Source organism: Cellulomonas sp. NPDC057328 (assembly GCF_042667215.1).
GTDB lineage: Bacteria > Actinomycetota > Actinomycetes > Actinomycetales > Cellulomonadaceae > Cellulomonas.
Genome location: NZ_JBHUZW010000002.1, coordinates 1 through 57,340, shown reverse-complemented (window position 1 = coordinate 57,340; position 57,340 = coordinate 1). Strand labels below are relative to the sequence as shown.

At 77.0% G+C, this 57,340-nt stretch carries 49 protein-coding genes and 1 pseudogene (1 of these 50 cut by a window edge); 21 read left to right on the top strand and 29 right to left on the bottom strand.

From position 1 onward, the window contains the following. Both ACFUMH_RS00900 and ACFUMH_RS00895 read right to left on the bottom strand, forming a co-directional pair. Positions 1-92 carry the 5' end (the start) of an SPFH domain-containing protein gene (locus ACFUMH_RS00900; RefSeq protein WP_378198915.1) on the bottom strand. The gene continues 1,378 nt to the left of window position 1, outside the view, so the window shows 92 of its 1,470 coding nt (coding positions 1-92); its start codon is at positions 90-92; the stop codon falls past the left edge of the window. A 111-nt stretch (positions 93-203) separates the two neighbouring features. Beyond that, positions 204-671 carry a hypothetical protein gene (locus tag ACFUMH_RS00895; protein ID WP_378198912.1) on the bottom strand — a complete coding sequence of 156 codons (468 nt, stop codon included), beginning with the start codon at positions 669-671 and terminating at the stop codon, positions 204-206. A 239-nt stretch (positions 672-910) separates the two neighbouring features. Here ACFUMH_RS00895 and ACFUMH_RS00890 point away from each other — a divergent pair, with 239 nt between their 5' ends. Beyond that, complete coding sequence (locus ACFUMH_RS00890) at positions 911-1,954, top strand: LLM class flavin-dependent oxidoreductase (RefSeq protein WP_378198909.1); 1,044 nt, start codon at positions 911-913, stop codon at positions 1,952-1,954. Then, positions 1,951-2,661, top strand: coding sequence for an NADPH-dependent F420 reductase (locus ACFUMH_RS00885; protein ID WP_378198906.1), 711 nt, complete (start codon positions 1,951-1,953; stop codon positions 2,659-2,661). Before ACFUMH_RS00890 ends, ACFUMH_RS00885 begins: the two co-directional genes overlap by 4 nt. Before the next feature lie 63 nt (positions 2,662-2,724). Here the strand turns inward: ACFUMH_RS00885 and ACFUMH_RS00880 are convergent, their stop codons facing one another. Both ACFUMH_RS00880 and ACFUMH_RS00875 read right to left on the bottom strand, forming a co-directional pair. After that, a complete protein-coding gene (locus ACFUMH_RS00880) occupies positions 2,725-3,339 on the bottom strand; it encodes a YdeI family protein (RefSeq protein WP_378198903.1) in 615 nt (204 codons plus the stop codon). A gap of 87 nt (positions 3,340-3,426) precedes the next feature. Beyond that, positions 3,427-4,974, bottom strand: a complete 1,548-nt coding sequence (locus ACFUMH_RS00875) for an amino acid permease (RefSeq protein WP_378198901.1) — start codon at positions 4,972-4,974, stop codon at positions 3,427-3,429. A gap of 209 nt (positions 4,975-5,183) precedes the next feature. Here ACFUMH_RS00875 and ACFUMH_RS00870 point away from each other — a divergent pair, with 209 nt between their 5' ends. From ACFUMH_RS00870 to ACFUMH_RS00860, 3 genes are all read left to right on the top strand, one after another. After that, entirely contained in the window at positions 5,184-5,744 is a 561-nt protein-coding gene (locus tag ACFUMH_RS00870) for a hypothetical protein (protein ID WP_378198898.1), read from the top strand. Positions 5,745-6,046: 302 nt separating this feature from the next. Then, positions 6,047-6,769 (top strand): HNH endonuclease family protein, encoded by a 723-nt coding sequence (locus ACFUMH_RS00865; protein ID WP_378198894.1) that lies wholly within the window; start codon positions 6,047-6,049, stop codon positions 6,767-6,769. A gap of 56 nt (positions 6,770-6,825) precedes the next feature. After that, the gene (locus ACFUMH_RS00860) at positions 6,826-8,088 is read left to right on the top strand and encodes an alanine racemase (RefSeq protein WP_378198891.1); all 1,263 of its coding nucleotides are present in this window, start codon (positions 6,826-6,828) and stop codon (positions 8,086-8,088) included. Between the two features lie 21 nt (positions 8,089-8,109). On the opposite strand, the gene ACFUMH_RS00855 is transcribed toward ACFUMH_RS00860, so the two are convergent. Then, positions 8,110-8,985: a helix-turn-helix transcriptional regulator gene (locus ACFUMH_RS00855; protein ID WP_378198887.1), complete on the bottom strand. Its 876-nt coding sequence runs from the start codon at positions 8,983-8,985 to the stop codon at positions 8,110-8,112. Positions 8,986-9,139: 154 nt separating this feature from the next. Between ACFUMH_RS00855 and ACFUMH_RS00850 the strand changes: the two genes are divergently transcribed. After that, a complete protein-coding gene (locus ACFUMH_RS00850; RefSeq protein ID WP_378198884.1) occupies positions 9,140-10,057 on the top strand; it encodes an SDR family NAD(P)-dependent oxidoreductase in 918 nt (305 codons plus the stop codon). Positions 10,058-10,081: 24 nt separating this feature from the next. Here the strand turns inward: ACFUMH_RS00850 and ACFUMH_RS00845 are convergent, their stop codons facing one another. From ACFUMH_RS00845 to ACFUMH_RS00830, 4 genes are all read right to left on the bottom strand, one after another. Beyond that, positions 10,082-10,468 (bottom strand): RidA family protein, encoded by a 387-nt coding sequence (locus ACFUMH_RS00845; RefSeq protein WP_378198881.1) that lies wholly within the window; start codon positions 10,466-10,468, stop codon positions 10,082-10,084. Between the two features lie 191 nt (positions 10,469-10,659). Next, positions 10,660-12,660 (bottom strand): threonine/serine exporter ThrE family protein, encoded by a 2,001-nt coding sequence (locus ACFUMH_RS00840; protein ID WP_378198878.1) that lies wholly within the window; start codon positions 12,658-12,660, stop codon positions 10,660-10,662. Positions 12,661-12,727: 67 nt separating this feature from the next. Then, positions 12,728-13,522, bottom strand: coding sequence for a M50 family metallopeptidase (locus ACFUMH_RS00835; RefSeq protein ID WP_378198875.1), 795 nt, complete (start codon positions 13,520-13,522; stop codon positions 12,728-12,730). Beyond that, positions 13,519-14,211 (bottom strand): DUF2993 domain-containing protein, encoded by a 693-nt coding sequence (locus ACFUMH_RS00830; RefSeq protein ID WP_378198872.1) that lies wholly within the window; start codon positions 14,209-14,211, stop codon positions 13,519-13,521. The genes ACFUMH_RS00835 and ACFUMH_RS00830 overlap by 4 nt, the downstream gene beginning before the upstream one ends. Positions 14,212-14,332: 121 nt before the next feature. Between ACFUMH_RS00830 and ACFUMH_RS00825 the strand changes: the two genes are divergently transcribed. Next, positions 14,333-14,749: a hypothetical protein gene (locus ACFUMH_RS00825; protein WP_378198869.1), complete on the top strand. Its 417-nt coding sequence runs from the start codon at positions 14,333-14,335 to the stop codon at positions 14,747-14,749. Positions 14,750-14,761: 12 nt separating this feature from the next. Here ACFUMH_RS00825 and ACFUMH_RS00820 read toward each other — a convergent pair whose 3' ends face one another. The 8 genes from ACFUMH_RS00820 to ACFUMH_RS00785 all read right to left on the bottom strand — a co-directional run bounded on the left by ACFUMH_RS00820 (position 14,762) and on the right by ACFUMH_RS00785 (position 24,129). After that, the gene (locus tag ACFUMH_RS00820; protein WP_378198865.1) at positions 14,762-18,055 is read right to left on the bottom strand and encodes an AAA family ATPase; all 3,294 of its coding nucleotides are present in this window, start codon (positions 18,053-18,055) and stop codon (positions 14,762-14,764) included. Further along, positions 18,055-19,236 carry an exonuclease SbcCD subunit D gene (locus ACFUMH_RS00815; protein ID WP_378198862.1) on the bottom strand — a complete coding sequence of 394 codons (1,182 nt, stop codon included), beginning with the start codon at positions 19,234-19,236 and terminating at the stop codon, positions 18,055-18,057. Before ACFUMH_RS00815 ends, ACFUMH_RS00820 begins: the two co-directional genes overlap by 1 nt. Before the next feature lie 74 nt (positions 19,237-19,310). Then, positions 19,311-19,667 carry an STAS domain-containing protein gene (locus tag ACFUMH_RS00810; RefSeq protein WP_378198859.1) on the bottom strand — a complete coding sequence of 119 codons (357 nt, stop codon included), beginning with the start codon at positions 19,665-19,667 and terminating at the stop codon, positions 19,311-19,313. Positions 19,668-19,847: 180 nt separating this feature from the next. After that, positions 19,848-20,354 carry an aminoacyl-tRNA deacylase gene (locus ACFUMH_RS00805; RefSeq protein WP_378198856.1) on the bottom strand — a complete coding sequence of 169 codons (507 nt, stop codon included), beginning with the start codon at positions 20,352-20,354 and terminating at the stop codon, positions 19,848-19,850. 105 nt (positions 20,355-20,459) lie between these two features. After that, positions 20,460-20,963: a hypothetical protein gene (locus ACFUMH_RS00800; RefSeq protein ID WP_378198853.1), complete on the bottom strand. Its 504-nt coding sequence runs from the start codon at positions 20,961-20,963 to the stop codon at positions 20,460-20,462. 126 nt (positions 20,964-21,089) lie between these two features. After that, positions 21,090-22,697 (bottom strand): ABC-F family ATP-binding cassette domain-containing protein, encoded by a 1,608-nt coding sequence (locus ACFUMH_RS00795; RefSeq protein WP_378198850.1) that lies wholly within the window; start codon positions 22,695-22,697, stop codon positions 21,090-21,092. A gap of 182 nt (positions 22,698-22,879) precedes the next feature. Next, a complete protein-coding gene (locus tag ACFUMH_RS00790) occupies positions 22,880-23,428 on the bottom strand; it encodes a TetR/AcrR family transcriptional regulator (RefSeq protein ID WP_378198847.1) in 549 nt (182 codons plus the stop codon). Between the two features lie 329 nt (positions 23,429-23,757). Beyond that, complete coding sequence (locus ACFUMH_RS00785; protein ID WP_378198844.1) at positions 23,758-24,129, bottom strand: MerR family transcriptional regulator; 372 nt, start codon at positions 24,127-24,129, stop codon at positions 23,758-23,760. Positions 24,130-24,249: 120 nt separating this feature from the next. Between ACFUMH_RS00785 and ACFUMH_RS00780 the strand changes: the two genes are divergently transcribed. Then, a complete protein-coding gene (locus tag ACFUMH_RS00780) occupies positions 24,250-24,657 on the top strand; it encodes a RidA family protein (protein WP_378198841.1) in 408 nt (135 codons plus the stop codon). A 31-nt stretch (positions 24,658-24,688) separates the two neighbouring features. Here the strand turns inward: ACFUMH_RS00780 and ACFUMH_RS00775 are convergent, their stop codons facing one another. Further along, positions 24,689-24,886, bottom strand: coding sequence for a hypothetical protein (locus tag ACFUMH_RS00775; protein WP_378198837.1), 198 nt, complete (start codon positions 24,884-24,886; stop codon positions 24,689-24,691). A gap of 141 nt (positions 24,887-25,027) precedes the next feature. Between ACFUMH_RS00775 and hrpA the strand changes: the two genes are divergently transcribed. Next, positions 25,028-29,614: an ATP-dependent RNA helicase HrpA gene (hrpA, locus tag ACFUMH_RS00770; RefSeq protein ID WP_378198834.1), complete on the top strand. Its 4,587-nt coding sequence runs from the start codon at positions 25,028-25,030 to the stop codon at positions 29,612-29,614. Between the two features lie 283 nt (positions 29,615-29,897). Next, complete coding sequence (locus ACFUMH_RS00765) at positions 29,898-30,302, top strand: type II toxin-antitoxin system VapC family toxin (protein WP_378198831.1); 405 nt, start codon at positions 29,898-29,900, stop codon at positions 30,300-30,302. A 13-nt stretch (positions 30,303-30,315) separates the two neighbouring features. Here ACFUMH_RS00765 and ACFUMH_RS00760 read toward each other — a convergent pair whose 3' ends face one another. Beyond that, positions 30,316-31,602 (bottom strand): RNA polymerase sigma factor, encoded by a 1,287-nt coding sequence (locus ACFUMH_RS00760; RefSeq protein WP_378198827.1) that lies wholly within the window; start codon positions 31,600-31,602, stop codon positions 30,316-30,318. A gap of 13 nt (positions 31,603-31,615) precedes the next feature. Next, entirely contained in the window at positions 31,616-31,972 is a 357-nt protein-coding gene (locus tag ACFUMH_RS00755) for a YciI family protein (protein ID WP_378198824.1), read from the bottom strand. Between the two features lie 171 nt (positions 31,973-32,143). Here ACFUMH_RS00755 and ACFUMH_RS00750 point away from each other — a divergent pair, with 171 nt between their 5' ends. Beyond that, on the top strand, positions 32,144-33,370 hold the full coding sequence (locus ACFUMH_RS00750) for a saccharopine dehydrogenase family protein (protein ID WP_378198821.1): 1,227 nt from the start codon (positions 32,144-32,146) through the stop codon (positions 33,368-33,370). A 9-nt stretch (positions 33,371-33,379) separates the two neighbouring features. Here the strand turns inward: ACFUMH_RS00750 and ACFUMH_RS00745 are convergent, their stop codons facing one another. The 5 genes from ACFUMH_RS00745 to ACFUMH_RS00725 all read right to left on the bottom strand — a co-directional run bounded on the left by ACFUMH_RS00745 (position 33,380) and on the right by ACFUMH_RS00725 (position 39,882). Further along, positions 33,380-35,095, bottom strand: coding sequence for a cation:proton antiporter (locus ACFUMH_RS00745; protein WP_378198817.1), 1,716 nt, complete (start codon positions 35,093-35,095; stop codon positions 33,380-33,382). Positions 35,096-35,148: 53 nt separating this feature from the next. Continuing rightward, positions 35,149-36,555 carry an APC family permease gene (locus tag ACFUMH_RS00740; RefSeq protein ID WP_378198814.1) on the bottom strand — a complete coding sequence of 469 codons (1,407 nt, stop codon included), beginning with the start codon at positions 36,553-36,555 and terminating at the stop codon, positions 35,149-35,151. A gap of 502 nt (positions 36,556-37,057) precedes the next feature. Further along, positions 37,058-38,530 (bottom strand): PepSY-associated TM helix domain-containing protein, encoded by a 1,473-nt coding sequence (locus tag ACFUMH_RS00735; protein WP_378198811.1) that lies wholly within the window; start codon positions 38,528-38,530, stop codon positions 37,058-37,060. Between the two features lie 117 nt (positions 38,531-38,647). Then, positions 38,648-39,283, bottom strand: a complete 636-nt coding sequence (locus tag ACFUMH_RS00730) for a hypothetical protein (RefSeq protein WP_378198808.1) — start codon at positions 39,281-39,283, stop codon at positions 38,648-38,650. Between the two features lie 59 nt (positions 39,284-39,342). Then, positions 39,343-39,882 carry a gluconokinase gene (locus tag ACFUMH_RS00725; protein ID WP_378198805.1) on the bottom strand — a complete coding sequence of 180 codons (540 nt, stop codon included), beginning with the start codon at positions 39,880-39,882 and terminating at the stop codon, positions 39,343-39,345. A 99-nt stretch (positions 39,883-39,981) separates the two neighbouring features. Between ACFUMH_RS00725 and ACFUMH_RS00720 the strand changes: the two genes are divergently transcribed. The 3 genes from ACFUMH_RS00720 (at position 39,982) to ACFUMH_RS00710 (ending at position 44,090) form a co-directional block, all read left to right on the top strand. After that, the gene (locus ACFUMH_RS00720; RefSeq protein ID WP_378198803.1) at positions 39,982-41,043 is read left to right on the top strand and encodes a magnesium and cobalt transport protein CorA; all 1,062 of its coding nucleotides are present in this window, start codon (positions 39,982-39,984) and stop codon (positions 41,041-41,043) included. Positions 41,044-41,112: 69 nt separating this feature from the next. Further along, positions 41,113-42,396 carry an MFS transporter gene (locus tag ACFUMH_RS00715; protein WP_378198800.1) on the top strand — a complete coding sequence of 428 codons (1,284 nt, stop codon included), beginning with the start codon at positions 41,113-41,115 and terminating at the stop codon, positions 42,394-42,396. A 65-nt stretch (positions 42,397-42,461) separates the two neighbouring features. Further along, positions 42,462-44,090, top strand: a complete 1,629-nt coding sequence (locus tag ACFUMH_RS00710; protein ID WP_378198798.1) for a PQQ-binding-like beta-propeller repeat protein — start codon at positions 42,462-42,464, stop codon at positions 44,088-44,090. A gap of 24 nt (positions 44,091-44,114) precedes the next feature. Here the strand turns inward: ACFUMH_RS00710 and ACFUMH_RS00705 are convergent, their stop codons facing one another. Both ACFUMH_RS00705 and ACFUMH_RS00700 read right to left on the bottom strand, forming a co-directional pair. Next, positions 44,115-45,713 carry a PQQ-binding-like beta-propeller repeat protein gene (locus ACFUMH_RS00705; RefSeq protein WP_378198795.1) on the bottom strand — a complete coding sequence of 533 codons (1,599 nt, stop codon included), beginning with the start codon at positions 45,711-45,713 and terminating at the stop codon, positions 44,115-44,117. Between the two features lie 119 nt (positions 45,714-45,832). Beyond that, positions 45,833-47,431: a PQQ-binding-like beta-propeller repeat protein gene (locus tag ACFUMH_RS00700; RefSeq protein ID WP_378198792.1), complete on the bottom strand. Its 1,599-nt coding sequence runs from the start codon at positions 47,429-47,431 to the stop codon at positions 45,833-45,835. A 130-nt stretch (positions 47,432-47,561) separates the two neighbouring features. On the opposite strand from ACFUMH_RS00700, the gene ACFUMH_RS00695 reads away from it, so the two are divergent. Then, entirely contained in the window at positions 47,562-47,960 is a 399-nt protein-coding gene (locus tag ACFUMH_RS00695; protein WP_378198789.1) for an ArsR/SmtB family transcription factor, read from the top strand. Then, a complete protein-coding gene (locus tag ACFUMH_RS00690; protein ID WP_378198786.1) occupies positions 47,957-48,928 on the top strand; it encodes a cation diffusion facilitator family transporter in 972 nt (323 codons plus the stop codon). Before ACFUMH_RS00695 ends, ACFUMH_RS00690 begins: the two co-directional genes overlap by 4 nt. Before the next feature lie 69 nt (positions 48,929-48,997). On the opposite strand, the gene ACFUMH_RS00685 is transcribed toward ACFUMH_RS00690, so the two are convergent. Next, the gene (locus ACFUMH_RS00685; RefSeq protein ID WP_378198783.1) at positions 48,998-50,803 is read right to left on the bottom strand and encodes a pyruvate dehydrogenase; all 1,806 of its coding nucleotides are present in this window, start codon (positions 50,801-50,803) and stop codon (positions 48,998-49,000) included. A gap of 183 nt (positions 50,804-50,986) precedes the next feature. Here ACFUMH_RS00685 and ACFUMH_RS00680 point away from each other — a divergent pair, with 183 nt between their 5' ends. Then, the gene (locus ACFUMH_RS00680; protein ID WP_378198780.1) at positions 50,987-51,544 is read left to right on the top strand and encodes a DUF2231 domain-containing protein; all 558 of its coding nucleotides are present in this window, start codon (positions 50,987-50,989) and stop codon (positions 51,542-51,544) included. Positions 51,545-51,571: 27 nt separating this feature from the next. Here the strand turns inward: ACFUMH_RS00680 and ACFUMH_RS00675 are convergent, their stop codons facing one another. Further along, positions 51,572-52,891 (bottom strand): MFS transporter, encoded by a 1,320-nt coding sequence (locus ACFUMH_RS00675; protein ID WP_378198777.1) that lies wholly within the window; start codon positions 52,889-52,891, stop codon positions 51,572-51,574. 83 nt (positions 52,892-52,974) lie between these two features. Here ACFUMH_RS00675 and ACFUMH_RS00670 point away from each other — a divergent pair, with 83 nt between their 5' ends. From ACFUMH_RS00670 to ACFUMH_RS00655, 4 genes and pseudogenes are all read left to right on the top strand, one after another. After that, entirely contained in the window at positions 52,975-53,265 is a 291-nt protein-coding gene (locus tag ACFUMH_RS00670; protein ID WP_378198774.1) for a GNAT family N-acetyltransferase, read from the top strand. A gap of 428 nt (positions 53,266-53,693) precedes the next feature. Next, positions 53,694-55,247, top strand: coding sequence for a glycosyltransferase family 2 protein (locus tag ACFUMH_RS00665; RefSeq protein ID WP_378198771.1), 1,554 nt, complete (start codon positions 53,694-53,696; stop codon positions 55,245-55,247). Further along, positions 55,240-57,075, top strand: a complete 1,836-nt coding sequence (locus tag ACFUMH_RS00660; RefSeq protein ID WP_378198767.1) for a glycoside hydrolase family 26 protein — start codon at positions 55,240-55,242, stop codon at positions 57,073-57,075. Before ACFUMH_RS00665 ends, ACFUMH_RS00660 begins: the two co-directional genes overlap by 8 nt. A gap of 74 nt (positions 57,076-57,149) precedes the next feature. After that, positions 57,150-57,340 (top strand): annotated as a pseudogene (locus ACFUMH_RS00655) (hypothetical protein); the annotation flags it as partial.

The window sequence follows — 57,340 nt, the reverse complement described above, 5'->3', positions numbered from 1 at the left end:
CGCTTGGTGATGAGCGCGATGACCGCGACGAACGCGATGACCAGCGCGGCGACGGCCAGGACGGTCGTCCCGCCCTCGATGAACTCGAACATGGTGTCCCGGCCCGGCCGGGCTCCTTCCGCTGGGTGGCGTGTGGTGGTCGTCCGTGCTGCCGGGCCGTGGCGGTCGCGCCGGTGCGGCCGGGGTGGGGCGGGTGGTGCGGGTCAGGCGCGCGTCACGCGCACCCGGGAGCCGGAGACCGCGACGACGACGACGCGCGCGCCGGCCTCGATCTCGTCGTCGGCCCAGGCGAGGCGGCTCTCGAGGTCGCGGACGCCCTCGAGCCGGACCTCACCGCCGCCGGGCCCCGTGGTCGCGGTGGTCACGCCGAAGGCGCCCTCGAGCGGCGGCGGCGGGGCGTCCTCGGTCGCGGACAGGTTGCGGATGAGCAGCTGCGCGACGACGACGGCGAGCGCGGCGAGCCCGAGCGCGATGACGTACGCCCACACGAGGTCCAGCTCGGACGACAGCGCGATGACGCCGCTGGCGCCGAACACGACGGCACCGGCGCCGACCGCGATGCCGGAGACGCCGCCCTGGCCGATGTCGAACGACTCGAGGAGGTCGCCGAACACGAGCGACGCGAGGAGCACGACGAGGCCGACGGCACCGATGACGAGGAAGACGGTCACGTAACGGGTCCCTCCGGTGGTGGTGGCCGCAAGTATGCCGGACCATGCCCCGCGTCCGGGCGGCCGGGGCGGCCTGTGGGCAGGGCGTTCGAGTGACGGGGGCTGTGGTCGGCTCGACGTCCCCGGGCCTCGCGCGCCGGTGGTCGCCGAGGTGCGGAACACCCGCGGGTAGTTGAGAGTTCAACTGCGATGACAGCCCCGCGCGCACCGCGCGACCCACCGAGCGACGGCAGGCAGCCATGACCACCACCCCCTTCGAGATGGGCCTCGACACCTTCGGGGACATCCCCACCGACGACGCCGGCGCGCGCCTCACCGACGCCGCCGCGATCCGCCAGGTGGTCGACGAGGCCGTGCTCGCCGACCGGCTCGGCGTCGACGTCTTCACCGTCGGCGAGCACCACCGCGCCGACTACGCGATCTCCGCCCCCGAGGTCGTGCTCGCGGCGATCGCCGCCCGCACCGAGCGCATGCGCGTCGGCACGGGCGTCACCGTGCTCAGCAGCGACGACCCCGTCCGCGTCTACCAGCGCTTCGCGACGCTCGACGCGATCGCCCCCGGACGCGCCGAGGTCATCCTCGGCCGCGGCTCGTTCACCGAGTCGTTCCCGCTGTTCGGCTACGACCTCGCCGACTACGAGGTGCTCTTCGAGGAGAAGCTCGAGCTCTTCACGCGCCTGCGCACCGAGCGGCCCGTGACGTGGACGGGCGCGGTGCGCGCGCCGCTGCGCGACGCCGACGTCTACCCGAAGACGGAGTCGGGCAGCATCCCGACGTGGATCGGCGTCGGCGGGACGCCGCAGTCGGTGATCCGCGCCGCCCGCCACGGCTTGCCCGTCATGCTCGCGATCATCGGCGGCGACCCCGCGCGGTTCGCGCCCTACGTGGACCTGTACCGGCGCGCCGCCGAGCAGTTCGGCACCCCGCCGCACGCGCTCGGCATGCACTCGCCCGGCTTCGTCGCCGACACCGACCACGACGCCGCGGAGATCCTCTTCCCGCACTTCAAGGAGAACCGCGACCGCATCGGCGCCGAGCGCGGCTGGCCGCCGCTGCGCCGGTCCGACTTCGTCGCCGAGATCCAGCACGGGTCGCTGTACGCCGGCTCGCCCGAGACGGTCGCACGCAAGATCGCCGCCGCCGTCCGCACGCTCGGCGTCCGGCGGTTCGACATGATCTACACGGCCGGCCCGCTGCCCGCGTCCGCGCGGCTGCGCGCCGTGGAGCTCTACGGGTCGCAGGTCGTGCCCATGGTCAAGGAGATGCTGGGGGAGGACGCGTGACGACCGTCGGGATCATCGGCGCCGGCAAGGTCGGGACGGTGCTCGCGCGCCTCGCCGTCGCGGCGGGCCACCGCGTGCTCGTCGCCGGCTCGGGCGACCCCGAGCGCATCCGGCTGGTCGTCGAGGTGCTCGTGCCGGGGGCGGAGGCGGTGACGGCCGCGCAGGCCGCCGCCGACGCCGACGTGGTCGTCCTCGCCGTGCCGCTGGGCCGCTACCGCGAGCTGCCCGCGCGCGAGCTCGCCGGCCGGCTCGTCCTCGACGCCATGAACCACTGGTGGGAGGTCGACGGCCCGCGCGAGGACCTCACCCACCCCCGGACCTCGTCGAGCGAGATCGTGCAGGCGTCCCTGCCTGGCGCACGCGTCGTGAAGGCCTTCAACCACATGGGCTACCACGACCTCGAGTCCGGGGCCCGGCCCGCCGGGGCGCCCGACCGCCGGGCGATCGCGGTCGCCGGCGCCCCCGCGGACGTCGCGGAGGCCGCCGCGCTCGTCGACGCTCTGGGCTTCGACCCCGTCGTCGCGGGCGACCTGGCCGCCGGCGTCGCGCTCGAGCCCGGCAGCGAGGCGTTCGGGGCGAACGTGGGGCGCGGGGAGCTGGCGCGGATGATCGAGCGGTTCCCGGCCAGTCCGCGCGGGCGGCTCGTCGCGGCGGCACGGGCGGGGAGCGACGCGGTGGAGGAGGAGGCCGGTCGCGCGTCGGCGTGACGGCGGCTCGGTGTGGACCGGTCGGCGTGGCCGGGTCGGCGTGGACGGGTCGGCGTGGGCGGGTCAGTGCGCCGGACGGCCCTCGGCGGCGGCGCGGACGACCCGCTCGACGCGGGCGGCCCGCGTGGCGGGGCGGCGCGCCTCGGCGAGCCAGCGCAGCTGGGCGCGGCGCACGCCCGGCGTGAGGGCGTCCCACCCGGCCGCGGCGGCGGGCTCGGCGGCCAGCGCGTCGGCCAGGTCCGGCGCGACGACGCCCGCCTCGGCGTCGTCGTACATCTCCCACGTCCCGTCGGCGCGCGCGGCAGCGATCACGGCGCGGCCGGCGTCCGTCATGCGTCCCGACCCCTCGACGCGCGCCAGCCGCTCCTTCGTCAGCCGTGACCACCCGCTGCCGGGACGGCGCCGCGTGAACCACATCTCCGTCCGCTCGTCGTCGACCGTGCGCTGCGTCGCGTCGATCCAGCCGAACGCGAGCGCCTCCTCGACCAGCGGCTCGTAGTCAAGCACCGGCCGGCCCGACGACGGCTTCCACCGCACGACCCACACGCCGGGGCTCGTCGCGTGGTGCTCGGTGAGCCAGGCGCGCCACGCCGCGGCGGACTCGACGAGTACGCGCTTGTCGCGGCCACCGCGCGCCGCCGCGTCGTCGGGCACCGGGGCCTCGTCCACCTCGTCCACTCCGTCCACCTCGTCCACCGCGTCGTCAGGCACCGCGTCGTCAGGCACGCGTCGTCGGGCCGGGCCGGCGTCGGACCGGGTCTCCCGTCAGACCGGGTCCGCGTCGTCGGCGACGACCGGCGCGGGCGTGCCCCGGCCGACGAGCGAGCTGCGGTAGGAGTAGACGACGTAGATGACGACGCCGACCGCGAGCCACGCGAGGAACCGCAGCCAGGTGAGCGTGGTCAGGTTGAGCATCAGCCAGAGGCACGCGAGGCCGGAGATGATCGGCAGCACCGGCGACCACGGCACGCGGAAGCCGCGCGTGAGGTCCGGCCGGGAGCGGCGCAGCAGCGGCACCGCGAAGCTGACCAGCACGAACGCCGACAGCGTGCCGATGTTAATCATCTCCTCGAGCAGCTCGACCTCGGAGAGCCCGGCGATCAGCGCGATGACCACACCCGCACCGATCTGCAGGCCCACCGGGGTCTTGAACCGCGCCGAGGTCTTCGACAGCCCGCGCGGCAGCAGGCCGTCGCGGCTCATCGCGAAGATGACGCGCGTGAGGCCGAGCATGAGCACCATGAGGACGCTCGTGAGGCCGACGAGGATGCCGATCGAGATGACGCGCCCCGCCCAGTCGGCGCCGACGAGCACGAACGCACTGGTCAGCGACGGGCTGTCCACCTGCGCGAGCTCGGTGTAGCTCACCATGCCGGTGACGACGACGGTGACGAGCACGTAGAGGACCGTGACGAGGACGAGGCCGCCGAGGATGCCGCGCGGCACGGCGCGCTGCGGGTCCTTCGTCTCCTCGGCCGTGGTCGCGACGACGTCGAAGCCGATGAACGCGAAGAACACCAGCGCCGCGCCGGACAGGATGCCCATGACGCCGTACGTCGACGGCTCGAAGCCGAGCAGGAACCCGGTCAGCGGCTGCTCGAGGCTGCTCGCCCCCGCGCCGGCGGGCTCGGACGGCGGCACGAACGGCGACCAGTTCTCCGCCTTGACGTAGAAGAAGCCGGCGACGATGACGAACAGCGTGATGCCGACCTTGAGGATGGTGAACACGCTGTTCACGCGCGTGCTCAGGCGGGTGCCGATGGCCAGCAGGGCCGTGAACAGGGCGACGATGAGCATCGGCGCCCACGCGACGTCGGCACCCGCGACCGTGACGGTCGTCGGCACGTCCACGCCCAGCAGGGCGAACGCGTCCGAGAGGTACACGCCCCAGAACTTCGCGATCACGGCGGACGCCAGCAGCATCTCGAGGATGAGGTCCCAGCCGATGATCCACGCGACCAGCTCGCCCATGGTCGCGTACGAGTAGGTGTAGGCGGAGCCCGCGACGGGCAGCGTCGACGCGAACTCGGCGTAGCACATGATGGCCAGGCCGCAGACGACGGAGGCGATGACGAACGACAGGATGACGCCCGGTCCCGCGTAGTTGGCGGCGGCCGTGGCGCCCACGGAGAAGATGCCCGCGCCGACCGCGACCGCGACGCCGAGCACCGCGAGGTCCCACGCGGTCAGCGACCGGCGCAGCTGCCGCTCCGGGTCGTCGATCGCCGCGAGCGAGTCCTCGACCGACTTGCGCCGGAAGATGCTGCGCGGCGGTGCCGCGGCCCCCCGGCCCGTCGTGCCGTCGTGCGTCATGGTGGTTCCCCTCCGTGGTGCCGGCCGACGGCGCGCGTGACCGCGGACCTGCGGTCGCGACGTCGGCACCCGCGCACGAGCATGTCGGACCTCGCGGCGCAGGGCCAACCGGGTGGTCGTTCACCGGGACGGGGCCTGCTCGGGACGGGGCTGGGGTCGGCTCGACGGCCCGCCGGGCACGGTCCAGGACGGCCCGGCAGCATGGCCGCATGACGCAGCAGGACGGGCCGCAGGCGGCGGCGCAGGCAGGGCAGGACGGGTCCGTGGGCACCCTCGGCGAGCAGGACGTGGCCGGGCGGCCCGCCGGGAACCCGCGGTCGGCGCAGGACGGACCTGACGACGCCCACCGGGCGCCGGACGGCGTGGACGCCGCCACGGTGGAGGCGGTCGGCGGCGTGACGGCGGCGCTCGAGGTGATCGAGCACGCGCGCGGCGTCCTCTACGAGTTCCACCGGCTCATCGGCCAGGGCGACATCGAGCTCGGCGAGGCGCTCGACAAGCTCGAGGCCGCCGGGCACGCCGAGCTCGCGGACCGCGTCCGCGCCGACGTCCTGGGGGCTAACGTGCTGGCCGGCCGGTGGACGTTCCAGATCGTCGAGGACTTCGACGCCGGGTACCACGCCCGGTTCCGCGAGGCGGAGCAGCGGCTGCGGGACGAGCTCATGGCCGGCCGCCGGCACGTCTACGAGGCCGGGCTCAAGGAGCAGAACCGCACGCACGGGCGCGCGGGGCACGAGGCCCTCCCGGAGGACGTGGGCACGGGCCGCTAGGCGGGAGGTCCGCCACCACGAGACGGCCGGACCGTCTCCGGGACACGCCGCGAGGTCGTGGGCTGGGTACGAGGTCGCGGGCTGGGCGTGAGGTCGCGGGCTCGGACCCGCGACGTCGTACCGGACCCGCGACGTCGTATCAGTCCCGCGACCTCGCGTCGGGCTCGGGCGCGGGTGCGTCGGTGGCCGGCGCCCGGGCGTCCGGCGGAGGACGCCGCCGCGTGCGCACGCCGCATCGTCGTCCCCAGGCGGCGGCGGGTCGGCGGCCGCGATGTCGGACGTGTCGGGCATGCTCACGGCCCGTGACCTCCCTGCTCGACGTCCTGCCCGACCGCCCGCGCCGCCGTGCCCGCCGCGCGCCGTGGGTGCTCGTGCTCGTCGTCGGTGCGGTGCTGGGCCTGGGCGGCCCGGTGTGGCTCGACGCCCGCGCCGCCGCGCGTTACCCGGTGACGGCCGCGGACGTCGAGGCCGGGCGCACGCAGCTCGCCGCGCTCGCGGTGAAGGGGCGCGCACCGCGCACCGGGTACGAGCGCGAGGAGTTCGGGCAGGCGTGGGCGGACACCGACCGCAACGGGTGCGACACCCGCAACGACGTGCTCGCGCGCGACCTCGTCGACGTGCGCACGAAGCCGGGGACGCAGGACTGCGTCGTCCTGCGCGGCACGCTGCACGACGTCTACACGGGCACGACGATCGACTTCGAGCGCGGGCCGCGGTCCGCCGAGGTGCAGGTCGACCACGTCGTCGCGCTCGCGGACGCGTGGCAGAAGGGCGCGCAGCAGTGGTCCGACGAGCGGCGCCGCGAGTTCGCCAACGACCCCGCCAACCTGCAGGCCGTGCAGGGCCGCGCCAACCAGCAGAAGGGCGCCGGCGACGCCGCCACGTGGCTGCCGCCCGAGACGGGCTACCGGTGCGTGTACGCGCTGCGCCAGGTCGCGGTGAAGCACGCGTACGGGCTGTGGGTGACGCGCGCCGAGCGGGACGCGCTCGCGCGGGAGATCGACCGCTGCGCGATCGTGGCCTGACCCGCGGCGATCGCACCCGGCCTAGGCTCGACCGCACCGACGAGCGGAGGTGGACCGTGCGACGTCCGGAGGTCCTGCTGGGTCCGACGACGAAGGGCTTCGTGCTCGACGACCCGCTCACCGCCGCCGCGTACGTCGCGCAGGGGCACACGCTGTTCGACGGAAGCCTCGGCCGGCCCGTCATGACGCTCGACCGCGCCGCCCTGGACCACGACGTCGCGACCCTCGCGCGGTTCGCCGCCGACCACGGCCTCGAGCTCGCCCCGCACGGCAAGACCACGATGTCGCCCGAGCTGTGGGCGCGCCAGCTCGACGCCGGCGCGTGGGGGATCACCGTCGCGACGCCGCACCAGGCGCGCACGGCGCACGCGCTGGGCGTCCGCCGGCTGCTCGTCGCCAACGAGGTCGTCGACCCCGTCGCCCTGCGGTGGGCCGCGACGGCCGCCGCCGAGCCGGACGCCGAGGTGCTGGTGTACGTGGACTCGGTCGCGGGGGTCGAGGCCGTGGAGGCCGCGGGCACGGACGCCGGGCCGGTGACCGTCCTGCTCGAGGTCGGGCACGCCGCCGGCCGCACCGGCGTGCGCACGCCCGAGGAGGCTGTGGCGGTGGCCGAGCGCGCGGTCGCGTCCGACGCCGTCCGGCTCGTCGGCGTCAGCGGCTACGAGGGCGGCCTGCCCGACGACGCGCGCGTCCGCTCGTTCCTGGCCGGGCTCCGCGACACCGCGCACGACCTCGCCGACCGCGCGCTGCTCCCGCCCGACGGGATCGTGCTGTCGGCCGGCGGGTCGGCGTGGTTCGACGTCGTCGCCGACGTGCTGGGCCGCGACCCCGACGGCACCGGACCGCTGCCCGGGTACGGCACGCGCACGCTGCTCCGCTCGGGCTCGTACGTCACGCACGACCACGGCACGTACGCGCGCCGGACCCCGTACACGCGCGTCGCCGGCCACCTGCTGCCGGCCATCCGCGTGTGGGCGCAGGTGCTCTCGACACCCGAGCCCGGGCTCGCGCTGCTGGACGCCGGCAAGCGCGACGTCCCCTACGACGAAGGGCTGCCCGTGCCGCTGCGCCGGCACCGGCCCGGCGCCGAGGCCGTCGACGTCCGCGGGTGGACCCTCACGCGCACCAACGACCAGCACGCGTACCTCGACCACGACCCGCACCACGACGCGGACGCCGAGGACCCGACCGACCTCGCGGTCGGCGACGTCGTCGAGCTCGGCGTCTCGCACCCGTGCACCGCGTTCGACAAGTGGCGCGCGGTGCCGGTGCTCGACGCCGACCTGCGCGTCGTCGACGTCGTCAGCACCTGGTTCTGAGCGCGCCGCTCGGCGGTCGGGTCAGGACCTGGCGGTGGTGACGCCCTGCCCGCCGGTGACCCGCAGGAGGTCGAGCGCGTCCGCGTCCGGTGTCCCGCCGGCCGCGGTGTACGCGACGACGCGCAGGTCCGCGCCGGGCACGCCGAGCACGTCGCAGTCGAGCGTGAGCGCGCCGACGACCGGGTGGACGACCGTCTTGCGGTCCGTGGTGTGCGGCGCCGGCGTCGCCGCCCGCCAGAGCGCCGCGAAACGTGGTGACGTCAGCAGGTCGTCGAGCAGCCCGCGCAGCCGCGCGTCGGCCGGGTAGCGGGCCGCGGTGTCCCGGAGGTCGGCGACGACCGCGGCCTCGAACGCGTCGGTGCCGTTCGCCGAGGTGGTCGGGTGCCGGGCGGCGTGGGCGTCGCCGTCGCCGAACAGGGCGCGGGCGAGGTTGCGGTCCCGCGGGAGCAGCGCGGCGGGGTCCCCGTGCAGGGCGGTCCACAGCGCGTTGCACGTGAGCAGCGTCCAGTCGGCGGCGAAGACCGCGACGGGCACGTCGCCGAGCCGCGCGACGAGCCGCTGCACCCCGGCGGGCACGTGGGCGCTCACCGTCGAGTCCTGCGGCGGCAGCAGTCCCGCAGCGCGGTGGAGCCGGTCGCGCTCGGTGCGGGACAGCTGCAGGGACCGGGCGAGCGCCGCGACCACCTGCGGCGACGGGTGCGTCGCTCGCCCCTGCTCGAGGCGCAGGAGGTAGTCGACCGAGAGTCCCGCCAGCTGCGCGAGCTCCTCGCGACGCAGGCCGGGCGCACGCCGGCGCGCACCTGCGGCGAGGCCGACGTCGCCGGGGGAGAGCCGGTCGCGCCAGCTGCGCAGCAGGTGCGCGAGCGTCGTCACGTCCGGGGCCGTCGCGGGAGGCACCCGGCCATCCTCGCGCCCACGGCCCCCGGGCGGGAGGCCCGAGCCTGGGTACCGGCGGTCCTACCGTCCGCCACGGTCCTGGTCCGTGCGGGCGGCACCGCGGACCGTGGGACGGGCGCCGCGGACGCGGCGCGCACACGACCGAGGGAGCACCGTGCAGCACACGATCGTCATGACCGGAGCCAGCCGTGGGATCGGGTACGCCGCCGCCGTCGAGGCGCTGCGGCGCTCGCCCGACCTGCACCTGGTCGTCACCACGCGCGGCCCCGGCGACGAGCTGGTCGCGCGGCTCGCACGGGACAGCGGCAACCCGCAGGTGGGGTGGGTCGGCGCCGAGCTCGCGTCGCTCGCGTGCGTGCGGGCGGCGGCGGAGGAGGTCGGGCGGCGGCTCGACCGCGGCACACTCCCACCGCTGACCGGGTTCGTCGGCAACGCCGGTCTGCAGGTGACCGGCGCCGACCGGGCGACCGTCGACGGCCTCGAGACCACCTTCGCGGTCAACGTGCTGGCGCACCACCTGCTCCTGCGCCTGCTCGCGGAGCGCATGACCACGCCCGCGCGGGTGGTCCTCACGACGTCCGACACCCACTTCGGCGACCTGCGGCACAACCTCGGCCTCGTCCCGGCACCCCGCTGGCGCGCACCGCTCGAGCTCGCGCGCCCGAGCAGCGCGGCGGACGCCGGCACGGCGACGGCGGGCCGGCGCGCGTACGCGACGAGCAAGCTGGCGGTGATCCACCTCGTGCACGAGCTCGCCCGGCGGCTGCCCGAGGTCGAGGTCGTCGCCTGGAACCCGGGCTTCGTCCCCGGCACGGAGCTGACGCGCGACGGCGGCACCCTGACCCGTCTCGTGGCGCGGCACCTGCTGCCGCTGCTCGCGCGGACGCCGCTCGCCGTCGACGTGGTGACGGCCGGGGGCCACCTGGCGTCGCTGATCGACGGCCGGCCGGTCGTCGCCACGGGCGCGTACGTGAGCGGGGACGCGGAGGAGCGCTCGTCGGCGGAGTCCTACGACGTCGCACGCGAGCGGGCGCTGTGGGAGGCGGCCGACCACCTGTGCGGGCTCGCCTGACGAGCGCTGACGAGCCCTGCCGGCTCAGGGCACGTCGGTCGACCGTCCCGCGACGACGTCGATCTCGACCTTGATGCCCGCGAGCACGGACCCGACGGTCGTGCGGGCCGGCTGGGGGTCGGTGAAGAACTCGGCGTAGGCGGCGTCGAACTCGGCCCAGTCGGCGAGGTCGGCCAGGTGCACGGTGGTCTTCACGACGTCGCGCAGGCCCAGGCCGGCGACGGCGAGCGTGGCCTCGACGTTGCGCAGGGCCTGGCGCGTCTGGTCGGCGACCGACTCCGGGACCTCGCCCGTGCGCGGGTCCTGCGGGCCGAAGCCGGCGGTCCAGACGAGGTCGCCGAGCCGGATGGCCTGCGAGTAGGCGCCGGCCGGGCGCGGGGCCTCGGGGGTGGAGATCTGCTGACGGGTCATCGGGGTCCTCCAGGTCGGTTCGGTGGTCCCGGGCACGCGTGCGTCGCGGTGTCGGTGCCCGTCTCCGGGGCCGGGACCACCACGTCGTCGGCGGTGCCCGGGACCAGCCTGCCGCCGGGCGGGCCGACGCGCCGGGTGGTGCCGGCCGGCCGGGTGCTGCGTCACGCCGGGCGCCGGGTCCACGTACCGCGTCAGGACGCGGACGCCGTCGCCCGCGTCCGGCGCGCCACGGCGGACCCGATCGCGATGCCCGAGAGCACGCCGAGCGAGATCGCGACCATCGTCGCGCCCGCGGTCACGACCGTGGTCAGGGCCTGCGCGCCCTGGTCGAGCACCGACGTCACGCCGATCAGCCCCAGCGCACCGGGCACGAGCAGCCAGAAGCCGGGCAGGAAGCCGACGAGGGTCGGCGGGCCCGTCGGCCGGGTCGCGGCGAACATCGCGACGGCCGTCATGGCCAGCGCCCCGACGAACGCCGACGGGATGCCGCCGAGCAGCACCCCGCCGAGCACCTGCCCGGCGTACGCGACGACGAGCACGAGCAGGATCCACGGCAGCGCCGTCCGGTGGGCGCCGTTGTGCAGCACCACGCCGCACCCGTAGACGAGCACCCCGATCCACGGCCCGGCCCAGCCGAGGGGGTGCAGGGACGCGGCCCCGACCGCGGACGCGGGCACCCCCACGAGCGCCGCGGCGGCCGTGATGCCGAGCGCGAGCAGCACGAGCTGCATCCCGCCCGCCGCCAGCCGCGCGGAGCCGGCGATCATCTGCCGCGTGGCCAGGTCGATGGCGGCCGTGGTCAGCAGCGCACCCGGCAGGAACGTGACGAGCGGCGCCGCGAGCGGCGCCAGCGTGCCGATGTCGAGGCCCGTGCGGGACAAGGCGAACACCGCCGTCGAGACGAGGAACGCGCTGACCAGCACGAGCAGCGACTGGTACACCGCGGGCAGCCGCGCGCCCGCGACCTGGAGCCCGGCGACGCCCGCGCCGAGCGCGCCGGCGACGAGGACGTCGACCAGACCGCCGCCGAGGATCATCGCCAGGCCGGCGGCCGACGCGACGTACCCGGCGACGCGGGCCGGACCGCCGTACAGCGGCGGCGCGTCGAGGGCGGCGCGGAGGCGCGCGGTGCCCTCGACCGGCCCGACACGGCCCGCCTCGGCGTCGTCCGCGACGTGCAGCACGTCGGCCGCCTGGTGCAGCCGCAGCGTGCGGGCGCCCGCGCTCGACGCGACCGTCTGCGGTGCCGCGCTGCCGGGCACCGACACGACGAGCGCCGTCGGCAGGGCCACGACCGCCAGGCCGGGCAGGTCGTTGACGGCGGCGATCCGCTCGAGCGTCTGCTTGACCTGCACGACGGGCGCGCTCGCGTCGGTGAGCGCCTCGCCCATCGTGAGCAGGAAGCTCATCGTGACGGCCGGGTCGGCCGGCGGGGCCGGGGTGGTCGGGCCACCGGACGTGCCCGGACCGGCCGCTGTCGCGGCGGCTGCGGCACCCGTCGCGGCGGCGGCCGCGACCGGCCCGGTCGGCGGGTCGGACGGCACCGCGGGCAGGACGGCCGTCACGGCCTCGGCGAGCTCGTCGGTGTCGTGGTCGGCCCCGGTCGTGCGCTGCGGGCCGAGGGACGCGACGGACCCGGCGCCGGACGCGGTGCCGGCGGCACCTGCCCCGGCGGTTGCCGCGGCCCCACCTGCTCCGGCGGCTGCCGCCGTCCCGTCCGCTCCGGCGGCTGCCACCGCCCCACCCGCCGCCCCCGCCCCGGCGGCCGTGCGACGGGTGCGCCGGTGCAGCAGCACGAGCGCCGCGGTGACCACCAGCAGGACGAGGGCGGCGGTGACGACGACCCCGAGCGGCAGGGTCGACGTGGCGACGGCGGGCTCGCGCGACCACGGCACGACGGTCCCCGGCACGGACGCGGGCGGTGCGCTGGGCGGGGGTGTCACGACGGTCGTCGACGTGGGCGTCGGCACCGGCTCGGCGGTCGACGTCGGGGTGGGCGTCGGCGTGGCGGCGGGTTCGGTGCCGGAGGTCGGCACGGGGGTCCCGGTCGGCGTCGGGACGACGGTCGTGGGCGCCGGCGTGGGCGACGCGGTGGGCGTCGGGCTCGGCGTGGGCGTGCCGGGTGCCGACGTGCTGGGCGCGGGGTCGGGCGGCACGTCGGCCCGGCGTGCGGGCGCCACGGGTGCGCTCATGGGGCGATCCTCTCCCGGGCGGCGGTTCCCGGCTCCCGGGGGTCGGGCCGGTCCGTCGGCGCGTGCGTCAGGCGGGCCAGGCCGCCAGCAGCCAGGCCCCGCCGACGACGAGCAGCGCGACGCCCACGAGCAGCAGGACCGCGACCCACACGACCGCCGGCACGTGCGTCAGCCCGGCCAGCAGGCCCGCGTCGGACACGTCGCGGCCGCCCTGCCGCCGCACGCGGCGGCGCTGCGACTGCATCTCGAGCACGGCTCGCGGCGCACCGAGCAGGAAGAACCACGTCAGCGCGGCCGCGACGACCGTCTGCACGGCCGCCGGCGCCCAGCCCGTGACGCCCACGAGCACCGCACCGCTGACGAGCACCGCCCACAGCCCGTACCAGTTGCGGATCTGGAGCAGCACGAGCGCGACCACCAGCAGCAGCAGCCACAGGACGCCGACGGCGTACCCGCGCGACAGCAGCCACGCGGCGGCGACGCCGAGCACCGCGGGCGCGGGGTAGCCGGCCGCCGCGGTCGCGACCATGCCGGGACCGCGCGGCTTGCCGCGCGACACCGTCAGGCCCGACGTGTCGGAGTGCACGCGGATCCCGCTGAGGCGTCGGCCCACCAGCACGGCGACGGCCGCGTGGCCGGCCTCGTGCACGATCGTCAGCCCGTGCCGCAGCAGGTGCCACACGCCGGGCACCCACAGCGCGACGAGGACGACCGCGCCGACGACGGCGACGGTGGTGCGCGCCGGCGCGGGCTGCGGCGTCGTCAGCTGCTCCCACCACGCGCCGAGCTGCCCGGTGATGTCGGGGTCGGCGGGAGCGGCGTGCAGCGGCCACGCCGTCCCCGCGACGGGGCCGGTGCTCACGGCGCCTCCGGGAGGACGACGTCGGCGCCCTCCGCGGTGACGCGCACGCCGCCCGGCACCACGGACGCGGAGGTGAGGACGACGCCCTCGGGCAGGCCCTCGACGGGCACCTCGAGCCCGGTGACGCGGTCGCCGAGGCCGCCGGGCAGGTCGTCGAGGTCGAGGGTGCGCTCGCCGAGCGCCACGTCGGTGAGGTCGACGAGCAGGACGCCGTCCTCGACCCGAGGGACGAGGCCGGCGGACAGCGCGAGCCCGAGCACCTCGCCGCCCGCGCGGAGCACGCCCGCGTCGACGGTGAGGTCGACGGCGAGCCCGGCGCGGTCCGCGAGGACGCGTTCGAGCGACTCGGGCGGCAGCGTCGCGGCGAGCGTGGCGGCGCGGACGGTGTGCGGGGCGGTGAGGCCGACGCCCTGCGCGGTGACGCGGACGTCGGTGGCCTCGACGCCCTCGAGCGTGAGGCCGGTCGCGGCCGCGTCGACGTCGTCCAGCTCGCCCGCGAGCAGCTGGGTGAGGAACGGGAACCCGTGGATCGCCACCTCGGGATCGCCGGTGACGGCGAGCTGCTGCGTGACGACCTCGCGCGCGCGGTCCTCCGCGACGCCGAGCGCGACGCGGTCGGCCACGACCGCACCGGCCCCGAGGACGACGAGCGTGACCACCGTGCCGACGACCGCTCTCCTGGCTCCCATGACCCTCCGTCCCTCGACGCCGCGCCCACCGTACGGGGCCGACGAGCGTGACGACCGGCCAATGGTGTGGCGTGGGTCACACGGTCGACCTAGGCTGGGTGGTGACCACGAGGGACGCGCGATGACCTGGGCACTCCTCCTGCTGACCGCCGTCGCACCGACGGTGCTGCTGACAGCCGTCTGGTCGCTGATCCCCTCGGCCGAGGAGCCGCCGCGCTGGCGCGTCGCCCTCGCCGAGCGGCTCGAGCGGACGGCGGCACGGCTGCGCCGCCGGCGGCCAACCGTGGAGGACCCGTTCCAGACGCTGCGCGTGCAGGAGCGGCTGGGCGTCGTGGCGGCGCACGTGCGCCGCCTCGAGGGGGACGACCGCATGTTCGCCCGGGCGGAGCGCATCATCGCGTCGCAGCTCGCGTACGACCAGCTGCTCGCCGAGGCGTGCCGCATGGCCGGTGTCGAGGTGCTGCCCGCGGCGAAGGGCGACCCGGCCGAGCGCTTCCGGGAGGAGATGGCGCTGGCCGAGCGCGGCTGGACGTGGTGAGGCGCCCCGCCCTCAGCCCGCCAGCACCGTGAGCGTGCTCGGGCCGCCGGGCGTGGGGCGGATCTCGATGCGGTCGGCGACGGCCTGCTTGAGCGCCTCGACGTGCGAGACGACGCCGACGACGCGGCCGCCTGCGCGCAGCCGGGACAGCTCGCCGAGCACCTGGTCGAGCACGTGCGGGTCGAGCGCACCGAAGCCCTCGTCGACGAAGAGCGTGCCGAGCTCGACGCCGCCGGCCTCGGCCGTGACGACGTCCGCCATGCCGAGCGCGAGGCACAGCGACACGTAGAAGGTCTCGCCGCCGGAGAGGGTGCGCGGGTCGCGCGTCTGCTCGGTGCGGTGGTCGACCACCCGCATCGACAGCCCGGTGGTGCGCGTGCGCACGTCCTCCTTCTCGTCGCTGCGCGCGAGCTCGTAGCGGCCGTCGGACATGACGCGCAGCCGGTCGTTGGCCGCGTCGACGACGTCCTCGAACCGGCGGGTCAGCACGTACGTCGCGAGGGACAGCGCGTGCGCGTTGTCGCTCGCGGTGCCGGCCGCGAGACCGGCCATCCGCGCCACGGGCGCGGCCTCGTCGGTGCGCCGCTCGAGGGCCCGGGCGGCGGTGCGCGTCGTGCCGCCCGCGCGGGCGGCGGCGTCGGCCCTCTCCCGCGCGGCGTGCGCGCGACCGGCGAGGTCGTCGGCGGCCGCGCGGGCGGTGCGCTCCGCGGTCCGGGCCGCCTCGACGTCGACGGCCGCGTCCTCGGGGAGGTCGCGCAGCGCCGGGTCGGCGAGGCCGTCGGCCACCCGCGCCGACTCGGCGGTCCACCGCTGCACCTCGCGCTCGAGGGCGGCCAGGGCCCCGGGCGCGAGCCAGGCCGCGCGCGCCGTGCGGGCGTCGGGCAGGTCGTGGTCGTGCAGGCCGGTGAGGAGCTCGGCGAGGCGCCGGCCGGTGTCCTGCGCGGCGGTGCGCTCGGCGGCGAGGGCGTCGAGCAGGTCCTGCGCCACGTCGGCGCGGGCGGTCAGCGCCGCGTGCCGGGCCGCGACGGTGGGGTGGGTGCCGCGCCCCTCGACGACCTCGACCTCGGCGCGGTCGAGCGCGTCGCGCTGGGCGTCGAGCGCCGCCTCGGCGGCGGCGACCTGCCGGGCGCGCTCCTCCCGGCGGGCGCGGCGGGCCTGCGTCGCGGCGTCGAAACGGTCGACCTCCGCGTCGAGCCGGTCCGCCTCGGCGGCGGCGGACCGGGCGGCGGCCGCCTCGGCGCGGGCCGCGGCGAGCGCGTCGCGGGCGGTCGGCTCGTCGGTCTCGCCCACGCGCTCGCGCAGGGACGTCACGCGTGCGGCGGCGGCGGCCTCCGCGCTGCTCGCGGCCGCGAGGCGCTGCTCGGCGGCCACGCGCGCCCGCTCGGCGGCGGCGACCTGCTCCGCCGTCACGTGGTCGGCGCCGAGCGCCGCCTTGCGCGGGTGCTCGACGGCGCCGCAGACGGGGCACGCGTCACCGGCGCCGAGGTCGGCGGCGAGCTCGCCGGCGAGGCCCGCGACGCGCGCGGTCCGCAGCGCGGCCTCGGTGGTCACCGCGGCGTGCGCGTCGCGCGCGGCGGCGGCGCGGGCGGCGTCGGCCCGCTCGTGCGCGCGCACGGCGTCGCGCAGCGCGGTCACGTCGGCGAGCGCCTGCTCGGCGGTGGCGACCCGCGCGTCGCAGGTGGCGCACGTCGCGCCGTGGGTGCGGGCGGTGTCGCGCTCGGCCACGAGCGCGGCGCGCGCGTCGGGACGCGTGGCGAGCCAGGCGTCGTGCGTGGCGACCTCGGCCCGCAGGTCGTCGATGGCGGCGGCCGCGTCCCGCACCGCGCGGCGCAGCCCGTCGAGCTGCTCCTCGAGCGTCACGAGCCGGCGCAGCGCGCTCGCCTCGTCCGCCGCGGCGACGCGCGCGTCCGCGACGCGGGCCCGCCACGCCGTCGTGGCGTCGTCGTCCGCACCGGTCCGCGCGCCCGGTGGCTCGGCACCCGCCGCCCCGTCGCCCGGCAGCGCGTCGTCCGGTGCGACGTCGTCCGGCGTCCGGACCGCCCCGCGCAGCGCGTCGTGCACGGCGGGCGCCGGGTGCAGGTCGACGGGGGCGGCGTCGACGACCGCGAGCAGCGCCTTGCGCGCGCCCGCCCACGCCGTGGCGGCGTCCTCGGCACCCAGCAGCAGCGGACGCACGGCCGCGGCGGACCGCGCGGCGGCGAGCCGGAGCACGTCGGCCTCGTGGGCCGCGCGGCCGTGCTCGAGGCGCTCGAGGTCGGCGCGCAGGGTGGTGCGGCGCGTCAGGAGGGCGGCGGTCGCCACGGCGGCGTCGCAGTCGCGACGCGCACGGTCCCACGCCTCGGCCGCGGCGGCCGCCTGCTCGGCGAGGTCCGTCGCGGTGGCGGCGAGCCGTGCCACCGCGCCGTCGACGACGGCCGCCACGCGCGCCGCGGGCCCGTCATCGGCGACGTCCGCCGCGCCGGCGGCGCCCGTCCCCGCGGCGCCCGTCCCCGCACCGCCCGTCCGCGCACCGCCCGTCCCCGCACCGCCCGTCCCCGCACCGACCGTCCCCGTCACGGCCCCCGCGAGCGCGCGGCGCAGCTCCTCGGCCGCCTCCGCGTCGAGCCCGCAGGCGCCGACCAGGTGCTCCGCGGCGCCCTGCAGCTCGGCGCGCGCCGCCTCGACGGCCCGGTCGGCCTCGCGGCGCAGCTGCGCGAGCCGCTGCTGCACCTGCTCGTAGACGGCGGTGCCGAAGATCTTCTGCAGCAGCCCGCGCCGGTCCTCGGGGTTGGCGCGCAGGAACCGTGCGAACTCGCCCTGCGGCAGCACGATCGTCTGGACGAACTGCGCGCGGTCGAGCCCGACGACGCGCTGCAGCTCGTGCCCCACCTCGTCGAGGCGGGTGCTCACGAGCTCGCCGACGGTGTCGAGCGCGTCGGGCCCGCCGGTGCAGTCGACGTCGGCGGGCAGCCGCCACAGGCGCGCGCTGGCCTGCGCGGTCGTCGTCCCGGCGCCGCGCCGCTTGGGGCGCTGGTACGCCGGCGTCCGCCGCACGCGGTAGACGCCCGACGGCACCTCGAGCACGAGGTCGACCACCGACTCGACCTCCGGCGCCGCGTACGCTGACCGCAGCCGCTCGTCGCTCGCGTCGGCGCCCGCGACCTTGCCGTAGAGGGCGAAGACGACGGCGTCGATGAGCGTGGACTTGCCCGCGCCGGTCGGCCCCTCGAGCAGGAAGAGCCCGGCCGCGCCGAGCGCGGCGAAGTCGACGGTGTGCCGGCCGGCGAACGGCCCGATCGCCTGGACCGTGAGGGAGCGCAGCTGCATCAGGCGCTCCGCTCGCCGGCGAGGACCTGCTCGTAGGCGCGCCGCAGCACGTGCACCTCGGCGTCGGTGGGACGCGCGCCCGTCACGTGCGCGACGAAGTCGCCGGCCACCTCGACGGGGTCGGCGGCCGCCGTGACGACCGCCGCCCGGGCCGTGGCGCGCTCGGCGCCCGCGGGGCGGTGGTGCACCGCGAGCGCGTGCGGGAACCGGGCCCGCACGCGTCGGAAGAGGTCCGCGGGCCGGGCGGCGTCGGTCACCGTGACCCGCACCCAGTCGTCGGTGTGCGGCTCGCCGGCCGCGCCGAGCAGGTCGTCGAGGGTCCCGGTGACCTCGGCGAGGCGCCGCGGCACGGGGGCGGGCACGAGCTCGGTCACCGGCGCGCCTCCGCCGAGGTCCACGAGCACGGACGACTTGCGGTGCCGCAGCTCGGAGAACGAGTAGGCGAGGGGGGAGCCGGAGTAGCGCAGCACCGTGCCGTCCGGCCCGGGGACGACCTGCGGCCCGTGCAGGTGCCCGAGCGCGACGTAGTCCGCGCCCGCGAAGACGTCGGCCGTGACGTGGTCGACGCCGCCCACCCGGATGTCCCGCTCGGACTCGCTGGCCTCGCCGCCGACGACGAACGCGTGCGCGGCGACCACGGTCCGCGGCCGGCCGCCCCCGCGCCGCGCCGCCGCGTCCGCCCGCACGCGTGCCATGGCCGCCGCCGTCACGGCCTGGTGCGAGCGTGCGAGCGGCACGCGCGCGCCGTCCGGGCCGTCCTCGCCGAGCTCGACGCGCGCCGCGTCCGGGTCCAGGTACGGCAGCCCGTAGACCAGCACGTCGCCGCCGTCCGACGGCAGCACCACCGGCTCCGCCAGCCCGGCGACGCGCGTGCGCAGCCGGACGCGCTCGCGCATCAGCGCCGCCCCGAACCCGAGCCGCGTCGCGGAGTCGTGGTTGCCGGACGTCACCACCACGGTCGTGCGCTCGGCCAGCCGCGCGAGCGTCTCCGACAGCAGGGTCACGGCCTCGACCGGCGGGATCGCGCGGTCGTACACGTCCCCCGCGACCACGACGGCGTCGACCGCCTCGGCGCGCACGACGTCGACCAGGTGGTCGAGGTGCGCGGCCTGGTGGTCCAACAGGTCGACCCCGTGCAGGGTGCGACCCAGGTGCCAGTCGGAGGTGTGCAGCAACCGCATGCGCCGAAACGTAGCCGCGCCCACCGACACGCCCCCGGCCGCCGCGCCCGCGGCCCGCCCGCGGCGGTGCGGGATCAGCCCTCGTCGTCGGGGATGACGACCGACAGGCCCACCATGTCGAGCACCTCGCGCAGCACCCGGTGCGGGTCGCGCAGCGTCACGGGGATGCCCGCCTCGGACGCGGCGAGGTGGAGCTGGAGCACGAACGCGACGCCCGACGAGTCGACGAACGTCGCGTCCGTCGCGTCGATGACGACGGGCAGCCCGCTCATGAGCGCCATGCCCATCGACGCGCTGGCCTCGGGGCGCAGCGCGGCGTCGATCTCGCCGATGAGGCGCACCGCCGCGCGGCCGTCCTCGGCCTCGACCCGGATCGCGTGCACAGGCGGGACCTCCTCGAGCCCGGGCACGGCGTCCCTCAGCTCCGTCATGGCGGTGTCTCCTGCTCCTGCGTCGATGTCGGTACGTCGTCGGACCGGGATCGACGGCGCGGTAACGCTACCCGGCGCCCCCACGGCCGTCTCGCTGAACGTCGAACCCGCCCCGGACGTTCCCCGGACGGGTGAAGTGGCAGGTGAGAGGCGTGCGGGGCGCGCCCGGGGAGGGCCGTCTCAGGCCTCGGGGTCCGTGACGTCCGCCACGGTCGCGCCGAGCACGCGCACCAGGTCGTCGCCGTCGAGCGTGAACCCCACGCCGTGCCCGCCGCCGCCGATCGACACCCGGTGCCCGCGCACCCGTTCGTCCGCGACGACGGGCCACGTGCGCGTCGTGCCGAACGGCGTGATGGTGCCGCGCTCGTACCCGGTGACGGCCAGCGCGGTCGCCGCGTCGGGCATCGACATGCGGCTGACCCCGAGCAGCGCGCGCAGGCGCGGCCAGGAGATGGTGCGGTCGCCGGGCACGAGGACGAGCACGTGGTCGTCCTCGCCGCGCCGCACCACGATCGTCTTGAGCAGGTCGGTCGGGTCGATGCCGCGCGCCGCCGCCGCCTCCGCGAGCGACGACACGCGCCCGTGGCGGGTCCGCTCGTAGGCGATCCCCGCCGCGTCGAGGGCCTCGGCCGCGCGGCGCTCGCCGTCGGTGCGCAGCTCGGTGTCGCCGCGTGCGTGCTCGGTCACGCGCCCACGGTAACCAGACCCCGCGCCCGGCACGTCACAGGCGGCACGTCACAGGCGGCACGTCACGGGCGGCACGTCACAGGCCGGACGTCACACGCGGCACGGTCACAGGCCCAGCGCCAGCGCCAGGACGAGCAGCGGGACGACGACCGCCGCGACGGCACCGCCGACGAGCCAGCGCGCGGCCCTCCCGGGACCGTCCTCGGCGGGCACGTCAGGGGCCGGGGCGCGGCGCGCGAACGTCGCCACCCAGTCCTGCTCCGGCGTCCACCGCTGCTCCGGCGCGGGGGAGGGCTGCGGGATCCACGCCGGCTCCGGCAGCCAGGTGGCGTGCGGCCGCGGGCGCGCGGCGCCGGGGGTCGGCCTCGCGCCGGTGCGGCGCCCGTCCCGTGCGTGCCCGTCCCGCGTCCGCGCGTCCCGTGCCTGCCCGTCCCGCGCGTGCCCGTCCGACGCGTGCCTCGGCAGCGCACCGCCGGGCGCGTCCGCGGGCCACCACGGGGCGGACGCGGGCGGCGTGGGCCGGCGGACGTCGGCCGTCCACGCGCGGGCGTGCGCGTCGCGCGGCTGCTGGGGCCCGTCGTGCGGCGGGGGCCACGGGGCGTCGAGCACGGGCCCTCCCGTCGTCGGCGTCGGCGATCCGGACGAATCGCCCAGGGCCCAGCATGCCGTGCCGGTCGCGCCCGTGCCCACCCGTGCCCGCCCGTCCACCCGGACGAGTCACCGCACCCGGTCGGGTCACCCGGCGACGAGCACGCCGTCCCGCACCTCGGCCCGCGCGCCCGTCCACGTGCGCCGCAGCCAGCGGTCGTGGGTGGCGACGACGACGGCGCCCGGCGCGGTCGCGAGCGCGTCGGCGAGCTCCCCGGCGAGCGTGACCGACACGTGGTTGGTCGGTTCGTCGAGCAGCAGCACGTGCGGCGTCCGGGCCACGAGCAGGGCGAGGACGACGCGCCGCCGCTGGCCGACGGACAGCTCGCGCATCGCCCGGTCGACGTCGCGGGGTGCGACGAGCCCGAGGTCGACGAGCGGCGGCGCGTCCGCGCGGTCCGCCGTCACGGCTGCGTACAGCGCGCGGGGGGTGCGGGGGTCGTCGGTCAGGCCGACGTCCTGCTCGAGCAGCGCCACCTCGACGCCGCGCGTCCGCTGCACGGTGCCGTGCGCCGGCGCCAGGTCGCCCGCGAGCAGGTGCAGCAGCGTCGACTTGCCGGCGCCGTTGGGGCCGGTGACGAGCAGCCGCGCCGACGCGTCGAGGTCCAGCGCGGGCACGTGCACGCGCCCCGGCACGGTCGCGTCCCGGACCTGCAGCACCACCGGCGTGCGAGCCTCCCGCGGGGCCGGCATCGCGAACCGCAGCGGCGCCGGCGGGCGGCGCACCTGCTCGGCGCCGAGGGTGTCGAGGCGGCGCCTCGCGTCGCGCACCCGGCGGGACACCTGCTGCTCGACGCGCGCGCCCTTGGCGTCCCAGGGCAGCTTCGCCTCGTTGCCCATCGCCCGGTCGTGCCCGACGCGCCGCGCGGTCGTCCGCACGGCGACCCTCAGCGCCTTCAGCTCGTCCTGCTCGTCGCGGTACCGCTGCTCCCAGCGCTCGCGGGCGACGCGGCGCGCCTCCAGGTAGTCCGTGAACGTGCCGCCGTACGTCGTCGGGCCGTCGAGCCCGGGGTCGAGGTCGAGCACGCCGGTGCACACCTCGTCGAGGAACACGCGGTCGTGGCTGGTGAGCAGCACGGCACCCGGCAGCCGCCGCAGCGCGTCGGCGAGGTAGCCGGCGGCGTCGTCATCGAGGTGGTTGGTGGGCTCGTCCAGCAGGACGGCCGCCGGCTGCCGCACCAGCAGCGCGGCGAGCGCCAGCCGGGACCGCTGCCCGCCCGACAGCGTGCCGACCGGCCGGTCCCGCGCGACGTCGCCCAGGCCGAGGCCCGCGAGCGCGACGTCGGCCCGGCGGTCGGCGTCCCAGACGCCGGCGAGCTCGGCGCGGGCCAGCGCGGCCGCGTACGCGTCGCCGGCGCCCGGGGCGTCGTCCGCGAGCGCCGCGGCCGCCCGCTCGAGCGCGTCGGCGACGGCCCGCACGTGCGCGAGCGCGTCGGCGAGGACGTCGTCGGCCGTCGCCACCGGGTCGAGGAGCGGCTCCTGCCCGAGGAACCCGAGGTCGGGCGGCCGGACGACCTCGCCCGAGTCGGGGTCGTCGAGGCCGGCGAGCAGCCGGAGCAGCGTCGACTTGCCGACGCCGTTCTCGCCGACGACGCCGAGCCGGTGCCCGGGGTCGACGTCGAGATCGACGCCGTCGAGCACGGTGCGGCCGTCGTAGGAGCGGACGAGGAAGCGTGCGCGCAGCACGGGGGTCATGCGATCACCACCTGCGGGCGCCCGGAGCGGTCGGCTCGACGTGGTCGGCTCGACGGGCGCGGTTGAGTCGGACGGGGACTCGGGGCAGGGGTCAGCTCAGCACGGGGTCGACGGTAGGCGGGACGGCCGGGCCGCGCACGGTGTTTTCCGGCAGCGGGGCTTCCGACGGCCGGTCGGCCGCGTCAGGCGTCGCCCACGAGCCGGCGGACGGCGTCCTCGGTCAGGGCCCGGTCGAAGGGGTCCTCGTCGAGCGCGCGGTGCAGCGAGAGCCCCTCGACGAGCGCGTCGAGGCGGCGCGTGACGTCGGGCGCGAAGTGCCGGCCGAGCTCGCGGCGGCTGCGCGCCATCCACGCGGTGGTGATCGCGCGGTAGCGGGGGTCGCGCGCGGCGAGCGTGTACAGCTCGTACATGACGACGCGCTCGGCGTTCGTCCGCGGGTCGGAGAGCTCGTGCACGAGGTCGACGACGGCCGTCAGCGCCTCCGCCCGGTCGTGCGCGGCGCCGAGCCGCTGCGCGAACCGCTCGCCGCTGCGGTCCGCGAACCGCGTGAACGCCTCGTGCAGCAGGTCGTCCATGCCCTCGAAGTGGTAGGTCATCGACCCGAGCGGCACGTCGGCCCGCGCGGCGATGCGGCGGTGCGACACACCGGCGACCCCCACCTCGGCGACGAGGTCGAGCGTGACGTCGAGGATGCGGTCCCGGCGTCCGGGGTCGGTGCGGCGCGCGCGCATCGTGGCTCAGACGCCGCGGACGACGCGGGCGAGCGTCCGCTGGTGGTCGCTGCGGGAGTCGCCGGCGAACCAGTCGGTCGGGGTGCCGTCGGCGGTCGGCCGGTCGTCGGTGGTCATGTGTACGAGCGTACGCATATCCGTGGACGACGTCCACGGCGACCTGCTCGACATGACGCCGAGGCCGGTCGCCGCCGGGCCGCCGAGCACCTCACCACCGACGTCGTCCCGGATCGCGGGCGCACCGGTCCGCGACCCCGGGATCGCGCAGGCTCCGGGACCGGGGACGACGCACGATCGCGGGGTCGCCGAAGAGGCGTCCCGGCTCGCGGTCAGCGGGCCGTGCGTGCCGCCGTCACCGTCGCGATGTAGCCGGTGAGCGCCTCGCGGCTGCGGACCAGGGTGGCGATGCGCGCGTCGAGGGACGCGCGCTCCCGCTCGAGGCCGGCGAGCAGCTCGGGCGTGGCCTCGTCCGGGAGGATGTCCGGGCCGCCGTCCAGGCACGGCAGCATCCGCTCGATGACGCGGGTCGGGATGCCGCTGTCGAGCAGCCCGCGGATCTGGCGGACCCGCACGACCGTCTCCTCGTCGTAGTCGCGGTACCCGTTGGGCTCCCGGCGCGACGCGATGAGCCCCAGCTGCTCGTAGTGGCGCAGCGAGCGGGCCGACGCCCCCGTCGCCGCGGCGACCTCCCCGATGCGCACCGTGCTCCCTCCGCGCGGGCCGACTTGACCCTGACACCGGTGTGAAGCATGCACGGTGGCGGCACGGCACTGCGAACCGCGGCGCCCCGACCGACCCGACCGACCCCTCGGAGGAGCCCCGTGCCCGTGTCCCTGTCGAACCCCGACGGCCTCGCCCCCGTCGACGTCTACCGCCACGTGTCCGTGGCGACCGGCAGCCGTACCGTCAGCGTCGCCGGGCAGGTCGCGCTCGACGGCGAGGGGCGGCTCGTCGGCGCCGGCGACCTCGCCGCCCAGACCGAGCAGTGCTACCTCAACGTCGCGACGGCCCTCGCGTCCGTCGGCGCGACGTTCGACGACGTCACCCGGCTGCGCGTCTACGCCGTCGACCTGACGCCCGAGCGGATGCCGCTGTTCGTCGAGGGTGTGGCGCGCGCCGCCGCACGGCTCGGCGTGACACCCGCGGCGCCGCTCACGGGCATCGGCGTGCAGGCGCTGGCGGACCCGGCGTTCCTCGTCGAGGTGGAGGCGACGGCCGTGCTCGCCTGACCGGGCGGCCGCGGCGCGGCGCGGCGCGGCGTCAGTCGCGGTGGTCGTCCCGGCCCGAGCCGACCAGGCCCAGGAGCCCGGCGACGACCGCCGCGCCCCCGGCGACCACGGCGGCCACGAGCGTGACGAGGTGCAGCCCGGACGCGCCGCCGGCGAGGCGCTCGCCGGCGAACCCGAGCGCCATCACGCCCGCGGCGAGCAGCGCGAGGTTGTTGCCGTGGTGCTGCATGCGTCCCCCCGGATCCGGCGCGTCGCGGGCCGTGGCGCGGGCTGCGCACGGTGCCGGACCGACCCGCCGACGGTAGGGCGCCGGCCCCGCGACGGCAATGACCGCGCGGTGCACGCCGCACGCCTGGGAGGATGGGACGTCGTGAGCACGACCGACCCCACCCCCGCCACGGACGAGCGCGCCCCGCGCCGGCCGCGGGGTCGTCGTGGCCGCGGGCGCGGCGAGGGTGCGCGCCCCGACGGCGAGCAGCGCGACGAGCAGCGCGACCAGCAGGCGGAGCAGGTCGACGACGGGCGCGCGTCCCGACCGGACGGCCGGCGCGAGGAGCGTCCCGACCAGCGGCGGCGCGACGGCGAGCGGCGCGAGGGCGGCCGGCGGCGCGACGGCGGCGACCGGACGAAGGCCGGCGACCGGGCGAAGGGCGGCGACCGGGCGGAGGGCGGCGACCGGCGGGCGCGCGACGAGCAGCGGCTCGCGCAGGCGGCCGAGCGCCGCGCGGCGGTGCAGCTGCCCGCGATCGTGTACCCGGAGCAGCTGCCGGTCTCGGCCCGGCGCGCGGAGATCGCCGCCGCGATCCGGGACCACCAGGTGGTCGTCGTCGCGGGCGAGACGGGGTCCGGCAAGACGACGCAGCTGCCGAAGATCGCGCTGGAGCTCGGCCGGGGGCGCGCGGGGCAGATCGGGCACACGCAGCCGCGGCGCATCGCGGCACGGTCGGTCGCGGACCGCATCGCCGACGAGCTCGGCACGACCCTCGGCGGCGTCGTCGGGTACCAGGTGCGGTTCACCGACGAGTCGTCCGACGAGACGCTCGTCAAGGTGATGACGGACGGCATCCTGCTCGCGCAGATCCAGCGCGACCCGATGCTGCGCCGGTACGACACGCTCATCATCGACGAGGCGCACGAGCGCAGCCTCAACATCGACTTCATCCTCGGGTACCTCACGCGGCTGCTGCCGCGGCGGCCGGACCTCAAGCTGATCATCACGTCCGCGACGATCGACTCCGACCGGTTCGCGCGGCACTTCGCCGGCCCGCCGACCGACGAGCACCCCGACGGCGTGCCCGCGCCCGTGGTCGAGGTCAGCGGGCGCACGTACCCGGTGGACATCCGGTACCGGCCCCTGACCGGCGAGGGCGCCGAGGACCGCGACATGGTCACCGGCATCACCGACGCCGTCGACGAGCTCATGGCCGAGGGGCCGGGCGACGTGCTGGTGTTCCTGTCCGGCGAGCGCGAGATCCGCGACGCGGAGGACGGCCTGCGCGGGTCGCTCGGCGCACGCGTCACCGACCCCCGGCACCCGCAGGCCATCGAGTTGCTGCCGCTGTACGCGCGCCTGTCCGCGGCCGAGCAGCGTCGCGTCTTCGAGCGGCACGACACGCGGCGCATCGTCCTCGCCACCAACGTCGCCGAGACGTCGCTGACCGTCCCGGGCATCACCTACGTCGTCGACCCGGGCACCGCGCGCATCTCGCGGTACTCCAAGGCGACGAAGGTGCAGCGGCTGCCGATCGAGCCGATCTCCCAGGCGTCGGCCAACCAGCGCTCGGGCCGGTCGGGGCGCCTGTCGCCCGGTATCGCGATCCGGCTGTACTCCGAGGAGGACTTCGCGTCCCGGCCGGAGTACACCGAGCCGGAGATCCTGCGCACGTCGCTGGCGTCCGTGATCCTGCAGATGATCTCGGTGGGTGTCGTCGGCAGCCCGGACGAGGTCGTCGAGTTCCCCTTCGTCGACCCGCCGGACGTGCGCGCGGTCCGCGACGGCGTCGCGCTGCTCACCGAGCTCGGGGCGCTCGAGGTCCGCGACGGCCGCACGCGCCTGACCGAGACGGGCCGCGCGCTCGCGCAGATCCCCGTCGACCCGCGCATCGCCCGCATGGTCGTCGAGGCGGGACGTCGCGGCGTCGCGCGCGAGGTCGTCGTCATCGCCGCGGCGCTGTCGATCCAGGACCCGCGCGAGCGTCCCGCCGACCAGCGGGACACCGCCGACCAGCTGCACCGCCGCTTCGCCGACCCGAGCTCCGACCTGCTCAGCTACCTGAACCTGTGGTCGTACCTGCGCGACCAGCAGCACGCGCTGTCCGGGTCCGCGTTCCGCCGCATGTGCAAGGCCGAGCACCTGCACTACCTGCGCGTGCGCGAGTGGCAGGACGTCGTCACGCAGCTGCGCGACCTCACCAAGCCGCTGGGCATCGCGGCGAAGGGCGCGCCGACGCCCGTGCCGGACGAGCTGGTCGCGGCGCGCGCGGCGGTGCAGGCGGCCGGCCGGGACGGCGGCCGCGGGCGGCGCGGCCCGGCGGGCGCACCGGTGCAGGAGGTCGTGGAGCCCACGACGACGCCCGGCGGCACCGCCCAGGACGCGCGGACTCGCTGGTCGTGGGACGGCGACGCCATCCACCAGGCGATCCTGTCGGGGCTGCTGTCGCAGGTCGGCATGCAGCTCGCGACCGAGGTGCAGGCGACCGGCAAGGACGCGAAGGGCCGCGGGCGCGCGACGCCCGACCGGCGGGCACGCAACGAGTACCTCGGCGCGCGCGGGGCCCGGTTCGCGCTCTTCCCCGGGTCCGGCCTGTCGAAGCGGCCGCCGGCGTGGGTCATGGCCGCGGAGCTTGTCGAGACCTCCCGGCTGTGGGCGCGCGACGCCGCGCGCATCCGGCCGGAGTGGGCGGAGGAGCTCGGCGCGCACCTCGTGAAGCGCACCTACTCCGACCCCGCGTGGTCGACGCGGCAGGGCGCCGCGATGGTCGTCGAGAAGGTGCTGCTGTACGGCGTGCCGATCGTCGCGGACCGCCGCGTGCTGCTCGGAAAGGTCGACCCCGCGGGCGCGCGCGAGCTCTTCCTGCGCCACGCGCTGGTGCAGGGTGAGTGGACGACGCACCACGCGTTCTTCCACGAGAACCGGCGCCTGCTCGCCGAGGTCGGGGACCTCGAGGCCCGCACCCGCAGCCGCCTCGTGGTGGACGACGACGTGCTGTTCGACTTCTACGACGAGCGCGTCCCCGACGACGTCGTCTCCGCCCGGCACTTCGATCGCTGGTGGAAGGACGCGCGCCGCCGCGACCCCGACCTGCTGACGTTCACGCGCGAGCTGCTCGTCGGGTCGGACACAGCCGTCGACGAGCACCAGTTCCCGTCGCGCTGGCCGCAGGGCGAGCTGTCGTTCCCGCTGACGTACCAGTTCCAGCCCGGCACCGAGGCCGACGGCGTGACGGTGCACATCCCCCTGCCGCAGCTGCCGCGCGTGCGTCCCGAGGGCTTCGACTGGATGGTGCCCGGCGTGCGCGCCGAGTTGCTGACGGCCACGATCCGCGCGCTGCCCAAGGCCGTGCGCGTGCAGCTGGTCCCCGCGCCGGACGTCGCCCGCGCCGTCGACGCGTGGATGACCGAGCACGTCGCGTCGTGGGAGGACACCGTGCGGGCCGCCGACGCCGCCCCGTCGTTCCGGGAGATGTTCGCCCGCGCCGTGCGGGCGCTGCGCGACGTCGAGGTGCCGCCCGACGCCGTCGAGGAGGACAAGCTGCCGCCGCACCTGCGCATGACGTTCCGCGTCGTGGGGGAGCGCGGGGGCGTCGTCGACGAGGGCAAGGACCTGCTGGTCCTCCAGCGGCGCAACGCGGACCGCGCGCAGGACGCCGTGTCGTCGGCGGTCCGCAGCGCGGTGCGGGCGGCGATGGAGGAGGCGATGGCGGCGGCCGGCGGGACGGCCGCGACGCCGCCCGCGACCGGCGCGGACGCGGGGACGGCCGGCGGGCGCGCGCGGCGCGGTGCCGGGCCGCGTCCCGGTGCGTCGGCGACGGCGCCGGGCGTCGACCTCGAGCGCACGGGCCTGACCCGGTGGCCCGACCTGCCCGGTGCGCTGCCGGACGTCGTCGAGGCGCCGTCGGCCGCGGGCGGCGTCGTCCGCGCCTACCCGACGCTCGTCGAGGAGACGACCGGCGGCGCGCCCTCCGTCGCGTTGCGCGTGCTCGCCGACGCCGCGGCCGCCGAGGTCGCCGCCCGGCGCGGGCTGCGCCGGCTGCTCGTCCTCGACGCCGGCCTGCCGGCCGGGCGCGTCACCAGCCGGTGGACCGGCCCGCAGGCGCTCGCGCTCGCGGCGTCCCCGTACCCGTCGACGGACGCGCTGGTCACCGACGTGCAGCTCGCCTCGGTCGACCGGCTCATGGCCCGGCACCTGGCGGGCCGCTCACCGCGGGACGTCCGGGACGCCGACGCGTACGCGGCGCTGCGGGCCGACGTCCGGGCGGGCCTCGAGGACGACGTGCACCGTGTCGTCGGGGACCTCGTCGGCGTGCTCGGTGCGTGGCGCGAGCTCGACGCGCAGGTGCGGGCGTCGAACAGCCTCGCGCTGCTGTCGACCGCGCAGGACGTGCGCGAGCAGGCCGCGGCGCTCGTGCACGACGGGTTCGTGTCCGAGGTCGGCGCGGACCGGCTCCCGCAGCTCGTCCGGTACCTGCGCGCCGCCGGGCACCGGCTGACGAAGGCGGCGGAGAACCCGCACCGCGACGCCGACCTCGCGTGGCAGGTGCACGACGTCGTCGAGCAGTACGAGGCGGCCCGCGCGCGCGTCGCGGCGGGCTCGCCGGACCCGGCGAAGGCGCGTGCGCTCGACGACGTGCGGTGGCTCGTCGAGGAGCTGCGGGTCAGCCTGTTCGCGCAGCAGCTGGGCACGCCGGTGCCGGTCTCCCCGACGCGCATCCGCAAGGCGCTCGCGGCCATCGCCTGACGCCGCCCGACCCGCCGGCCCCGTCCCCCGCCTCGTCGGCTTGCCTCGTCCGGGTGCTCCGGCCGTGGGACGTCGCACCGGCGACCCCGCGATCGTGCGGCGTCCGGGCGCCACCGGCTGCGTGATCGCGGGGTCGTGCGACGGCGGGTCCACGAGGTGACACGCACCGTGCGCGACCTGCGCGGTGTCCGGGTGGCCGGCGCCGTGGGGGGACGGCGGACAGGTCGACGCGCGCCGCGTCCACCGTCCGGCCGCCGTCCCGGGGCGGGGGCAGGATGGCCGCATGACCCGCTACGCGATCGACCACCTCGTCGCCGTCGAGCTCGCCCGCGACGGCGTCGTCGTGCCCGAGGAGCACCAGCTGGTCGGGCCGACGCTGCTGCGCTCGCACGTGCTCGGGTACCTGTACCGGGCGGTGCGCTCGGGCGTGCTGCCCGAGGCGGAGGGCCGGCGCCTGCTCGACGGCGTGACGACGACGAAGATGCGGCTCCTGGGCGACCGGGTGTCGCGCGCGACGGCCTGGCGCATCGCGCACGAGCTCGGCTGGTCCGACACCGGCGACGCCGAGTACCTCGCCGTCGCGCAGCTCCAGGCGGACGCGTTCGTCACGCTCGACCCGGTGCTGCGCGCGGCCGCCGAGGGGCGCGTGCCGCTCGCCGACGTCGAGGACCTGTACCCGTCGTCCTGAGCGCCGCCCCCGCTCAGCCGGCCCGCTCCCGCACCTCGGCCAGCCGCCGGGCGAGGAACGCCCGCTCGGCCGCGTTGTCCGTGAGCGCCAGCGCCTCGGCGTACGCGTCGGCCGCCTCGCGCCACCGGCCCAGCCGGCGCAGCAGGTCGGCCCGCGCCGCGCCGAGGTACGCGTACGTCGCGAGCGCCGGGTCGTCGAGCAGCGGCGCGAGCGCCGCGAGGCCCGCCGCGGCGCCGTCGCGCTGACCGACGGCGACCGCCCGGTTCAGGGCGACGACCGGCGACGGCCACAGCCGCAGCAGCACGTCGTACAGCCCGACCACCTCGGTCCAGTCGGTCCGCTCCCACGTCGGCGCCTCGGCGTGCACGGCCGCGATCGCCGCCTGGACGGCGTACCGGCCGGGACGCCGTCGCAGCGCGTCGGTGAGCAGGGCGGTGCCCTCCGCGACCAGGTCGGCGTCCCAGCGCGTGCGGTCCTGGTCGGCGAGCAGCACCGGCTCCCCGGCCGGTCCGACGCGGCTGTCCCGGCGGGCGTCCGTCAGCAGCACCAGCGCGAGCAGCGCCGCGACGTCCGGGTCGTCCGGCAGCTGCGCGTGCAGCAGCCGCGCGAGGCGGACGGCGCCGTCGAGCAGGTCGGCGCGCAGCACCGCGTCGCCGACGGGTGCGGAGTGGCCGGTGGTGAGCACGAGGTGCAGCACGTCGAGCACCGCCGCGACGCGCGCGGGCAGCTCGTCGGCGGCCGGCACCCGGTACGGGATCCGCGCCGCCGCGATCTTGCGCTTCGCCCGTGTCAGCCGTGCCGCCATCGCCGGTTCCCGCACGAGGAACGCCCGCGCGACCTCCGCCGTGGAGAGCCCGCACAGCAGCCGCAGCGTGAGCGCGACCTGCGCCTCGCGGGACAGCGCCGGGTGGCAGCACGTGAACACCAGCCGGAGCAGGTCGTCGGCGACCGCGGCGGGCTCGGGCGCGTCGGCCGGCCCCGCCACGGTCTCGTCCATGACGAGCTCCGGCATCGCCCGCCGGAACAGCGCGTCGCGGCGCCGGCGGTCGAGCGCACGGTTGCGCGCGACCGTCGTCAGCCACGCGCCCGGGCGCGCCGGGACGCCCGACGCCCGCCACGTCACGAGCGCCTGGGCGAACGCGTCCTGGGTGCACTCCTCGGCGGCGTCGAGGTCGCGCGTGACGCGCACCGTCGCGGTGAGCACGTGGGCCCACTCGCGCCGGTGCGCGTCCTCGACGGCCCGCGCGACGGCGTCCGCCGACGCGCTTGACGACCCGTCCGGCGATGCGGCCGACGGCACGGCGCCCACCGGCTCAGCCGTGGTCCACGACGGGACGCACCTCGACCGCCGCGTGCGGCTCCCGCAGCTCGGGCAGGTGGCGGGCGAGCGCCAGCGCCTCGTCCAGGTCGCGTGCCTCCACGAGGTAGTACCCGCCGAGCACCTCCTTGGTCTCGAGGAACGGGCCGTCGGTCACGAGCACGCCGCCGTCCGGTGCCCCGCGCAGGGTCGTGGTGGTCGCGGCCGCGGCGAGCTCCTCGCCGCCGAGCACGCGGTCGCCCGCCGCTGCGGCGAAGGCGCGGTGCCCCGCGTCGTTCGCCTCCTGGTGCTCGGGCGTGCGCGCGTCCCACTGCTGCTCGTCGCCGTGGATGAGGATGAGGTACCTGGCCATGTCGTCCGTCCGTCGTCCGGGACCCGGCGGGCCCGCTCACCTGCTCGACGAACGGGCCGGCCGCCGATCGACGCTCGCGCACGGACCGCCCGCACGTCAACGTGCCCGGGTCCGCGCCCCGGGACGCCCCCGCCGGTTGCGGACCCCTCCGGCCGGGGCGAGCATCGCCGGATGACGGCCCCGCGCGAGCACGACCTCGTCCTGTTCGGCGTCACCGGGTTCGTCGGGCGGCTGACGGCGGCGTACGTCGCCGAGCACGCCCCGCCCGGCCTGCGCGTGGCGCTCGCGGGCCGCACGCGCGGCAAGGTCGAGGACGTCCGGGCCGAGCTCCCGGCGGCGGCGCACGACTGGCCGGTCCTGGTCGCCGACACGTCCGACCCGGCGTCGCTCGCCGCGATGGCGGCCGCCACCCGCGTCGTCGTCAGCACCGTCGGGCCGTACCTGCGGCACGGGCTGCCGGTGGTCGGCGCGTGCGCCCGCAACGGCACGCACTACGCGGACCTGACGGGCGAGGTGCCGTTCGTGCGGCGGGCGATCGACCGGTACGACGAGGTCGCGCGGGCGTCGGGTGCCCGCGTCGTCCATGCGTGCGGGTACGACGCGGTGCCGTCCGACCTCGCCGTGCACGTGCTGCACCGGCGGGTCGAGGCGGACGGCGCCGGTGCGCTGCGCGACGTGCGGACGGTCGCGACCGCGCGCGGCGGCGTGAGCGGCGGCACGGTCGCGTCGATGCGCGGCGTCGTCGAGCAGGCGGCGAAGGACGCGCGCGTGCGCCGGCTGCTGGCCGACCCGTACGCGCTGAGCCCCGACCGCGGCGCCGAGCCGGCGTTGCCGCAGCCGCCCGACTCCCCGCTGCCCGGCCGCACGCACGACGGCGCGTGGGTGGCCGCGTCACCGATGGCGTCGTTCAACACGCGCGTCGTGCGCCGCAGCAACGCGCTCACCGGCTGGTCGTACGGGCGCTCGATGCGGTACGGCGAGGTGGCCGGCACCGGCCGGGGTGCGCGAGGTGCCGCCGCGGCGCTCGCGCTCACCGCCGCCCTGCCGGCTCTCGTCGGCGTCGTGGCCCTCCCGCCGACGCGCGCCCTGCTCGACCGTGTCCTGCCCGCGTCCGGGGAGGGCCCCGACGAGGAGACGCGCCGCACCGGCCGGTTCCGCATGGAGGTCCATGCGGTCACGACGACGGGCCGGCAGTACCGCGCGCTCGCGCAGGGCGACGGCGACCCCGGCTACGCGGCGACGGCCGTCATGCTGGGGGAGTCGGCGCTGGCGCTCGCCCTCGACGGCGACCGCCTGCCCGACCGCGCCGGCTCCCTCACGCCCGCGACCGGCATCGGCGACGCCCTCGTCGAGCGCCTGCGCGCGGCGGGGCACACGTACGAGGCGTCGCCTCGCTGACGGTCGGCGTCAGTCGTCCTCCGCCGCCCGCATCTGCACGCCGATCTGCGCCGCGTCGACCCGGACGAGCGCCTCGTCGAGCGCCTTCGACGAGTACGTGCCGAGATCGCGCAGGCGCAGCAGCTCGTCGCGCTGGGCGTCGAGCAGCACGAGCAGCAGGCGCTGGAGGTCGGCGCGGGTGGGGGCGTCCTCGTCGTCGGACTCGCTCGCGTCGAGGGCGGCGAGCTCGGTGCGGGCGCGCTCGACCACGTCGGCGGGGAACGGGGTGCCGTCCGGGCGGTGGAGGGCGTCGTCCTCCAGCCGCCGCGCCGCGGCCCGCCGCAGCTCCACGCTCAGCGCCGCCCGCTCGGCGCCGTCGTCGCCGGGGCGGTCCGTCAGCCCCAGCCGGCGGACCACCCACGGCAGGGTCGCGCCCTGGACGAGCAGCGTGCCCGCCGCGACCACGAAGGCCACGAGCACGAGCAGCGAGCGCTGCGGGGTGTCGGACGGCAGCGACTGCGCGGCGGCGAGCGTCACGGCGCCGCGCATGCCCGCCCACACGAGCACCACGCCCTCGCGCGGACCGAAGGCCTCGGCCGCGAAGAAGTCGATGTCGGCGCGCTTGCGCCGCACCCGCCGCCGCAGCAGGACGCGGCGCCGCTCGGCCTCGGGCGCGGCGACGCCGGGCCGGTCCGGGCCGCGCGCGAGCCGGTGCTCCGCGCGCGCGAGCACGTCGCGCAGCTCGGGGATCCGCCGGGACCGTCGCGCGAGGCCCCACACGGACGCGGTGACGAACACCGTGCGCACCGCGACGACGACGGTCGCCGTGAGGGCGCCGAGCCCGAGGGCGAGCAGCTCGCTGCCGTGCGCCTCGCGCACGTCGAGCACCAGCCCCGACACCTCGAGCCCCATGAGCAGGAACACCGCGCTCTCGAGCAGCAGCTCGAGCGTGCGCCACACCGCGCGCTGGGCGGCGCGGTCCTCGGCGCGCAGGTACCGGGCGCCCCCGTTGCCGGTGACGAGCCCGGCGGTGACGGCGGCGACCAGGCCCGACGCCTCCAGGTGCTCGGCCGGGAGGTAGGCGACGAACGGCGCGACGAGCGAGATGGCCACGTTGGCCTGCGGGAGCGCGAGCCGCGCCCGCACGGCGAGCTGCGCCCGGCCGACGACCCACCCGACGGCCACGGCGATCACCACCGCGAGGACGAAGTCGCCCGCGACCTCGACGACCGACACCGTCGCCGCGGTCGCGACGATCGCGGAGCGCAGCAGCACGAGCGCCGACGCGTCGTTGAGCAGCGACTCGCCCTCGAGCACGGTGACGATGCGCGGCGACACGCCGGCCTTGCGCACGATCGACGTCGCGACGGCGTCGGTGGGGCTGACGACGGCCCCGACCGCCACGGCCGTCGCGAGGCCGATGTCGGGCAGCAGCGCGTGCAGGACGACCCCGACGAGCAGCGCCGACGCCACGACCAGCAGCACCGAGAACGCGGAGATCGTCCGCAGGTCCCGGCGGAAGTCCATCGCCGGCATGTTCGCCGCCGAGGAGTAGAGCAGCGGCGGCAGGATGACGCCGAGCAGGAGCTCCGGCTCGACCTCGACGGGCGGCACGAACGGCAGGACGCTGACGCCGATGCCGACGAGCACGAGCAGCAGCGGTGCGGCCACGCCGACGCGCGGCGCGAACGACGTCACCGCCACCACGACGAGCACGCCCACGACCAGCACGACGAGCAGGTCCATGGCTCCTCCGGGTCCGGACGGGGGTCCCGTCCGACCCTACGGGCGCGTGCGCGTCAGGACTCGTGCGTGCCGGCCGGCTCGCCCTGGTCGACGCCGAGCGCGGCGCCCTCAGCCGGTGCCCGCGGGACGAACAGCCGGTTGACCACGTAGAGCACGACGCCGATGCCGAGCAGGATGCCGGCGCGCGCGTACACGTCCGCCTCGCGACCCGTGAGCGGCGACGCGAGCACGAGCGAGACGACGGTGCCGAGCACGGGCGCCCACGTCGGCGCGCGGAACGTGCGCTCGGCGTCCCCGTGCGGCGTCGCGTCGTCGTCGCGGCGCGAGCGTCGGCGCAGCACCAGCACGGACACGTTGACGGTCGCGAAGACGAGCAGCAGCAGGAGCACCGTCGTGTCGGCGAGGCCGGACAGGTCGCCCGTGCTGACCAGCGTGAGCGCGATGACGGTCGTGAAGGCGATGGCCGTCCACGGCGTCTGCCGGCGGCTGCCGACGCGGCCCAGCCAGCCGGGCACGATGCCCTCGCGGGACATCCCGTAGACGACGCGCGACGCCATGATCATGTTGATCAGCGCCGTGTTGGAGACCGCGACGAGCGCGATGAGCGCGAACAGCCACGGCGGGAACACCAGGCCCGCGACGCGCACCACCTCCAGCAGCGGCCCGGTCGACCCCGCCAGCGTGTCCGTCTCCACGAGCATCGACGTCGTGAACGCGACGGCGAGGTAGATGACGCCGGTGATGGCGATGCCGCCGAACAGGGCGCGCGGGAAGTCGCGGCGCGGGTGCCGGCACTCCTCGGCGAGGTTCACCGAGTCCTCGAAGCCGAGCAGCGCGTAGAAGGCGAGCGCGGTGCCGCCGAGCACCGCCATCCACGCGGGACCGTCCGTGGTGAGCGTCATGGCCCGCGAGGGGTCGCCCTCGCCGGCGAGGAACGCACGCGCCCCGATGACGAGGATGACGACGAGGCCGGTCACCTCGACGGCCGTCAGCACGAGGTTGACCCGCACCGACTCCGAGATGCCGATGACGTTGACCGCGGCGATGGCGAGCACGAACACCCACGCGGCGACGAGCGTCGGCACGGTGACGAGCTCGGCGAGGTAGTCGCCGCCGAACGCCCGCGCCGCCGCGCTCGCGCTCGTGATGCCGGACATCAGCACGGCGAACGCCACGAGGAAGGTCACGAACGGCCGCCCGTACGCACGTTGGGCGTACACGGCGGCGCCGGCGGCCCGCGGGAACCGGCCGACGAGCTCCGCGTACGCCGTCGCGGTGAGCGTGGCGAGCGCGAACGCGACGAGGAACGGGATCCAGATCGCCCCGCCGACCTCGCCGGCGACGCGGCCGGTCAGCGCGTAGATCCCCGCGCCGAGGATGTCCCCGACGATGAACACGAGCAGCATCCGGCGGCCCACGGTGCGCTTGAGCGCGCTGGGCGGCGGTGCGGTGGCGACCATGGCGACCCCTTCTGACCTGCGGCGCCGCGGACCGCGGCGCCGCGGACCCCCGGTGAGGGGGAGTCTGCTCCTGGCGGCGGTGCGGCGCCTGCCGAGCGTGGGCGCCTCGCCGGTCCCCGCCGCACGCGGCCCGCCGTCGCTCATTGCGTGTCGCCACGCGCGTGTCGGCCGGGAGACGGGATGTCGTCCCACGGGCGTACGCACACCGTGCGCACACGATGCGTACGCCCGCGGGGAGAACCTCCTCCGCCCGCCGACACGCCCACCGGCACGCCCGCCGACACACCGACCGCACGACCACCCGCCGTCCCGCCGTCCGCGAGACCGGCGGCGGGACGCCGCCCTCGCGCCCCCGTGCTGACGTGGCCCCGGGCGGCTCGACGCGCGCCGCGGCGCCGCCGCACCTACGCTCGGTGACCTCCGGGTGGGGCGTGCGGGCAGGCCGCCGCCACCCGACGGCACGCACGTCACCACGACATCGACCGGCCGTCGTCGTCCTCGATCAGCGGGCGGCGGCCCTGCGGCGCGCCCGTGCCGCCACCAGCGCGTCCACCGCGAGGAACACCAGCAGCGGCACGCCGAACAGCGGCACCACCCAGCCGACGGCCGCCGCGGCGACGAGCAGCAGCGCGGCGAGCCACCGCGGCGCCGCCCGCAGCGCGCCCGGCCGCAGCCACGGTCCCGGTCCTGATGCCTGGCGCGTCGGGCGGCGCTGCCACCACATGCGGTAGCCGAGCACCACGAGGGTGATGAGCGCGAGGGCGAGGCCCGCCAGCAGCAGCTGGTTCACGAGCCCGAAGAGGCTGCCCATGTGCGCCTGGATGCCCCAGTGCGCGAGCTTGGCGGGCACGCTCTGGTCGGCGAAGTCGACGCGGTCGACGACCGAGCCGTCCGCGCCGTCGACGGCGATCACGTCGGCGCGGGTGGGCCAGCCCTCGCCGGGCTCGGCCGCCGTCCACGCCTGGCCGGTCTCCGCCGGGGGCGTCAGGCGCACGGGCGCGCGCAGCCCCTCGGTGCGGGCCGTCGCGAGGACGCCGTCGACACCGACGCCCGCGGTCAGCACCGCGTCCACGTCGTCCGCCGCGGCGTCGTCCGTGCCGCCCGCCCCGCCGCCGTGCGCCGCGTGCGCGTCGTGCTCGCCGGCCGCCGCGCCGGGCAGCGTCGTGTCGACGTACGCGGTGCTCCACCCCCACGCGGCGCGCAGCTCGCCGACGTTCGCGCCGGCGCGCGCCGACCACGTCAGACCCGTGACCGACAGCGCCAGCAGGCCGAGCGCGGCGACGAGCCCGACGACGCCGTGCCACGACAGCGTGCGGCGGCGGCCCGCGCGCCCCCGCTCGGGGACGACGAGCCGGCGCCACCGGCCGCGGCGCGCCGACCGCGCCACCCACATCGCGACCCCGCCCAGCACGACCACCCACAGCCACGACGCCGCGAGCTCGGAGTACACGCGGCCCGGCTCGCCGAGCAGCAGGTTCCGGTGCAGGTCGTCGATCGTGGCCCGCACGGGCAGGAAGCCCGCGAACGTGGGCAGGGCGCCGCGCACCTCGGCGGTGTACGGGTCCACGAACACGGTGAGGTCCCGGCCGGCCGGCACGTCCTCGGACGCGAGGACGACGCGCGTCGTGCCGTCGGGCGCCGCGGCGGGCTGCACCTGCGTGACGGTGCCGTCCGGGTGCTCGGCGCGTGCCGCGGCGACCTGCTCGGCGAGCGGCAGCGGCGTGGTGCCGACCGCGTCGACGGTCAGCTCGTGCCGGTGCACGACGGCCTCGAGCTGGGGCGTGAACGCGTACAGCAGGCCCGTCGTCGCGGCCACGAGCAGGAACGGGCCGACGAGGACGCCGGCGTAGAAGTGCAGGCGCAGCAGCAGCGGCTGCAGCGCGGCCCAGCCCGACGGCCGGTCGGGTGCCGGGGGCGGCGGCGCGGGCGGGTGCTCGTCCGGCAGCTCCTGCAGGACGGGTGGGGTCGACGTCATGGCGGGTCCTCGGGGTCGGCGGTGACGTGCGCACGCGGGGCGTGGCACGGGCGGGCGGGCGCGCGCCGGCCCGCCGCCCCCACCGGGTGCTCCGGGGAGCGACGGTCGAGGGTGCGGTCAGCGGCCGGCGCGGACGCCGGCGGGTGGGCCGCGCCGGGGCGCGACGCCGCCGAGGACGGTCACGACCGGCAGGAGGACCGGCGGGGGCACGGGCCGCGCGGGGCGCGCCGGGACGCGCGCGGCGGGCGGGCCCGCCAGCAGGGGGAGCGCCCACGACAGCCACGCCCGCGCGGCGGCACCGGCGCGGTCGGTGGCGACGAGCACCACCGCGGTGGCCAGCGCGGCGGCCGCGTGCGCGAGCAGCATGCGGGGGTCGTGGTGCAGGGCCGAGGCGACCGCGCCCGGCGGGAGGGCCGTCGTCGCCGGGTGGTGCGCCGGCGCGCCGGCGGTGGGCGTGGTGCCGAGCGGTGCGGACGTCAGCACCGTGAGCGCCTGGTGCAGCAGCACCTGGGCCAGGGCCCCGGCGGGCACGAGCACGGCCAGGCGGGACGTCCGGCGCCCCGACACGGGCAGCGCCACGACGGCGGCGAGCGCCCCGAGCGCGGCCAGCACGCCCGGCCGGGGCACGGCACCGCCGGCGGCGTGGTGCGCACCGGCGGCCGCGGCGAGGCTCGCCGCGGCCACGAGCACCGCCCGCCCGGGCCGCACCGCGGGCACCGCCCGGTGCGCGCCCGTCCCCGTCGTCGGGTCCATCCGCGCACGGTAGTGAGCGGCTGCGCCGCCGCGGCAGGGCCCCGGCGAGGCCGGAACGTTTAGGCGCGACCGCCGGCCGGTGCCGCCTGCGCCGCGAGCAGCCGCAGGGCGTCGTCAACCGTGGCGTCCACGTCGCCGCGCACGTCCACCACCACGCCGTCCTCGTCCGCCTGGAGCGTCTCGAGCAGCGCGAGCTGCGACTCGAGCAGGCTCGGCGGCATCCAGTGGCCCTGCCGCTGCGCGACGCGCTCGCGCAGCACCTCCGCCGGGACGTCGAGCAGCACGAACCGCACGCGGCCCTCCGCGCCGGTGAGCGTCGCCCGGTAGACGCGCCGCAGCGCCGAGCACGCCGTCACGGTGGAGCGGCCCGCGCGCGCCTGCTCCGTCATCGCGTCCCGGACCGCCGCCAGCCACGGCCACCGGTCGTCGTCGGTGAGCGCGACGCCGCTGCTCATCTTCGCGACGTTGGCCTCGGGGTGGAGCTCGTCGCCCTCGACGAACGGCCGGTCGAGGCGCGCCGCGAGACCGCGGCCGACGCTCGACTTGCCGGTGCCGGAGACGCCCATGACGACGAGGTGCTCGACGGGTCCGCTGTCCACGCACCCACCCTGCCATCCCGCGCCGGTGGGTCGTCGGGCGTCCCGCGCGTGCGGTGCGGCGGACACGGGTACGGTCGCCCGCGACGAGGGGAGACGCACGTGGACGGCGGGACGGCGGGGGCGCGGGACGCGGGCGCGGCGGACGGGGCGCGGCCGGCCGACGGCGTCGTCGTCGACTGCGGGCTCTACGTCGACGGGCGGCGCGCCCCGGGGCGGCTGCCGCTGGGCCGGGCCGGTGAGGCCGCCCGCGAGAGCGGTGGGTTCGTCTGGCTCGGGCTCGAGGGGCCGACGGTCGAGGACGTGGCCGAGGTGGCGGGTGAGTTCGGCCTACCGGTGCTCGCCGTCGAGGACGCCGTGAAGGCGCACCAGCGCCCCAAGCTCGAGGTCTACGACGACGTCGTCTTCGTGGTGCTCAAGCCCGTGCGGTACGTCGACCACGTCGAGGTGGTCGACGTCGGGGAGATCGCGATGTTCCTCGGCCGGGACTTCGTCGTCACCGTGCGGCACGGGCAGGGCGACGTGCTGCGGCGCGTGCGCGAGGAGCTCGACCGCGGCGAGGGACCCGCCGCGACGTTCGGCCCGGCCGGCGTCCTCTACCGGGCGGCGGACCTCGTGGTCGACGGCTACGAGCTCGCGCTCGGCGACATCGACGTGGACGTCGACGACATCGAGGCGCGCGTGTTCGGGCCCGGGCAGGGCAACCACGCCGAGCGCATCTACAAGCTCAAGCAGGAGGCCGCCGAGGTCCGCCGCGCGGTGCTGCCGCTCGGCCGCCCGCTGCAGCGGCTCGTCGAGGGCGACGTCCCGCACGTGCCCGCCGCGGCGCAGCCGTACTTCCGCGACGTGCAGGACCACCTGCTGCGCGCGGCCGACGCGGTCGAGGCCGTCGAGCGCCAGCTCGGCGACGTGCTGCAGGCCAACACGGCGCGCGTCACGGTCGGGCAGAGCGAGGTGGCGCTGCGGCAGAACGGCGACATGCGCAAGATCTCCGCGTGGGCGGCCATCGCCCTCGTGCCGACCGCGATCGCCGGCGTCTACGGCATGAACTTCGACTACATCCCCGAGCTGCACTGGCGGTACGGGTACTTCGGCGTGCTCGCGGTGATCGTGACGGCGTGCGTCGGGCTGCACCGGCTGTTCCGGCGCAACGGCTGGCTGTAGGGGCGCACGAGGCGAGCGTCACGCCGCCGCCGGCCGGGCGGGCACCGGGGCCGGACGTAGGCTCACCCGGTGCGTCACCTGCTCGTCGACCTGACCCCCGTCCGGGTCAGCCCGGCGTTCCGGCGCCTGTGGCTCGGGCTGTCGGTGGCGAACCTCGGCGCGCAGCTCACCGTCGTCGCGGTGGGCCTGCAGGTGTACGCGCTCACCGCCTCGACGCTCGCCGTCGGCGTGCTCGGGCTGTGCGCGCTCGTGCCGCTCGTCGTCTTCGGGCTGTACGGCGGCGCGCTCGTCGACCACTACGACCGGCGGACGGTCGCGCTCGTCGCGTCGGTCGTCAGCTGGCTCGCCGTGCTGGTGCTCGTGGGGCAGGCGGTGCTCGGCAACGAGCACGTGGGGCTGCTGTACGCGCTGGTCGCGGTGCAGTCGGCCGCCGGTGCCGTGAACTCGCCGGCGCGGTCGGCAATCATCCCGCGGCTGCTCGAGCCGCGGCTCATGCCCGCCGCGAACGCGCTGCAGACCATCGGGTGGAACACGGCGCTCACCATCGGCCCGCTCGCCGGGTCCGTGCTCGTCGCGTCCGTCGGGTACGCGTGGGCGTACGCGGTCGACGCCGTCCTGTTCACGTTCGCCCTCGCGGCGCTGCTGCGCCTGCCGCCCGTCCCGCCGGAGCCGTCCGCGACCCGCCGCGCACGCCTCGGGCTCGGCTCGGTCGTCGACGGGCTGCGCTACCTCGGCACGCAGCCGAACGTGCGCATGACCTTCCTCGTCGACATCGTCGCCATGGTCACCGCCATGCCGCGCGCGCTCTTCCCGGCCGTGGGCGTGCTGTACCTGGGCGGCGGCGAGGCCACCACCGGTGCGCTCACGGCCGCCATCGCGGTGGGCGGCATCGTCGCCGGGCTGTTCTCCGGCGGGCTCGCGCGCGTGCGGTGGCAGGGCCGCATCATCGTCGCCGCCATCACCGCGTGGGGCCTGTCGATCGTCGGGTTCGGCGCGGTGCTCGTCGCGGCGGGCCGCACGACGCCCGACCACGTGCTGCCGGTCGCGCTCGTCCTCGCGCTGGCCACGCTCGCGCTCGCGGGCGCGTCCGACACCGTCTCGTCGGTGTTCCGCCAGACGATCCTGCAGACCGCCACCCCCGACGACATGCGCGGGCGCCTGCAGGGCGTGTTCGTCGTCGTGGTCGCGGGCGGGCCGCGGCTCGGCGAGCTCGCGCTCGGCGCCGGGTCGACGCGCGTCGGCGAGGGCTGGGCGGCGGTGGTCGGCGGCATCGCGTGCGTCGTCCTCGTGTGGGTGCTGGTGCGCGCGCAGCGCACGTTCTGGGACTACGACGCGCGGCACCCGACGCCCTGACGACGCCCCGCCCACGCCCGGCCGAACCGGCCCGGCGCACCTCCGTCCGCCGGTAGCGTCCCGCCATGGCCCTGCGCGACGTCGAGCTGGTCGAGGACGAGCCGGAGCGGCCCGTCGTCCCCGCCGGCGAGCCGCCCGCGCGCTCGTGGCTGCGCCGGCACCCCGCGGTGGCGGCCGCGGTCGCGGCGGTGCTCGTGCTCGTCGTCGGCACCGCCGTGGTGCTCGACGTGCGCGCACGCCGGCAGCTGGCCGCGCGCGCCGAGGCCCTGCGGGCCGTGCCCGGGGTGCTGCAGGAGGTCGACCCGGCGCTGCCGGTCGCGACGTCGGTGAGCCGGTCGTGGGACGCCTCCGGGCCGCTGCCCGCCGCGGTGCAGGCCGAGCTGTACGCGGCGGTCGCCGGCGACGTGGGCGTCGTCGGCTCCGCCGCCGTCGGTCCCGGTGACGACGCGACCGAGGGCGTGGTCACCGGCGTCGACGTCCGCACCGGCGAGGAGCGGTGGCGCACGCCCGTGCCGCCCCCGCCGGGCGTGGAGCTGGAGGACACCGCGTCGCTGTGGTGCTCCGGCCCGGACGACGACGTCATGACCGGCCGGCTGGTCGCCGCGGCGGCCGGGACCCCGATCGGCTGCACCGCGCAGTGGTTCCGCGTCGCGGAGGTGGGCGACGAGTACACGCGGACCGTCGTCGCCGCGGTCGAGCTCGACCCGGAGGACGGGAGCGTGCGGTCCCGCCTCGACCTCGGGGAGACGGCGGCCGTGCAGCGGACGGCCGACGGCTGGGTCGTCGCCACCCGGACGGACGGGGTCGCGGTGGAACGGCTCGCCGCGGACGGCACGCCGCGCTGGCGCACGGAGCTCACGCCGTCGCCGACCGAGAGCCCCTGGGCGTGGCTGACGACGCGCGACGCGCGGCTCCTGCTGACGCTCGGCCGGGACGCGTGGGTGCTCGACCTCGAGACCGGCACGGTCCTCGCCGAGCACCGGGACGTCGGCACGGCGTCCGCGTCGCTCCTGCCGGGCGGCGCCGTCGTGCTCGCCGACCCGGACGACGGCGTGTCCGCGACCCTGTACCCGCCGGACGGGCCGCCGGTGCCGCTCGGCGAGGAGGCGCTCGTGCCCCTCGGCGTCGACGACGGCAGCCTGGGCGCGGTCGTGCTCACGTCGTCGGGCGCCGGCGCGCGCGACGGGCTCCCCGTCCCGCACGACGACGGGGTGCGCACCACCCTGCGCCGGGTCGACGGCAGCGCGCTGTGGCGGACGACGGACGTGGACGCGCACTCCGCGCTCGTCGTCGACGGCACCCTCGTGCTGCTCGGGCCCACGCACCTCGCGGTGGTCGACGGGGACGACGGCGAGGTGCGCTGGCGGGTGGCGCTGCCGCACCGGTCGGGCCAGGAGCGGCTCCTCACCGACGGCGCGGTCCTGCTGGTGGGCGCCGGCCGGGCGCTCGACGCGTGGACGTTCGACGGCGCGGCCGCGTGGTCGGCGCACGTGCGGGACGACGGCGACGGCGTGGAGCTGCGCGCCGGTGCCGCCGCGCCGACGCCGACGCCGACCACCGGTTTCCGTGCGTCGTCGTCGGACGAGTTCGTCGGGTGGCTCGCGACGCGGCAGGGCAGGCTCGCGGCGATCGTGTCGTCGTCGTCGACGCAGCGCGAGCACGTGCTCGTGGTCGGGCGCCCCGGCGTCGGCTGACGGGCCGCCCAGCCGGGCACGCGCTCAGCCCAGCACGCGCACGCCGTCGGTCGTGAGCGCGACGAGCCGCCCGGCCCACGGCGCGGCCGACCACACGTCGCGCGGCAGCAGGACGTCGGCCCGCTCGGTGCCGTCCGCCGGGTCGACGGCGACGAGGCCCGGGCGGTCCGCGCCGCCGCCCGCCAGCCGCGGCTCGTACAGCAGCGTCCCGTCGGTCACCGGTCCGTTCGACCACACCCGCGACGCGCGGTCACGCGCCCAGAGCCGAGCGCCCGTGCCGCCGTCGAGCGTCGCGAGCTCGCCGGCCGTCGCCACGTGCACACGTCCGTCGAGCACCGCGACGCCGTTGGGCAGGAGGGCCTCCGTCGTCCAGCGCACCTCGCCCGTGCCCGCGTCGACGGCGTGCACGCGCCCGCCGCCGTGGCTCAACAGGAGGTCGGGCAGCGACCCGTCGTCGGCCGTCACCTCGAGCAGGCGCCCCGGCACGCGCACGTCGCCGTCGGCACGGAGGACGTCCACGTCCTCGCCGCGCGGCACGGCCAGCTCGGCGCGTCCGTCGAGCCGTGGTGTCACGACCACCGCGGACGTGCCGCGCAGCGGACCCCGCAGGACGTGCCCGTCGGCGGGGTCGAGGAGCACGACGGCGCCGTCGCGGTCAGCGACGGCGACGGTCCCGTCGGGGAGCGTCCACGGGGTGTCCGCGCCCACCAGCAGCGTCGAGGTCTCCTGGACGGCGGGCAGCGCGACGTCCCAGACCTGCCGGCCCGACGCGAGGTCGAGCGCCCACGCGCGGGACGTGCCGTCCGCGTCGAGCCCGACCAGCACCACCCGGTCGTCCGTGAGCGCGAAGGCGTGGGCGTGCACCCCGCCCGCCGAGCGCGCGGACAGGTCGGCCTCCACGTCGCCGCTGCCCGCGTCCACCACGACCACGCGGGACACGGTCGCGACGCCCACGTCCGCGCCCACGCCGCCGTCGGGGCGCGGCAGGGTGACGTCGCTGCCGAGGCACACGAGCCGGTCGCCGTCGGCGGCGGCGCAGCGGCTGCCGACACGGAACACCTCCGCGCCGCGCTCCGCCGGCGGCGGCACCAGCGGCAGGACCCAGTGCTCCGCACCGGTCGCGGCGTCGACCGCGGCGACGTCCGTCGCGCCGTCCGGGTGCGTGCGCAGGCCCGCGAACGTCCGCGGGTCGTGCCGGCCGTCGGCGCCGGGCGGCGGGACGGCGGCCGACCACAGCACGCGCAGCTCCGCGGGCGGCGGCACGACGGCGCCGGGGATCTCGCGCACGTGCTCGAGGCGGGCGCGCTCGCGGGCGTCGACGACGGCCTGGGCGGTCCACAGCCCGCCGGCGAGGACGACGACGCCGAGCGCGGTCGCGGCCCAGCGCCGGCGGGACGAGGTGCGGCCCGGTGCGTCGTCGGGGGCGTCGGCGTCCGAGGTGCCGGCGGTCCGGGCGTCCACGCTGCGGTCGGTACCGGTGCCGGCCGTACCGGTGCCGGCCGTCCCGGCATCGCCGGCGCCGCGGCGCACGCGACCTGCGCCCGCACGGCCGTCCTCGGCGCGGTCGTCCGCCGGGTCGTCCTCGTCCAGGTCGACGAGCCGCGTGTCGCGTCCGCGCACCATCGCAGCACGGTACCGCCTGGCCTGCCGGGCGGTCACGGGCCCGGGCGGCGCACGACCGCTCAGCCCACGACCGCTCAGCCCACGACCACTCGGCAGCCGACCGCTCAGCCCACGACCACTCAGCCCACGACGACGATCCCGTCGGCGCCGAGCCCGGCGAGCCCGACGAGCCGCCCGCCGTACGGCGACACCTCGGTCAGCCCCGCCGGCAGCGGCACGCGGGCGCGCTCGGTGCCGTCGGCGGGGTCGAGGCCGACGAGGTCCGCGCCCGGCCCGCCGTCGGGCGTCGCCGTCCGCTCGGCCTCCCACAGCAGGCGCCCGTCGACGAGGGGTGCGGTCGCGGGGGCCGACCCGGCGCGCCCGCGCCGCCAGATCTCGTCCCCCGTGGCCGCGTCGACCGTGACGACGCCCGCCGCGGACTCCAGGTGCACGCGTCCGTCGAGCACGTGCGCGCTGCGCGCGACGCCGGCGTCGACCTGCCACCGGGCGTCGCCCGTCGCCGGGTCGAGCGCCCGCACGCCCGCCCTGTCGCGCGCGAGGACGAGGTCGCCCGCCGAGCCGTCGTCCACCAGCACGGGCACGTGCGCGCCCGGGAACGTGAGGTCGCCGGTCGCGCGCACGACCGTCGTCGACGCACCGTCGGTGCTGACGAGGTCGGCCGTCCCGCCCGCGCCGACGCCCCACGCCACGCCGCCGGACGTGCGCAGCTGCGGCGACAGCGCCGGCGTGCTGCCGCGCGGGACCTCGCGCAGCACGGTGCCGTCGGCGGGGTCGACGAGCAGGGAGTCGCCCGAGCCGCGGAGCACCACGAGCGTGCCGTCGCGCAGCCGCGCGAGCGTGCCGCCCGGCCCGGCGACCTGCCCGCTGAGGCCGGCCGGGTCGTCCGGCGGCAGCGGCGTGCGCCACGCCTCCGTGCCCGTGACCGGGTCGACCGCCCGCAGGACGCCGTCCCCGCCGGCCTCGGCCGCCAGCAGCACGGCGCGCCCCTCCGCCACGGTGAGGTCGTGCGCGGGCGGACCGTCGGCCGGGTCGGCGGCGTGCTCGGCCACGACCTCGCCCGTCCCCCCGTCGACGACCAGCAGCCGGGACGTCGTCGGCGCGGTGGCGTAGCTGCTCGTGCCCTCCCAGACGGTGTAGGCGTCGGACGCCACGCACACGACCCGGTCCGTGCCGACGGCCGGCAGCGCCGCGCACGCGACGCCGGACGGCGTCGACGACCCGCCGAGCGGCCCGGCCGCCGGCACCAGCGGCACCGTCCACGTCTCCTCGCCGGTGCCGCCCGCCACCGCCACGAGCGTCGCCGCCGCGTCGTCCGTGACGCGCACCCCGACCAGCGCGGCCGGGTCGTACCAGCCGTCGACGACGGCCGGCAGGCCGAGCCCGTCCGAGGACGAGGACCACAGCACCTCGAGCGGCGCCTCGACCGGGGCGACCACGCCCGGCACGGTCGCGAGCCGCGCGAGCCGCTCGGCGTCCCGGCGGTCCGCGACCTGCTGCGACACGACCAGACCGGCGGCGACGGCGGCGACGAGCCCGCCCGCGACGAGCACGGTGCGCCGCGACGGCCGCCGCGCCCCCGGGGAGCTCGACGCGGGTGCGTCGTCGGGGCCGGTCGTCGCGCCGCCGCCGCCCACCGGCGCGGCGGCGCGCCCGTCCGGGGCGCTGCCCTCACCCTCCTCGGTGAGCTCGACGTCGCGGGTCACCCGCCTGCGTGCCATGTCGGCACGCTAGCGCCCACCTCCGCGCCGGTGCCCACGCCTGTCGGCCACCGCCTCGCGCCGGGCCGGCGTGCGCCCGCCCGGTGGACGGGTGTTGCGGTGCCGCGATCCCGACGGGCAGCATCGCCACATGGCGATGACGACGACGGCCGGCGATGCCCGCGCGCTCGACGAGGTCGCGGGCATCGGCGCCGCAGCCGGCCTGTTCCGGGCGCTGGGCGACCCGTCGCGGCTCGCGATCCTGCGGCACCTGCTGCTCGGCGAGCACCGGGTCGTCGACCTGACCGGCCACCTCGGCCTCGCGCAGTCGACCGTGTCGAAGCACCTCGCGTGCCTGCGCGGCTGCGGACTCGTCACCTGCCGCGCCGAGGGCCGCGCGTCGTGGTTCGCGCTCACCGAGCCGGACGCGGTCGTCGGCCTCCTCGCCGCGGCCGAGCACCTGCTCGGGCGCACCGGCGACGCCGTGACGCTGTGCCCCGCCGCCGGCGGGGGTACGTCGCGCCCGGCCGGCCGCGGGGACGCGCCGTGACGACCGGCCCGGCCCGCCGGCGCGGCGACGGGCGCCGGCAGGCGCACGGGCACGCGCACACGCACCCGCACGGTGCGGCGACCGCCACCGGCCGGCACCGCGGCCGGCTCGTCGCGGTCCTCGTCCTCACGCTCGCCGTCGTGGGCGTGCAGGTCGTCGGCGGGCTGGTGTCCGGGTCGCTGGCGCTGCTCGCGGACGCCGGCCACATGCTCACCGACGCGAGCGGGCTGGCGATCGCGCTGGTCGCGGCGTCGCTCGCCGCCCGTCCCGCGACGACGACCCGCACCTACGGCATGCAGCGGGCGGAGGTGCTCGCGGCGCTCGTCAACGGCCTGCTGCTCGCGGGCGTCGGCGTGACGGTCGTCGTGGAGGCGGTGCGCCGCTGGGACGACCCGCCGCAGGTCGCGCCGGGCGTCATGCTCGCCGCCGCGGCGGTCGGCGCGGTCGCGAACCTCGTCGGCCTGCTCCTGCTGCGGCGCGGGCAGCGCGCGAGCCTCAACCTGCGCGGCGCGTACCTCGAGGTGCTCGCCGACCTGGCCGGGTCCGTCGCGGTGCTCGTCGCGGGCGTCGTCATCGCCGTCACCGGCTACCAGCGCGCCGACGCCCTCGCGTCCCTGGCGATCGGGGTGCTCGTCGTCCCGCGCGCGTGGTCGCTGCTGCGCGAGGTCGTCGACGTCCTGCTCGAGTCGACGCCGCGCGGCGTCGACCTCGACGAGGTGCGCACGCACATCCGCCGCGTCCCGGGGGTCGTCGACGTGCACGACCTGCACGCGTGGACCATCACGAGCGGCGTCCCGGTGCTGTCCGCGCACGTCGTGGTCGACGACGCCTGCCTCGCGCAGAACCGCTGCGGCGAGGTCCTCGACGCCCTCGGGTCCTGCCTCGGCCGGCACTTCGACACGACGCACTCCACGTTCCAGCTCGAACCGGTCGGGCACTCGGCCCACGAGCCGGCCCACCACGCCTGACGCCGACCACGCCTGACGCCGACCACGCCCGACGCCGACCACGCCCGACGCCCGTGCGGGACGCCCGCCCTACGGGCGCGGCACGTTGCGGAGGTTGGACCGCGCCATCGCCATGACCTCGCCCAGACCGCCGCCGAGCACCTCCTTGCTCATGGCGGCGGTGAAGCCGGCGACCTGCTGCCGCGTGATCTTCGGCGGCAGCGACAGCGCACGCGGGTCGGTGACCAGCTGGACGAGCGCCGGGCCGTCGTCCGCGAACGCCTGCCGCAGCGCACCGCGGATCTCGCGGGGGTCCTCGACGCGCACGGAGGGGATGCCGATCGCCGCGGCGACGCCCGCGTAGTCGACCGCCGGCGAGTCGGTCGCGTACGACGGCAGCCCGTCGACGAGCATCTCGAGCCGCACCATGCCGAGGGACGCGTTGTCGAACAGCACGACCTTCACCGGCAGGTCGTAGTGCTTGATCGTGATGAGCTCGCCCAGCAGCATCGACAGGCCGCCGTCCCCGGCCATCGCCACCACCTGCCGCGGGCCGCCCGCGGTGCCCCGCCCGGCGAGCGCGGCGCCGATCGCGTGCGGCACCGCGTTGGCCATCGACCCGTGCCAGAACGACCCGATGACGCGCCGCCGCCCGTTCGGCGTGAGGTAGCGCGCCGCCCACACGTTGCACATGCCCGTGTCGACCGTGAAGACGGCGTCGTCGGCGGCCTCCTCGTCGAGCACGACGACCGCGTACTCCGGGTGGATCGGCCGGTGCTCCTCGACGTCGTGCGTGTACGCGCCGACCACGCCCGTCATCGCCCGCTCGTGCTTCTCGAGCATCGCGTCGAGGAACCGCCGGTCGCGGCGGCGCGTCAGCAGCGGGAGCAGCGCACGGACCGTCTCGCCGACGTCGCCGACGACGACGAGGTCGTTGCGCGTGCGGCGCCCGAGGTGCGTCGGGTCGACGTCGACCTGCGCGGTGCGCACGTCCGCCGGCAGGAACTGGTCGTACGGGAAGTCGGTGCCGAGCAGGAGCAGCAGGTCGGCACCCTCCATCGCCGCCTGGCACGCGCCGTACCCCAGCAGCCCCGACATGCCGACGTCGTAGGGGTTGTCGACCTGCACGTGCTCCTTGCCGCGCAGCGAGTGCCCGACGGGTGCCTGCAGCGCCTCGGCGAGCGCGAGCACGTCCTCACGCCGGCCCGCGCACCCCGCGCCCGCGAAGATCGTCACCTTCCCCGCGGCGTCGAGCGCCTCCGCGAGCGCGGCGACGGCGCCGGTGTCGGGCACCACGCGCGGTGCCGGCGGCGGCGTGAGCACGTCGACGTCGTCGCCCTCCGCCGGCAGGTCGGCGAGGTCGCCCGGGATCGTGAGGACGGCGACGCCGCGGTCGCCGTACGCGTGGTGGATCGCCGTGCGGAAGACCCGCGCCGCCTGCGTCGGCGTCGACACGAGCTCGCAGTAGACCGAGCACTCCGCGAACAGCCGGTCCGGGTGCGTCTCCTGGAAGAAGCCGGTGCCGACCTGCGCGCTCGGGATGTGCGACGCGATCGCCAGGACCGGCACGCCGGTGCGGTTGGCGTCGTACAGGCCGTTGACGAGATGCAGGTTCCCGGGCCCGGCGGATCCCGCGCAGACGGCGAGCCGCCCCGTGACCTCGGCCTCCGCGGCGGCGGCGAACGCGCCCGCCTCCTCGTGGCGGACGTGCACCCACTCGATGTCGACGCCGTCGGCGTTGGCCCGCCGCACGGCGTCGACCACCGGGTTGAGGCTGTCCCCGACGATCCCGTACACGTGCCGCGCACCCGCGGCGACGATCTGGGCGACGAGCTGGTCGGCGACGGTGCGGCGCGCCACGGCGGACCTCCGGGGACGAGGGGACGGTCCTGCCATCGTCGGGCGGGGCGCGGCGCGCCGCGACCGGGGCGGGTCGGACCGGGCGGCGTCGCGCTGCGAGGTCGGCCGGGCGCGGCCATGCTGGACGAGGCGTCGGGACGACGACGCAGCAGCACCGGCAGCACCCGCACAGCACCGCACCGCGCACAGCCGAGCCCAGCCGACCGCCCGGAGGCCCCCGTGTCCCACACGCGCTCGACCGACACCGACAACACCGCCCTCGCGCTGACCCTCGCGCTCGAGGAGGACCGGCGCCTCGACCCGGCCGTCGCCGCGGCGCACGCCTGGTACGCGCCGCTGCTGTCGCACGACCGCCTGCGCGGCGTCCTCAACGGCGAGCCGATCGGCCACGCGCTGCACCCGCTCATGACCGACCTGCCGCTCGGCCTGTGGATCAGCGCGACCACGCTCGACCTGGTCGGCGGCACGGGCGCGGAGAAGTCCGCCGACCGCCTGCTGGGGCTCGGCGTGCTCGCCGCGATGCCCACGGCGCTCACCGGGGCGGCCGACTGGTTCACGGGGAACACGCGCGTCCAGCGCGTGGGGCTGGTGCACGCCGCGCTGAACGGCGTGGGCCTCGGCATGTACGCCACCGCCTACCTCCTGCGCCGGAAGGGCAGGCGGAAGCTCGGCAAGGCCGTCGTGCTCGCCGCGGGTGCCGTCGTCGGCGTCAGCGGCTACCTCGGCGGGCACATGACGATCGTCCAGGGGTACCCCGAGGGCGGTCTCGCGGACTGAGGCCCGCCGCCCGTCGGGCCGGTCGGCTCAGCCCTCGCCCGGCCGCGGTGCGGCCTGCGACGCGCTCTCGCACGCGGCGACGGTGGCGCCGCCGGTGGCGCTGGTGCTGAGGTCCTCGACGCGGCGCACGTCCTCCGCGGGCGCGGTCGCGCCCGGACGCGGCCGCAGCACGGGCAGCGCGACGAGCGTCGCGACGAGAGCGGCGGCGCCGGACACCACGACGACGAGGAACCCGGCGTGCGCGCCGCCGGCGTCGATGCGCGCGCCGGCGACGGACGAGCCGACCGACACCCCGACGCCGAGCGCGGTGCTCACCCACGTGAGGCCCTCGGTGAGGCGCCCCGCGGGCACGAGCCCCTGCACGAGCGCGTTGCCGTTGACGAGCGACGGCGCGATCGCGAAGCCGACGACGAACATGACGATGGCCAGCACGGCGAGGGACTGCGCGAGGAAGAACGCGCACACGCCGACGGCGAGCGCGATGACCCCGAGGGCGAACCGGCGGTGCAGGGGCGACGTCCAGTGCCGCGCGCCGTACAGCAGACCCGAGAGGAGCGACCCGAGCGCGAACACGGCCAGCACCGGGCCGGCCAACCCCGGCCGCCCCACCTCCTCGGCGAACGCGACGGTGGAGACGTCGGTCGCGCCGAAGATCGCGCCCATGGCGACGAACACGACGACGAGCACCACCATGCCGGGGGAGCGGAGCACGCTCCCGCGCGGCCGCTCGGCGGCGGGCAGGGTGCCGGTGGGGGGCGGCTCGGTGCGGCGCTGCGCGAGGAAGGCGAGGCCGCCGAGCACCATCGCGACGACCGGGACGACGAGGCCGGCGGCGGGCGCGACGGACGTGGCGAGCAGCGTCGCCAGCACGGGCCCGACGACGAACACGAGCTCGTCGAGCGCCGACTCGAGCGAGAAGGCGGTGTGCACGCGCCGCGGGTCGTCGCCGAGCGCGTGCGTCCACCGCGCCCGCACGAGCGCGCCGAACGACCCGATCGTCGCGCCCGCGAGCACGGCCGACACGTACAGCCACACGGGGTGGGCGCGCGACGTCGCGGCCACGACGAGCAGCACGATGCCGGCCGCGGAGACGAGGACGGCGGGCCGCATGACGCGTGCCTGCCCGTGGCGGTCCACCAGCCGCGCGATCTGCGGCGAGCAGACGGCCTGCGCGACGACGAAGACGGCGGACACCCGGCCGGCCAGCCCGTACGACCCGTACAGGGCCTCGACCATGAGCACGATGCCGATGCCCACCATCGACATGGGCAGGCGTGCGACCACACCGGTGGACGAGAACCCGAGTGCGCCGGGGCGCGCGAGGACGTCGCGGTAGGTCTGCAGCACGCGTCCACTCTCGCACCCGGCGCCGACACGGTGCGCACCGGCCGCGACGTGCGGGGGCGCGCCGGCTCGGCCATGATCGCGGCATGACCGATGTCGTCGTGACGGACGTGACCGACACGCAGCGCTTCGAGGGCCGCACGCCCGACGGGGAGCTGCTCGGCGTCGTGGCGTACGAGCGGCGGGGGGACGACGTCGTCCTCACCCACACCGAGGTGGACCCGGACGCGGAGGGCCACGGGATCGGCACGGCCCTGGTCCGGCAGACGCTCGACGCGCTGCGTGCGCAGGGCAGCCGGGTGGTGCCGCAGTGCCCGTTCGTGCGGGCCTTCGTCGAGTCGCACGACGAGTACGGCGACATGGTGATCGATCGCTGATCGTTAAGCAGTCATGGCGGGCGCCTCGAAAGGCTGAGACGTCCGTCACCCCGGCGTGCGCCATTCGTGCAATCTGGACAATCGTACTGGTGTGCCGCTGACCTGCGCGATGACCACATCTGTCCCGGTTGACGTGGACAAATGTCCGATACGGTCGTTGACCAAACCATGACTTATACGAATTTGTGATCACTCGTTCGGGCGTGCATCCTCGAACCACCGACGAGACGGCGACGCACCCAGCGGCGCACGGCACCGCGGCGAGGAAGGACCGGTCGCCGGTCGCCCGCCCACCTCCTCGGCCCCCCGCGGCGCACGCCGCACACGTCCAGACGCCTGGCCGCTACCAGCGGGCCGCGCGTCCAGCGGCTGCGCCGACGACGCCCCAGCCGAACCCGCGATCCGCCCGGTTCTCCAGGAGCTTCGACTTGTTCATCTTCATCCTGCAGATGCGGCACATGATCGAGGGCCCCCACCACGAGGTCTACCTCTTCGCGGTGTTCTCGGCTCTCGTCTGGGCCCTCTGGATCCTCAAGGTGGTGCTGTCCCGGCGCTACCGCCCCGTGACCGCGCCCTACGACGTCACGACGTCGGTCGTCATCCCCGTCGTCGACGAGCCGCTCGACCTGTTCCGCGACGTGCTCCGGCGCATCGTGGACCAGGAGCCCGACGAGATCATCGTCGTCATCAACGGCGCCCCGAACCCGGGCCTCGAGTCGGTCTGCGACGAGTTCGGCCCGGTCGTGCAGCACGTGCACACGCCGATCCCCGGCAAGCGCAACGCCGTCAAGATCGGCACCGAGATGTCGCGCGGCGAGATCACGGTCCTCGTCGACTCCGACACCGTGTGGACCGACGGCACGCTGCCCGAGCTGGTCAAGCCGTTCGCGGACTCGTCGGTCGGCGGCGTCACCACCCGCCAGCGCATCCTCGAGCCCGAGCGCTCCTGGATCACCCGCTGGGCGGACTGGCTCGAGAACACGCGCGCCCTCTACTCGATGCCCGCGCAGTCGGTGCTCGGCCAGATCGGCTGCCTGCCCGGCCGCACGATCGCGTTCCGCCGCCGCATCCTCATGCAGGTCATGGACAAGTTCATGCACGAGAAGTTCCTCGGCGTGTTCCTCGAGGTCTCCGACGACCGCACCCTGACGAACCTCACGCTGAAGGCCGGCTACCGCACGGTCTACCAGTACACGAGCCTCGTCTACACCGACGCCCCGCTGCAGGTGAAGAAGCTCTTCAAGCAGCAGCTGCGCTGGTCGCGCGGCTCGCAGTACAACACGCTGCGCATGCTGCCCTGGATGCTCGGCCACGCGCCGGTCCTCGCGATCTTCTTCCTGACCGACATCATCCTGCCGTTCCTGCTCTTCGGGACGCTGGCGGGCTGGGTCTACCGGGCCGTGTCCGGCACGGGCGTGAACCTCTACCAGGCGATCCTCACCGGCAGCGCCGGCCTGCACGGCTGGGCGTGGGTCGTCGGCCTGATGATCGTGTCCTCGGTGCTGTCGATGGCGATCCGCCAGATCCGGCACCTGCAGGAGAAGCCGTCCGACTTCTTCCGCCTGCCCGTCTTCATCATCGTCTCGACGCTGTTCCTCATGCCGATCCGGCTCATCGGGTTCTTCCGCATGGCCCACGTGGCCGGCTGGGGCACCCGGGCCGGCGCGTACACCGCGGGCCAGGAGGACACCGTCGGTGACGACCCGCTGGCCGAGCTGGAGAGCACCTCCGGCGACGCCCCGGTCGACCTGGTCGACCGCGACCGCGGCCCGGCCACCGGCACCCCCGCCGGCGGCACGCCGGTCACCGTGGGCGGCCCCGGCACGTCCGGTGACGGCCGCCTCGCGCTGCGCAGCACGACCAGCCAGCGCACCCGGACGCGCGAGGTCGCCCCGACCCGCCGCCGGCACAACCCCCTGGCCCTCGTCCCCTACGCGATCGGGATCGTGATGTTCGCACTCATGGCGGTGTTCTATGTCTGAGCGCACCGGCAAGCACTGGTGGACCATGACCGGCCGGCTGGGCTTCGCGGCCCGGCTCGGCGCCCTCGTCACCGCGCTCGCGCTCGGTGCCGTCACCGGGATCGTCTGGCTGAGCCCCTCGGGCGCGACGCCGGGCACCCCCAAGACCCAGGCCGAGCTCGAGCTCGAGCGCCAGGTCGCCGACCTCGAGGCGGTCCTCGCTGACCGCGAGGACGAGCTCTCCGCGATCGAGCGCGGGCAGGCGAAGGCCCGCGCCGAGCGCTCCGCCGCCGCGGAGCGCGGCAAGGAGAAGGCCGCGCAGGAGCGCGAGGCGGCTGCGGCCGCCGGCCGTGAGAAGGCGGCCGCCGAGCGTGCCGCCGCGGCGCAGTCCGGCCGCGACAAGGCCGCCAAGGAGCGCGCCGCCGCCGCGGCCCGCGGTCAGCAGAAGGCCGCCCTCGAGCGTCGGCTCGCCGCCGCGCGGGGCGCCGCCGAGGGTGCGGCGATCCGTGAGTCCGTGGCCCGTCAGGCCGCCGACGCGGCGGCCGCCGCCAAGGCCGCCCGCGAGGCCGCGAACCAGCCGGTGAAGCCGACCGCGCCGTCGCTCGCGAGCCTGCTCCAGCCGGAGGACCGCTACTTCGGCCTCTACACCGCGCAGTCCCCGTTCAACTGGGCCGAGGTCGACGACGTGGCCGGGCAGGTCGGCGTCGAGCCGCACATGGCCGGCTACTTCCAGGGCTGGGACACCCCGTTCCGTCCGGACGCGGTCACGCGGTCGTGGGAGAAGGGCATGCTGCCGCTGCTGACGTGGGAGTCGCGTCCCATGACCGCAGCCAACAACGAGGTCGAGGACCCGGCGTACTCGCTGCCCCGGATCATCGACGGCGCGTACGACGAGTACCTGCACCAGTACGCCCGCGAGATCGCGGACCTGGGCCTGCCCATGGCCATCCGCCTCAACCACGAGATGAACGGGTCCTGGTACCCGTGGGCCGAGCAGGGCAGCAAGGGCGTCGCCATCAACGGCAACCGTCCCGGCGACTTCGTCAGGATGTGGCGCCACGTGCACGACATCTTCGAGGCGGAGGGCGCGAACGCCCACGTCATCTGGGTGTGGGCGCCGAACATCGTCAACAACCTGCCGGCCGTCAACAAGCCGCTGGAGTACACGCGGAGCCTGTACCCGGGCGACGAGTACGTCGACTGGGTCGGCATGTCGGGCTACTACCGCCCGCCGTACGCCGAGGGCCAGACGCCGACGTTCGACTGGACGTTCGGTGCGACGCTCGGTCAGCTGCGCGCGATCACCTCGAAGCCGGTCCTCCTCGCGGAGATCGGCGCGTCCGAGAGCGGCGGCGACAAGCCGGCGTGGGTCACCGACCTGTTCGACGCGCTGGCCCGGCCGGAGAACAACGACGTCGTGGGCCTCGCCTGGTTCCACCACTCGGTGACGACGATCAGCGGCGGCGAGCGCGTCACCAACGACTGGCGGATCACGTCCCGCGCCGACTCGCTCCAGGCGTTCGTCGACGGGATCCACGACCCCGCGGCGGGCTTCGTGCCGGGGACGGCCGCGTTCTCCGCGGCCGCCACGGCCGCCACCCTGGCGGCCCCGGCCCCGGCCCCGGCCGCGGCTCCCGCACCGGCGGCCGAGCCGGCACCGGCGCAGGCCCCCGCGACCGAGGCGCCCGCCGCCCCGGTGCAGGGCCCGCCGACGCCCACGCCGGCACCGGCCCCGACGGCACCGGCCCCGACGACGCCCGCCCCGGCGGCGACGTCGGGCCCGGCCACCCCGACCCGCACGGACGGTCCGGCCCCCACGCCGCGCCCGACCGTGACGCGCACCCGATGACCGCCCCTCGCACCCCCGGCGCCGGCGCGCCCACCGCGCCCGCCCCCCTCGACACAGACACACGGAGCACGCACATGGCCGCGACGAAGGCCCCCCGCACGACCCCCAGCCCGACGGTCGAGGCCGCCGGCACCGCCCCCGCCGCCCCGCTGCGCATCACGGTCCTCGGGACCGGGTACCTCGGTGCGACCCACGCGGTCGCGATGGCCGAGCTGGGTTTCGACGTGACCGGTGTGGACACCGACCAGTCGAAGGTGGACGCCCT

Bases quoted from the DNA above. Each gene is read 5' to 3' on its own strand.
- ACFUMH_RS00745 (WP_378198817.1), bottom strand. From the start codon at position 35,095: ATGGACCTGCTCGTCGTGCTGGTCGTGGGCGTGCTCGTCGTGGTGGCG.
- ACFUMH_RS00830 (WP_378198872.1), bottom strand. From the start codon at position 14,211: ATGGGAGCCAGGAGAGCGGTCGTCGGCACGGTGGTCACGCTCGTCGTC.
- ACFUMH_RS00890 (WP_378198909.1), top strand. From the start codon at position 911: ATGACCACCACCCCCTTCGAGATGGGCCTCGACACCTTCGGGGACATC.
- ACFUMH_RS00710 (WP_378198798.1), top strand. From the start codon at position 42,462: ATGGCCCTGCGCGACGTCGAGCTGGTCGAGGACGAGCCGGAGCGGCCC.
- ACFUMH_RS00735 (WP_378198811.1), bottom strand. From the start codon at position 38,530: ATGACGTCGACCCCACCCGTCCTGCAGGAGCTGCCGGACGAGCACCCG.
- ACFUMH_RS00790 (WP_378198847.1), bottom strand. From the start codon at position 23,428: ATGCGCGCGCGCCGCACCGACCCCGGACGCCGGGACCGCATCCTCGAC.
- ACFUMH_RS00660 (WP_378198767.1), top strand. From the start codon at position 55,240: ATGTCTGAGCGCACCGGCAAGCACTGGTGGACCATGACCGGCCGGCTG.
- ACFUMH_RS00810 (WP_378198859.1), bottom strand. From the start codon at position 19,667: ATGACGGAGCTGAGGGACGCCGTGCCCGGGCTCGAGGAGGTCCCGCCT.
- ACFUMH_RS00840 (WP_378198878.1), bottom strand. From the start codon at position 12,660: ATGAGCGCACCCGTGGCGCCCGCACGCCGGGCCGACGTGCCGCCCGAC.
- ACFUMH_RS00685 (WP_378198783.1), bottom strand. From the start codon at position 50,803: ATGGCAGGACCGTCCCCTCGTCCCCGGAGGTCCGCCGTGGCGCGCCGC.
- ACFUMH_RS00765 (WP_378198831.1), top strand. From the start codon at position 29,898: ATGACCCGCTACGCGATCGACCACCTCGTCGCCGTCGAGCTCGCCCGC.
- ACFUMH_RS00775 (WP_378198837.1), bottom strand. From the start codon at position 24,886: ATGCAGCACCACGGCAACAACCTCGCGCTGCTCGCCGCGGGCGTGATG.
- ACFUMH_RS00695 (WP_378198789.1), top strand. From the start codon at position 47,562: ATGGCGATGACGACGACGGCCGGCGATGCCCGCGCGCTCGACGAGGTC.
- ACFUMH_RS00795 (WP_378198850.1), bottom strand. From the start codon at position 22,697: ATGACCCCCGTGCTGCGCGCACGCTTCCTCGTCCGCTCCTACGACGGC.
- ACFUMH_RS00730 (WP_378198808.1), bottom strand. From the start codon at position 39,283: ATGGACCCGACGACGGGGACGGGCGCGCACCGGGCGGTGCCCGCGGTG.
- ACFUMH_RS00750 (WP_378198821.1), top strand. From the start codon at position 32,144: ATGACGGCCCCGCGCGAGCACGACCTCGTCCTGTTCGGCGTCACCGGG.
- ACFUMH_RS00875 (WP_378198901.1), bottom strand. From the start codon at position 4,974: ATGACGCACGACGGCACGACGGGCCGGGGGGCCGCGGCACCGCCGCGC.
- ACFUMH_RS00740 (WP_378198814.1), bottom strand. From the start codon at position 36,555: ATGGTCGCCACCGCACCGCCGCCCAGCGCGCTCAAGCGCACCGTGGGC.
- ACFUMH_RS00705 (WP_378198795.1), bottom strand. From the start codon at position 45,713: ATGGTGCGCGGACGCGACACGCGGCTCGTCGACCTGGACGAGGACGAC.
- ACFUMH_RS00755 (WP_378198824.1), bottom strand. From the start codon at position 31,972: ATGGCCAGGTACCTCATCCTCATCCACGGCGACGAGCAGCAGTGGGAC.
- ACFUMH_RS00870 (WP_378198898.1), top strand. From the start codon at position 5,184: ATGACGCAGCAGGACGGGCCGCAGGCGGCGGCGCAGGCAGGGCAGGAC.
- ACFUMH_RS00845 (WP_378198881.1), bottom strand. From the start codon at position 10,468: ATGACCCGTCAGCAGATCTCCACCCCCGAGGCCCCGCGCCCGGCCGGC.
- ACFUMH_RS00815 (WP_378198862.1), bottom strand. From the start codon at position 19,236: ATGCGGTTGCTGCACACCTCCGACTGGCACCTGGGTCGCACCCTGCAC.
- ACFUMH_RS00700 (WP_378198792.1), bottom strand. From the start codon at position 47,431: ATGGCACGCAGGCGGGTGACCCGCGACGTCGAGCTCACCGAGGAGGGT.
- ACFUMH_RS00670 (WP_378198774.1), top strand. From the start codon at position 52,975: ATGACCGATGTCGTCGTGACGGACGTGACCGACACGCAGCGCTTCGAG.
- ACFUMH_RS00820 (WP_378198865.1), bottom strand. From the start codon at position 18,055: ATGCAGCTGCGCTCCCTCACGGTCCAGGCGATCGGGCCGTTCGCCGGC.
- ACFUMH_RS00825 (WP_378198869.1), top strand. From the start codon at position 14,333: ATGACCTGGGCACTCCTCCTGCTGACCGCCGTCGCACCGACGGTGCTG.